This is a genomic window from Paenibacillus xylanexedens (genome assembly GCF_007680605.1).
GTDB classification, from domain to species: domain Bacteria; phylum Bacillota; class Bacilli; order Paenibacillales; family Paenibacillaceae; genus Paenibacillus; species Paenibacillus xylanexedens_B.
This window is the reverse complement of the sequence record NZ_VEIO01000002.1, coordinates 369,899-427,569: the sequence shown is the minus strand read 5'-3', so window position 1 is coordinate 427,569 and position 57,671 is coordinate 369,899. Positions and strand designations below refer to the sequence as shown.

The 57,671-nt window shown below is 47.5% G+C and carries 54 protein-coding genes (1 of these 54 cut by a window edge); 21 read left to right on the top strand and 33 right to left on the bottom strand.

Annotated features, from left to right (window positions below; translation table 11 throughout):
• The 10 genes from FS818_RS16460 to FS818_RS16420 all read right to left on the bottom strand — a co-directional run.
• Nucleotides 1-855, bottom strand: the 5' portion of a protein-coding gene (locus FS818_RS16460) for an XkdQ/YqbQ family protein (protein WP_145333221.1). Its footprint begins 135 nt before the window's first position; only the first 855 of its 990 coding nucleotides appear in the window; the start codon lies at nt 853-855; its stop codon lies beyond the left edge, outside the window.
• Nucleotides 852-1,490, bottom strand: coding sequence for a LysM peptidoglycan-binding domain-containing protein (locus FS818_RS16455; RefSeq protein WP_145333496.1), 639 nt, complete (start codon nt 1,488-1,490; stop codon nt 852-854). Before FS818_RS16455 ends, FS818_RS16460 begins: the two co-directional genes overlap by 4 nt.
• Nucleotides 1,491-1,546: 56 nt before the next feature.
• On the bottom strand, nt 1,547-3,220 hold the full coding sequence (locus FS818_RS16450; RefSeq protein WP_145333220.1) for a hypothetical protein: 1,674 nt from the start codon (nt 3,218-3,220) through the stop codon (nt 1,547-1,549).
• A gap of 25 nt (nt 3,221-3,245) precedes the next feature.
• Entirely contained in the window at nt 3,246-3,368 is a 123-nt protein-coding gene (locus FS818_RS29310; RefSeq protein WP_260989902.1) for a hypothetical protein, read from the bottom strand.
• A 35-nt stretch (nt 3,369-3,403) separates the two neighbouring features.
• The gene (locus FS818_RS16445) at nt 3,404-3,838 is read right to left on the bottom strand and encodes a phage tail assembly chaperone (protein ID WP_090918338.1); all 435 of its coding nucleotides are present in this window, start codon (nt 3,836-3,838) and stop codon (nt 3,404-3,406) included.
• Between the two features lie 156 nt (nt 3,839-3,994).
• Nucleotides 3,995-4,402, bottom strand: a complete 408-nt coding sequence (locus tag FS818_RS16440) for a phage tail tube protein (protein ID WP_145333219.1) — start codon at nt 4,400-4,402, stop codon at nt 3,995-3,997.
• Between the two features lie 199 nt (nt 4,403-4,601).
• Nucleotides 4,602-6,065: a phage tail sheath subtilisin-like domain-containing protein gene (locus FS818_RS16435; protein ID WP_145333218.1), complete on the bottom strand. Its 1,464-nt coding sequence runs from the start codon at nt 6,063-6,065 to the stop codon at nt 4,602-4,604.
• Nucleotides 6,065-6,253: a YqzN/YkzM domain-containing protein gene (locus FS818_RS16430; RefSeq protein ID WP_260989891.1), complete on the bottom strand. Its 189-nt coding sequence runs from the start codon at nt 6,251-6,253 to the stop codon at nt 6,065-6,067. The genes FS818_RS16435 and FS818_RS16430 overlap by 1 nt, the downstream gene beginning before the upstream one ends.
• Before the next feature lie 118 nt (nt 6,254-6,371).
• On the bottom strand, nt 6,372-7,367 hold the full coding sequence (locus FS818_RS16425) for a hypothetical protein (RefSeq protein ID WP_145333216.1): 996 nt from the start codon (nt 7,365-7,367) through the stop codon (nt 6,372-6,374).
• A 46-nt stretch (nt 7,368-7,413) separates the two neighbouring features.
• Nucleotides 7,414-7,698 (bottom strand): hypothetical protein, encoded by a 285-nt coding sequence (locus FS818_RS16420; protein WP_145333215.1) that lies wholly within the window; start codon nt 7,696-7,698, stop codon nt 7,414-7,416.
• A 74-nt stretch (nt 7,699-7,772) separates the two neighbouring features.
• Between FS818_RS16420 and FS818_RS16415 the strand changes: the two genes are divergently transcribed.
• Complete coding sequence (locus FS818_RS16415) at nt 7,773-8,249, top strand: hypothetical protein (RefSeq protein WP_145333214.1); 477 nt, start codon at nt 7,773-7,775, stop codon at nt 8,247-8,249.
• 77 nt (nt 8,250-8,326) lie between these two features.
• Here the strand turns inward: FS818_RS16415 and FS818_RS16410 are convergent, their stop codons facing one another.
• The 8 genes from FS818_RS16410 to FS818_RS16375 all read right to left on the bottom strand — a co-directional run bounded on the left by FS818_RS16410 (nt 8,327) and on the right by FS818_RS16375 (nt 16,688).
• Nucleotides 8,327-10,048 carry a DUF4127 family protein gene (locus FS818_RS16410; protein WP_145333213.1) on the bottom strand — a complete coding sequence of 574 codons (1,722 nt, stop codon included), beginning with the start codon at nt 10,046-10,048 and terminating at the stop codon, nt 8,327-8,329.
• Between the two features lie 420 nt (nt 10,049-10,468).
• Nucleotides 10,469-11,419: a hypothetical protein gene (locus FS818_RS16405; protein ID WP_145333212.1), complete on the bottom strand. Its 951-nt coding sequence runs from the start codon at nt 11,417-11,419 to the stop codon at nt 10,469-10,471.
• A 142-nt stretch (nt 11,420-11,561) separates the two neighbouring features.
• On the bottom strand, nt 11,562-12,272 hold the full coding sequence (locus FS818_RS16400; protein WP_186375512.1) for a VOC family protein: 711 nt from the start codon (nt 12,270-12,272) through the stop codon (nt 11,562-11,564).
• On the bottom strand, nt 12,269-12,727 hold the full coding sequence (locus FS818_RS16395) for a VOC family protein (RefSeq protein ID WP_145333210.1): 459 nt from the start codon (nt 12,725-12,727) through the stop codon (nt 12,269-12,271). Before FS818_RS16395 ends, FS818_RS16400 begins: the two co-directional genes overlap by 4 nt.
• Nucleotides 12,728-12,808: 81 nt before the next feature.
• Complete coding sequence (locus FS818_RS16390) at nt 12,809-13,378, bottom strand: NADPH-dependent FMN reductase (RefSeq protein WP_145333209.1); 570 nt, start codon at nt 13,376-13,378, stop codon at nt 12,809-12,811.
• Nucleotides 13,379-13,589: 211 nt separating this feature from the next.
• Nucleotides 13,590-14,417: a response regulator gene (locus tag FS818_RS29505; RefSeq protein WP_145333208.1), complete on the bottom strand. Its 828-nt coding sequence runs from the start codon at nt 14,415-14,417 to the stop codon at nt 13,590-13,592.
• Between the two features lie 19 nt (nt 14,418-14,436).
• Complete coding sequence (locus FS818_RS16380) at nt 14,437-16,110, bottom strand: GAF domain-containing sensor histidine kinase (RefSeq protein ID WP_145333207.1); 1,674 nt, start codon at nt 16,108-16,110, stop codon at nt 14,437-14,439.
• 95 nt (nt 16,111-16,205) lie between these two features.
• Nucleotides 16,206-16,688, bottom strand: a complete 483-nt coding sequence (locus FS818_RS16375; RefSeq protein ID WP_145333495.1) for an ArpU family phage packaging/lysis transcriptional regulator — start codon at nt 16,686-16,688, stop codon at nt 16,206-16,208.
• A 672-nt stretch (nt 16,689-17,360) separates the two neighbouring features.
• Here FS818_RS16375 and FS818_RS16370 point away from each other — a divergent pair.
• The 3 genes from FS818_RS16370 to FS818_RS16360 all read left to right on the top strand — a co-directional run bounded on the left by FS818_RS16370 (nt 17,361) and on the right by FS818_RS16360 (nt 20,239).
• Complete coding sequence (locus FS818_RS16370) at nt 17,361-17,777, top strand: helix-turn-helix domain-containing protein (protein ID WP_145333206.1); 417 nt, start codon at nt 17,361-17,363, stop codon at nt 17,775-17,777.
• A gap of 46 nt (nt 17,778-17,823) precedes the next feature.
• Nucleotides 17,824-18,231: an ImmA/IrrE family metallo-endopeptidase gene (locus tag FS818_RS16365; RefSeq protein WP_145333205.1), complete on the top strand. Its 408-nt coding sequence runs from the start codon at nt 17,824-17,826 to the stop codon at nt 18,229-18,231.
• Nucleotides 18,232-18,415: 184 nt separating this feature from the next.
• Nucleotides 18,416-20,239 (top strand): 5'-nucleotidase C-terminal domain-containing protein, encoded by a 1,824-nt coding sequence (locus FS818_RS16360; RefSeq protein WP_145333204.1) that lies wholly within the window; start codon nt 18,416-18,418, stop codon nt 20,237-20,239.
• Between the two features lie 502 nt (nt 20,240-20,741).
• Here FS818_RS16360 and FS818_RS16355 read toward each other — a convergent pair.
• Nucleotides 20,742-22,478, bottom strand: coding sequence for a proline--tRNA ligase (locus FS818_RS16355; protein WP_145333203.1), 1,737 nt, complete (start codon nt 22,476-22,478; stop codon nt 20,742-20,744).
• A 550-nt stretch (nt 22,479-23,028) separates the two neighbouring features.
• Here FS818_RS16355 and FS818_RS16350 point away from each other — a divergent pair.
• On the top strand, nt 23,029-23,703 hold the full coding sequence (locus tag FS818_RS16350) for a 3'-5' exonuclease (protein ID WP_145333202.1): 675 nt from the start codon (nt 23,029-23,031) through the stop codon (nt 23,701-23,703).
• 2 nt (nt 23,704-23,705) lie between these two features.
• Here FS818_RS16350 and FS818_RS16345 read toward each other — a convergent pair whose 3' ends face one another.
• The 3 genes from FS818_RS16345 to FS818_RS28830 all read right to left on the bottom strand — a co-directional run bounded on the left by FS818_RS16345 (nt 23,706) and on the right by FS818_RS28830 (nt 25,912).
• On the bottom strand, nt 23,706-24,677 hold the full coding sequence (locus FS818_RS16345) for a helix-turn-helix transcriptional regulator (RefSeq protein ID WP_145333201.1): 972 nt from the start codon (nt 24,675-24,677) through the stop codon (nt 23,706-23,708).
• Nucleotides 24,678-24,841: 164 nt separating this feature from the next.
• Complete coding sequence (locus FS818_RS16340) at nt 24,842-25,537, bottom strand: hypothetical protein (RefSeq protein WP_145333200.1); 696 nt, start codon at nt 25,535-25,537, stop codon at nt 24,842-24,844.
• Between the two features lie 207 nt (nt 25,538-25,744).
• Complete coding sequence (locus FS818_RS28830; protein ID WP_186375511.1) at nt 25,745-25,912, bottom strand: hypothetical protein; 168 nt, start codon at nt 25,910-25,912, stop codon at nt 25,745-25,747.
• Between the two features lie 332 nt (nt 25,913-26,244).
• Between FS818_RS28830 and FS818_RS16335 the strand changes: the two genes are divergently transcribed.
• The 8 genes from FS818_RS16335 (at nt 26,245) to FS818_RS16305 (ending at nt 32,052) form a co-directional block, all read left to right on the top strand.
• Nucleotides 26,245-26,700 (top strand): hypothetical protein, encoded by a 456-nt coding sequence (locus FS818_RS16335; RefSeq protein ID WP_145333199.1) that lies wholly within the window; start codon nt 26,245-26,247, stop codon nt 26,698-26,700.
• Nucleotides 26,701-26,718: 18 nt separating this feature from the next.
• On the top strand, nt 26,719-27,423 hold the full coding sequence (locus FS818_RS16330; protein WP_145333198.1) for an AIM24 family protein: 705 nt from the start codon (nt 26,719-26,721) through the stop codon (nt 27,421-27,423).
• 337 nt (nt 27,424-27,760) lie between these two features.
• Nucleotides 27,761-28,450: a 7-cyano-7-deazaguanine synthase QueC gene (gene queC, locus FS818_RS16325; protein ID WP_145333494.1), complete on the top strand. Its 690-nt coding sequence runs from the start codon at nt 27,761-27,763 to the stop codon at nt 28,448-28,450.
• Nucleotides 28,450-28,941 (top strand): 6-carboxytetrahydropterin synthase QueD, encoded by a 492-nt coding sequence (gene queD, locus FS818_RS16320; protein WP_090918382.1) that lies wholly within the window; start codon nt 28,450-28,452, stop codon nt 28,939-28,941. Before queC ends, queD begins: the two co-directional genes overlap by 1 nt.
• A complete protein-coding gene (gene queE, locus FS818_RS16315; RefSeq protein ID WP_145333197.1) occupies nt 28,934-29,671 on the top strand; it encodes a 7-carboxy-7-deazaguanine synthase QueE in 738 nt (245 codons plus the stop codon). The genes queD and queE overlap by 8 nt, the downstream gene beginning before the upstream one ends.
• A 64-nt stretch (nt 29,672-29,735) precedes the next feature.
• Nucleotides 29,736-30,227, top strand: coding sequence for a preQ(1) synthase (gene queF / locus FS818_RS16310; protein ID WP_110897191.1), 492 nt, complete (start codon nt 29,736-29,738; stop codon nt 30,225-30,227).
• A gap of 129 nt (nt 30,228-30,356) precedes the next feature.
• On the top strand, nt 30,357-30,473 hold the full coding sequence (locus FS818_RS29085) for a putative holin-like toxin (protein ID WP_221787759.1): 117 nt from the start codon (nt 30,357-30,359) through the stop codon (nt 30,471-30,473).
• Between the two features lie 304 nt (nt 30,474-30,777).
• A complete protein-coding gene (locus tag FS818_RS16305; protein ID WP_145333196.1) occupies nt 30,778-32,052 on the top strand; it encodes an MFS transporter in 1,275 nt (424 codons plus the stop codon).
• Between the two features lie 259 nt (nt 32,053-32,311).
• On the opposite strand, the gene FS818_RS16300 is transcribed toward FS818_RS16305, so the two are convergent.
• The 8 genes from FS818_RS16300 to FS818_RS16270 all read right to left on the bottom strand — a co-directional run bounded on the left by FS818_RS16300 (nt 32,312) and on the right by FS818_RS16270 (nt 41,475).
• Nucleotides 32,312-33,160, bottom strand: a complete 849-nt coding sequence (locus FS818_RS16300; protein ID WP_145333195.1) for an EcsC family protein — start codon at nt 33,158-33,160, stop codon at nt 32,312-32,314.
• Between the two features lie 689 nt (nt 33,161-33,849).
• Nucleotides 33,850-34,830 (bottom strand): glycoside hydrolase family 43 protein, encoded by a 981-nt coding sequence (locus FS818_RS16295; RefSeq protein WP_145333194.1) that lies wholly within the window; start codon nt 34,828-34,830, stop codon nt 33,850-33,852.
• A gap of 419 nt (nt 34,831-35,249) precedes the next feature.
• The gene (locus FS818_RS28825; protein WP_186375510.1) at nt 35,250-35,426 is read right to left on the bottom strand and encodes a hypothetical protein; all 177 of its coding nucleotides are present in this window, start codon (nt 35,424-35,426) and stop codon (nt 35,250-35,252) included.
• 51 nt (nt 35,427-35,477) lie between these two features.
• On the bottom strand, nt 35,478-36,893 hold the full coding sequence (locus FS818_RS16290; protein ID WP_145333493.1) for an arabinan endo-1,5-alpha-L-arabinosidase: 1,416 nt from the start codon (nt 36,891-36,893) through the stop codon (nt 35,478-35,480).
• A 182-nt stretch (nt 36,894-37,075) separates the two neighbouring features.
• Nucleotides 37,076-37,918, bottom strand: a complete 843-nt coding sequence (locus FS818_RS16285) for a carbohydrate ABC transporter permease (protein WP_145333193.1) — start codon at nt 37,916-37,918, stop codon at nt 37,076-37,078.
• A gap of 27 nt (nt 37,919-37,945) precedes the next feature.
• Nucleotides 37,946-38,836: a carbohydrate ABC transporter permease gene (locus FS818_RS16280; protein WP_090918396.1), complete on the bottom strand. Its 891-nt coding sequence runs from the start codon at nt 38,834-38,836 to the stop codon at nt 37,946-37,948.
• A gap of 241 nt (nt 38,837-39,077) precedes the next feature.
• Complete coding sequence (locus tag FS818_RS16275; RefSeq protein WP_145333192.1) at nt 39,078-40,424, bottom strand: ABC transporter substrate-binding protein; 1,347 nt, start codon at nt 40,422-40,424, stop codon at nt 39,078-39,080.
• Nucleotides 40,425-40,563: 139 nt separating this feature from the next.
• Nucleotides 40,564-41,475: an arabinan endo-1,5-alpha-L-arabinosidase AbnA gene (locus tag FS818_RS16270; RefSeq protein ID WP_145333492.1), complete on the bottom strand. Its 912-nt coding sequence runs from the start codon at nt 41,473-41,475 to the stop codon at nt 40,564-40,566.
• A 549-nt stretch (nt 41,476-42,024) separates the two neighbouring features.
• Here FS818_RS16270 and FS818_RS16265 point away from each other — a divergent pair.
• The 4 genes from FS818_RS16265 to FS818_RS16250 all read left to right on the top strand — a co-directional run bounded on the left by FS818_RS16265 (nt 42,025) and on the right by FS818_RS16250 (nt 45,421).
• Complete coding sequence (locus tag FS818_RS16265) at nt 42,025-42,942, top strand: ArsR/SmtB family transcription factor (RefSeq protein WP_090918400.1); 918 nt, start codon at nt 42,025-42,027, stop codon at nt 42,940-42,942.
• Between the two features lie 193 nt (nt 42,943-43,135).
• Nucleotides 43,136-44,059: a helix-turn-helix transcriptional regulator gene (locus tag FS818_RS16260; RefSeq protein ID WP_145333491.1), complete on the top strand. Its 924-nt coding sequence runs from the start codon at nt 43,136-43,138 to the stop codon at nt 44,057-44,059.
• Nucleotides 44,060-44,204: 145 nt separating this feature from the next.
• Nucleotides 44,205-44,717 carry a DinB family protein gene (locus FS818_RS16255; RefSeq protein ID WP_145333191.1) on the top strand — a complete coding sequence of 171 codons (513 nt, stop codon included), beginning with the start codon at nt 44,205-44,207 and terminating at the stop codon, nt 44,715-44,717.
• 122 nt (nt 44,718-44,839) lie between these two features.
• The gene (locus FS818_RS16250) at nt 44,840-45,421 is read left to right on the top strand and encodes a YdeI/OmpD-associated family protein (RefSeq protein WP_260989890.1); all 582 of its coding nucleotides are present in this window, start codon (nt 44,840-44,842) and stop codon (nt 45,419-45,421) included.
• A gap of 890 nt (nt 45,422-46,311) precedes the next feature.
• Here FS818_RS16250 and FS818_RS16245 read toward each other — a convergent pair.
• The gene (locus FS818_RS16245; protein ID WP_145333190.1) at nt 46,312-47,235 is read right to left on the bottom strand and encodes an S-layer homology domain-containing protein; all 924 of its coding nucleotides are present in this window, start codon (nt 47,233-47,235) and stop codon (nt 46,312-46,314) included.
• A 419-nt stretch (nt 47,236-47,654) separates the two neighbouring features.
• On the opposite strand from FS818_RS16245, the gene FS818_RS16240 reads away from it, so the two are divergent.
• The 3 genes from FS818_RS16240 (at nt 47,655) to FS818_RS16230 (ending at nt 51,976) form a co-directional block, all read left to right on the top strand.
• Nucleotides 47,655-49,397 carry an ABC transporter ATP-binding protein gene (locus tag FS818_RS16240; RefSeq protein ID WP_145333189.1) on the top strand — a complete coding sequence of 581 codons (1,743 nt, stop codon included), beginning with the start codon at nt 47,655-47,657 and terminating at the stop codon, nt 49,395-49,397.
• Nucleotides 49,398-49,554: 157 nt separating this feature from the next.
• Nucleotides 49,555-51,300, top strand: coding sequence for an ABC transporter ATP-binding protein (locus tag FS818_RS16235; protein WP_260989901.1), 1,746 nt, complete (start codon nt 49,555-49,557; stop codon nt 51,298-51,300).
• A gap of 169 nt (nt 51,301-51,469) precedes the next feature.
• Complete coding sequence (locus FS818_RS16230) at nt 51,470-51,976, top strand: hypothetical protein (protein WP_145333187.1); 507 nt, start codon at nt 51,470-51,472, stop codon at nt 51,974-51,976.
• A gap of 63 nt (nt 51,977-52,039) precedes the next feature.
• Here FS818_RS16230 and FS818_RS16225 read toward each other — a convergent pair whose 3' ends face one another.
• Nucleotides 52,040-52,474, bottom strand: a complete 435-nt coding sequence (locus FS818_RS16225) for an Lrp/AsnC family transcriptional regulator (RefSeq protein ID WP_145333186.1) — start codon at nt 52,472-52,474, stop codon at nt 52,040-52,042.
• Nucleotides 52,475-52,605: 131 nt separating this feature from the next.
• On the opposite strand from FS818_RS16225, the gene FS818_RS16220 reads away from it, so the two are divergent.
• A complete protein-coding gene (locus FS818_RS16220; protein ID WP_145333185.1) occupies nt 52,606-53,358 on the top strand; it encodes an MBL fold metallo-hydrolase in 753 nt (250 codons plus the stop codon).
• 164 nt (nt 53,359-53,522) lie between these two features.
• Here FS818_RS16220 and FS818_RS16215 read toward each other — a convergent pair whose 3' ends face one another.
• Entirely contained in the window at nt 53,523-57,125 is a 3,603-nt protein-coding gene (locus FS818_RS16215) for an S-layer homology domain-containing protein (protein ID WP_145333184.1), read from the bottom strand.
• Nucleotides 57,126-57,671: the final 546 nt, after the last annotated feature.

Below are 57,671 nucleotides of genomic sequence, written 5' to 3'. Positions count from 1 at the left end.
TGCGCGAATCGTATGGATATCCGGGGCCGAGATCGTAAACGTCTCCTGTATGCCTGTCAGCTTGCTTTTCGCCAGTTTTTTTGCGGCGGCCGCTGTTTTTACCTGATCGTCTTCGATCAGTTTTTGCAATGTACCCAGTTGCTCTGTATCACTCTGCTCAATCGCCAACACCTTGGAAGGCACCTCTTTACCGCTGCCGCCGGAGTCAGACGTTGCCATCACCTTTACTTTCGTGACTGCGCCTTCGAGTGTACGCATCTGCGTCAGATCGATTAGCCGATCCAGCGCGTGCACCTTCGTGTTGCTACCTACCTTGAATAACTGTAGCCCGCCTGGCGTCATCCGTGGATGATACATGTCTCCGCCGGACTTGGCTGTTTCTTTCAGATCAGCAAATATCATCGAAAAAATCGTCTGCGACCGATACACCGCCTTCCCCAGCTTGGTCTTGATCTCTGGCAGAGTAGCCAGCGGAATTGTCCATTCCTTGGCGTAGGCTTTGAGCCGTTGCACTGCCGTCTGATCCTTGGGAAACAGGAATTCGTCCTCCGATTTCTCAAGATAAATCATGCGGTCGTAGACGGTAAGAGACAAACGCTTCGTGCCACTGTTCGAGCTTTCCGCTTCCCAGATGACCGCAGGGTGGAGCAGGTAGACCATTGATTTTTCGCCAAAAGGAACCCCGCTGATCCGCACCGCCATGCCCGGTGAAATCACAGGAAGACCTGAAGAAGCAGACACGGCCAGCCGGATGTTCGCTTGGTAGGCGATTTGGTCGAGCGAGTCCTTCAGCGTAATCGTCTCAACAAGCTTGGTGATATCATATTTGTCATCGACAACGACCTTGTAGGTCATGGCATCACCAGCTTTTGCCCCGGCTTGATCCGGTTTGGATCACTGCCGATGATTTTCGAGTTGAGCTTGTAAATCTCGTTCCATTTGGAACTATTTCCGAGCTCAAGCTTGGCTATTTTGGACAGGGAATCCCCGGCTTTGACGGTGTACGTCTTGCTGCTTTTTTTCAGATCGGTACGTGAACCAGACTTGCTACCAGCAGCGCCTGAGCCCGAACCCACCTTCTCCACTTTGGAATCTCTCCAGGTTCGCAGGGTCAGGTCGAAATATATATCTCCCGTCTCCCCGCCGCGAAAACTCGAATTGAGTGAAATCAGAAACACCGGTACATTCACTCCGGTTCCTGCTATGATAAAACGCATCGGTTTTTTGGAGATGAGAAACGTGTTCAGCACATTCAGCGCTACGCGTGGATCAGGAAAATCCTTTTCGTCCATGCAATAAGAAGGATCATATTGTTTTGGAAAAAAAGAAGAGAAGGTGATCTCCTTCACCTTCTCCCCTTGCGCAAAATCAAACTCGCCATGCTCCAGCATATTAATCGTTTCGTACCCCTTGGATCTGGAAATGTTGACTTCTTCCGGGTTCACCGGGAATAGAAACGAAGTGCTGCCATCCTTCAACGTGAACGACATTTTGTTAGGACCCACTTTATCCTCAAGTACAGACATATCTGCGGCCTCCTTTCTGCTTAGGCCATAATCGTTTTGCGGTTTTGCATTGCCCGGCGGAGCTCGTTCGAGATCCGTTGCCCCACCTGTTGAGTCACAGCGTCGTAATCAATTGCGTTCTCCCGAACGGTAACTTGTACCGTACCCGGTGCAATATTCACCGAAATCTGGTTGGTCGTTTCCGTTTTAAAATCCTCAAGGTAACCTGCCAGACTGCTCATCTGTTCTTCGGAAATACGCACGGTGAGCGGCGAAGCTTTCTCATTCGGTTCACCTGCGTTATTCATAGCTTTCGCTTGGGATTGCATCACACTTGTCCCCATAAGACCCGCAGCCGTCGGTGAGCCCAATCGATTGTTCATATAGGCTTCGGGTCCGGTGATTGAGAGAACTGCCGGTCTGTACGCTGGCGGCATTTGAGGTGCTGCCGGTGGAGGGGGTGGCGTCTGCGGTGCTGCAGGTGTTGAGGATGACGTTATGTCCGCTGCTACTGGTGCAGTTTGCTCTTCTTTTTTAGAACCGAAACCAAAAAAACTTCCAACCCCACTGAAGAAATCTGTCGTTTTCTCCGCCAAGTAACTCGCTCCCTCAGAAGCAAATTTCACTACTTTTGAGACGTCCTCCGCGTTGTCTTTTAGAAATCCACCTACCTTGTCACCCAGCCATCCACCTGCCTTTTCACCAAGCCAACCGCCTATTGAACCGCCCAGCATGTTCCCAATCACCGGAATTGGAATCACGCTACCAAGCACGGTACCAATAGCTGTTCCTACTGTATTACCAGCAACCGAACCTAACGCACGAGCACGATCCTCAGGTGGGGCGCTTGCAAGTTCTTGAATATTGTTATACATACGGAGTGGTGCGAACAATTTCCCTGCTCCTTTAACGATATTGCCACCAAGCTTGCTTATGATGCCAGCCCCACTACTGCCTCCTGCCCCACCTCCACTTCCACCTCCTCCAAAGAGACCTTTAACATCTCCCCACAATCCATCGAATCCACCGATTAGATCAGACCCTGCGGACGAGAAGTCATTCATAAACTTTGCCCCACGTTTTGTAACCTTGAACGCCTTTTTGAATTTATTCCCCGGTGTGGCGGGTGTTCTAATTTCTTTCCAAAACTTCTTCCCACTATCTCTAGCATCAAAGACTTTCCCCACACCAGATGAGATTGATTTTCCCCGATCAAACATGCCTTTCATCTTTTGCAAAAAAGTTTTCGGTTTCTCCTCTTTTCCTCCTGCTGCAAGATTAAGGGAATTGAGTTTATTACTAAGCATATAGATCGATAGTGTATTCCTATTCAAAGCATCAATCAGTGGCTGCGAATTTACATTAACGGATACGCCTGAGATTTGGTGGCTGACTTTGAGCTTCACACTTGCTGTAGCATTCAACAAATTAGAAGGAATGCTCTTCATTTTATTCATCAAACCATTGAGCGCCGGAGTAGCTTGATCATCCAATCCAATTCTCGGTGTGATTCGCAATCGACTCAAACGTACAGCGGTGCTATAGATGCTCTCCAGTCTGCGCCCGGTCATTCTCAACTCATTGTTTACTTTGATCAGGCCTTGATACCGAACCCGGTTCAAGCGATCTGTAGAACGTTGAATCTGATCGAGGTAACGGAGTGTCGTTTTCATTTGTATGTTCGATTGGGATAACCCGATAATCATTTCTGCCATTTGTTTCACCTCCTGGCCTTTTCAATTAACGATTCATTTGAGCACTTAGCGCTACCATCTCTTCTTCCGAGAACGCAAGCAACAGCGAGCGTTCCCCGCGTGGCAAAGACCAGAACTCTCCGGGACGAAGATGATGACGCACCCACATGTGATATAGGAACGTGGTCATCCCGCCGGAGTGAATCAGTTTTTTAGGTCTTCAATCTCCACGCCGAAGCCGGATAGTTCGAGCACTTTGTCCCCAACCGCATCCAGTTCACCAGCCAGCAACATACGGCGAACCGCCTGCTCTCCACCTGACAACTTCATGCGTCCCGTGATACGGTTGTCCCCCCAGCCGGACAGTTCCAGTCCGCGGACGCTCATTTTCACCGTGGCCTCAGAGATCAGCAGGGCATTAAACGTTTCGGTATCCACCTTTTCCTCGGTGCGACCCTTTGTCGTTTTGCGAATCGTACAGCGTTCGCGAATCTGGTCCACTTTGGAAGACGTCAATCCACGCAAGGTGAGTAGCAGGTCCAGACGCTGGATACGTACATTTTCTTCTGGCAGACGTTCTGCCGCCTCAAACAACTGATCCAAAATCTGCTCTTCGGACAAATTTTCGTTCATACTCATCGGTTAAAATCTCCTTTTTCTCATCTATTCTCTGAATTCGATGTGCTTCCGTGTGTATTTCATAATCATCTCCAGACACCAAAAAGACCGAGAGGTTCCCGGTCTGTTTCAATGTCCTTGCCTGCTGTTAACAAATTCAGTAACGTTTCATAAAAATCAGTTCGCTACAATCGGATTCAGCAATTCGAACCCTTCAAAGGTAAAGCCCGTTTCTTCCGGCACTTCCTCGCCTGCCGTCCAATTCGCCAGCTGAATTTTATCCACCATGCAATTTCTCAACAGTACACTTTCATGTCCGTACGACTCGGGATCGTCCAGTTTGGAGATAATCTGAAATTTGGTAAAGCCGCGCTTGATCATATCGGACGTAACCTTGTAACCCGTCATCGTACCTGTGCCTTTTTTAGCACCGTTTTTGTGAACCTTCCACTCGTTGCCGACCAGATTCAGCTCACGTTTCTCAATCTCTACGCTGGCCTCCAGCTTGTTAATATTGGTCTGCCACACACCATCCATATGCAATTGACCGTGGGTACCGAGAATCACTCTTGATGCATCCAACATGGTTATTTCCTCCTTATTATGGTTGAGTGGTTATTGTTCACACATCATAACGATGCCATCCGAAGTCCTCCGAATCACTGTATCCCTGGAATTTCGCTGTCCTCTCCGTTATTTGTGTATACCAACCACTCAACATGTCCTTGTACTTTTTTTACATAACGATCTACTAGCCTGTTAGCCTGCTTTCAAGCCTGTTACCTTATTGCACGTAAAACGTACCAAACAGTTGCTCCATCACATCCGTTAGCTTCACATTCCATTGCAGGAATACCTGATCCGCCTCCGGTTTCAGCACAGGGGCAGCACCATAATATGCCGGGTCGAGAACAACGTCATACCCTTCGGCTTCGATAACATTGCTCTGTGCGAGCAACGCCAAATAAGCTTTCATCGCACCAATCAGTGCCTGACGACCTTCTTCGGTGTTGTTCACTTTACCGATATACGTATCTTCTGCGGAGCGCTGCAAATCCGTATTGATCGCATCCATGACCCGGATGGACCGGATTTTTTTCCACGCATTATTTTGTCCGGCAGCAGGGGTGACCAGCGTATTCACGCCACGAAGAGCTTTAACACGGCGTCCATCGTGGAAGAAAATAAATACGCCATTCTGTACAGCCTGCTCCTGTTCGGCGCGTGTCCAGCGGCGTGTAACATCATCGAACGATGTTGCCGCATATGTCGTGGATTCGTTCAGACGTTGTCCGGCGATAAGACCCGCAACATAAGCTGAGGTCTGTGCGGAGCTATAGAAAGCATCGCCCAAACGCACGCCTGTGCCCACATTAATCACACCTTCATGGTTCAGTGTAAGGGAGCGTGTTGCAGCTTTCTGAGCTGCCGAAGCAGACGTATCATCAGCCATAGAGCCACCGAATACAGCCAAGACTGGCTTGCCTTCACTGCGTACCCGTTTGACCCATGCCGCAAAGCTCGCAAGGAGCGCTGCATCCGCTGCATGATCGAGGGCAAGCACATCAAATTGTTCGCCTTCCAGCGCGCCCTGCAAAGCAATATACTCTGCATTCGTCAGTGCATCATTGCCACTTACGCCACCTTTGAAAGCCGCTCCCGATACGGTCGCAACCTCACCAGTTCCTTCTCCAATCACCTGAGCCGTGACCCACAGGTTTTGCTCATCGGCATTGATCTCTTTGGCAAGGGCTGCCGCTGTAACATCCGACGTTAAGAGAGCATACAGCATGCGGTTGCCTTCAAACAGGCGCACTTCAAACTTCGTATTGTCGATAACCCCCGGTTGAATGGTTACATAAAAGCCATTCGCACGGTCGCCTGGATACTTTGCATCAAGCTGGAGCACATCCGTACCACCGCCGTCCTTCAACGTCAGCGTAGCTGCTTTTGCTGCTGAACTTGCCACCCGATAAGCGAGCAGTTTCTTCGGTCCGCCGAGCAAAGCCAGCTTCAAAGACGCATAAGCCGTACCGTTATCCAGTGCACTCGCCGCAAATGTACGTTCGATTGCTGTTTCACTGCCCACTTCCACAAACGTGCCCACCGGACCCCAGTTAGCCTTAACCGGCACAACGACCGTTCCACGACTGCCCGCCTGAATAGCCGAAGACGCTGCCGCCTGAAAATTCATATACAATCCCGGAAGGACCGGACGATTTGTTTGTTCCCAAGTTCCACCTGCCATTATTCGTTCACCTTCGCTTTCAAAAATTGGTTGATTCTTGCCTGTGCTTCTTCAATGGAAAACGTCTGGTGCGCCGCTTCGTGTAGCGCACCAGCCAGCACCTCTGCCTTCACGGCAAAGAGGGCTTCCGAATGATTCATCAGTTCAGCCCGCGTATACTGCGGGAGAACCGGCGACTTTTTTTTCAAAAAGCTTGCCATGTATTTCTCACCTCGTCCGAAACTGATCAGTCTACAAAAGCCAGTATAATTACGACATAAAACGATCTGAACCTATCTATTAGTGATAGCTTCTCTGGACTTACTTTTACTCGATTCCTTTGTTATGGTGAATCTCACGCATAAGCGGTGCACTTATAACCGGGCGACGGATTCGCTGTGTTAACGTCAGACGAATCTGTCCATTCAGATACGCGTCGGCTTGCAAATCCGCTGTTACCTCATCTATTGTCACATAACGTGTATGACTCTCGCCCATCGCGTTAGCTCCAGCTTCCTCGCTATCCAATGGAGTCATTGGAATACGCGATTGAAGTGCCAATTGCTGGACCAAATGACTTGCCGCCTGATCTGTCAGACCTGTATCATCGGTGAGAACATGCCCGATCCACTGTTTGCGTACTTCAAGCACCGATGTTCCGGCCACTGCGGTACTGTACCCGCTTAATCGCCACAGTACAGACGGCATCCTATAGCCACCTGGCCAACTATTGGCATACACAGACCAGTTCGATCCCAGCTTGTTCGCTGTCCAAAGTTGCAATGCAACAAGCCAAGGATCACCCATGACAGGGCTATTCCCGGAGGCACCTTGCGGTTCAGGAACGTACACACCAAAGCGCAAACTGCGTGTGACCAAACCTGAGGCAACATCTGCACGGTCGCTGTCCGTAGAACCCAGATAGAGGCATGTAAAAGCTCCACCTTCCTCATCCTCCAGCCGCACCTGATGCAAGCCTGCGATTAACGCTTCTGACCAGACCTCCATCAGCTCTGTACCCCCGTCTTCCGATCGGGCATATGGTGAAATCTTGATGATTCGCCTGTATCCTGCCCAAGCTGACTTCGGTACTTCTTCGGCAAAAGCAACAACTGCGCAGGGATCTGACAATACTTCACCCGAAGCAGGAATATCCTGCACGCGCCCTTCCCAAGCAGGTATAAGAGCCGTAAGCTTCTGCTTTAACGTCTTTTTAATACGTGTGCTCAGCCAAGTCTCTGATGAAGCATTGCTAATTTCGTGGCTTTGCTCATTATTCATTTTATTGTTCGTTTCAGTGTTCATTTCATGTCTAATTGACACATTCATTTCGCCCCCTTCCGCCGTAAAAATGAATACTGCCCGCATGTTACAGCAACCATGTGGCAGTTCGGGACTCCCCCTTTTCCACACTCCATGTAGAAACCGGATCAAAATGCAGGGACGATCTCACCGCATCAAAAAGACCAGCCGCATTGGCTGGTCTGTACATTAGCGTATGTGCTTTCGGTGCGTCCCTCGGCAATTGATCCGATAATACAATCTTACAGCCTTTTTCCCCTACCGCGGATGGTGATTGGGTTGACTTGTGCGCGAATAAGGGCGGAGCTTGGGAGGTAAAAAGACGACGCTTCTTATGTGATTTTTTTCTCATAAAGATAGACATTTACATGATTAAAATATACCCTTAATAAAGTGATCGTGTTCTATTAGAGTGGAGGCGATTAAATGAAGAAATCTGACCTATTCTACATCTGGGTGTTCATCTCAAGTTATTTGGCAGGCGTAGTAACTTATAGCATGAGTTTATTTCTACTTTATAATGAAAAAACGAGTGGTTGGGGACAACTTCTGATGTGGACCGCCCCCTCTTTTTTTACCTTAACCTTAATATTATTTCTCTTATCCATTCTTCTATTGAAATGCATGAAGAAGTACTTTCTTTGGACACAAACGCTGTTATTCGCACTGGTTGCCATTGTCCCCGTATATTCTATCCCTGTTCTTTCTGGATTTTGGAACCTTACAAATATTGCTTTTCTATTTTCTCCAGAAGGAATGTTGTTTTACCTCTGTTTCTTTATATCATCACTCATGTCTTCTTATGGGGTATGGATCGCACATAAGCGTTACAATAATAAATCATTTCTCATACTTTCTTTTGTTGTAGCTATGATATTCGTCATTATCATTGCTTGGAATTGAGAATAGGAAAGCGAGCTACCGTTCATGAGTAGCTCGCTTTATTCGTGCTCAACTTGAATTACAGCCCATTTCCTCTGTCATGCTAAAACATGATTTTTATTCATCCTCACCTGCGGGCTAAGTATAATTTCGAACGCACGTCCCCAGATGAAATCAGGGTTATTGTATTCCAAAAGCGCACCGTTATAAGTGGCATACGTTAGTTGGCCGTCACAGATTTGGCGAATGGCCGGATTACCTTGCCCGAAAGCCGGTTTGCTTGCCAGTTCAGCGGTGTGTGTCTGCATGAGATCGCGTAACAAGCTCTGCAGATGAGCGTAATCCTCTTCCGAGTTAAACAGCACCATATTCTGATCCGCCAGTGTTGCCACATTGGTATACAGGGCATGCGCACGCGAATAGGTGCGAACATCGGCAATCGCTACCGCTTTGTAGCTGTAGTCCTTCAGGAAACGTTTGAACAACAGCGAGCCGTGTGCATTCATGGCATCCCGCAACTTATGTTCATGCTTTTCCGTAGTGATCAGCGCAAATCTCGATTGTGCCATGCCAACCGCAAGTCCGATTTTGTTCCCCGGCGTATTCCAGGCACTGTATCCAAGTACGCGTCCGGTATATGGACTGTTCAACAAAGCCTCAGCTACATCGACATTCGCAGGACCTTTGCCCACAAAATCAATCAGGATCGAAGGCAACCCCTGCTCCCCATTCGTTGCCAAACGCTCCACCGCCGCCTGCACCTGATCGAGCGCAGTAATGGCGATGATCTCCATATCCACCGCAGCATCTGCTTCATCCTCCACCAATGTACCGCCGACGATATCGACGTGGTGGACCACATTTTGGTGTACATCCATATATTCATAGGTGTTGATGATCGTCGAGCCGTGTGGCCCGTAATACTTCACGCCATATTTCGTTTTAGCCCCACCTCTGAATAACTGGTTCGCCATTCGTGCGACCAAAGCATGTCCCAATCCATCGGCATCCGGCAAAATAATCGCACGAGCCGGGTTCTGTCCATCCGTACCGCCCAGCCATTCGTTAATCCGCGCTTCGACATACTTGATCTCGTTGATCTGAACCCCTTGGGTATTCGCATCGTCCACACCAATGGCAAGGAAATCAATATATCCTGTACGAGCCAGTTGATCCAGAATGTAACGATTCGTTTTGAACTTGTGCTGTCTTGTATTGTAGTATTTGGGTTTATCGAAATATGTGGTTTCCCCATACTCTACTCCATCTGGAGAAACGTTATATCCTTGAATAATATCTTCAAACTCCGTAAAGGTTTGGCGTGGTTGTTGCATCAGAGAGCGAGATTCATTATACGCATCCAGTGCCAATCCATCTGCAAACGAAGTCGTTGCCAGCCGCATAATCGTATCCATCACAAACAGCGGTTTGCGAGGGTACTTCGTTTTAATGATTCGAATGACGTCCAGCAAATGAGTGGTTTGCTCGTCATATGACGGATACGTTCCCCCGCCGTTTTCGCGAAGCTGACGACTGCCGATCAATCCACCGTACGCAAGCATATCCACTGAAATGATGAAACCCTCTGCCTTCGCTGCATGTTTGACAATGAAATCATAGATGTTGGGCGGATTTCCGTAGATGGGCGTCGAAGTGCCAAGCAGCGTTGTGCCGTCGGTCGTCTTCTTCGTATCCAAACGGTTCTTGATATCTTTCAGGTTGGGTGTAACGATGTGAAGACCGGCTGCTTTTCCTTGTACAATGACGTCATCCAGATTCGCCGGACGATCATCGAGTGGTACATACAATACTGTTTTCATATCATGTAGCCTCCTGTTTTTTGATATTCTTCAATACCCGATCAGGGTAAGGGCGCAATCACCGAAATGAAAAAAAACCAGCATTTGCTGGTCTGATCTTTTCGTGTGTGAGCTACTGTTCTGTCTCTTGCACATCGTCTAGACTTTGTACACTGTACGCTACACGTTGCTCCCCTTGCTTCTGATCCGATAATATCATCTTACCTTCTTTTCTCCCCCATGCAGACGGTATTGCGGATGAATTACGCCGATTTGTCGTCGGTTTTATGAGGATTAGTGCGACTCTAAAGAAAAAGCACCTGCCGCTTGGGCAAGTGCTTTCTTAAGCTGATCTTTTCCACACTGTTCGCTATTTAACGATTCCGGTTTAAGCCATATATATATCGATTCCAACGATGTCTTATTCAGACTGATCCATGTTCACGCAATAATATAACGGAATTTCTCCCAAATTTCAGGCATAGGTTCCTCATGTTTGGCATGGTGATAGAAGCTGAACGGAAATTTGAATATATGCCCGCCATACCAGTCACGGCAGCGCCGATCCGTCAACCAGTATTCCAACTCATGCGGAAGCGCACGTGATCGCTCAGCTTGGGCTAATGGCAGCACGTCCACAGGCGATTGCAGCGTAGCTGCCTCTTGCGTCATATCCATATGACGGCTCAGGCGCAGGGCCTTGACCATTTTGAGAAAAGGTGGAATGCCTTTATAAAATAGAGCCTGATAACCTAGCTCATAAAGCATGTTCAGCGCATGTCCGTAGGTGAGCATATGACCGATCAGGTCATGGTGAGCTTCCGCCTGATAAATTGTACGAAACGCCCCAAGTTCCTCCAGAATGAACTGAGACAGCTGAATCGGATGCAACATCTCAGGAAAATTGTCATTCTCATCCAGTTGCATATGGCGAATCTCTTTCACTGTTGTATTCACCCAGGATCTGCCTGGGATCGTACGTTCAAACGACTCAATTAATCGAGCAATCTGCTCTATCTCTTCTACGGTGCCCCATCCTTCCAGTTCACGAATGGCTTTGAGACTAATCGCGCCATAGATCACTTGGTGTCCTACCCAGTGCAGCTCGCCAATCGTACGCTCCAGCGCTGCCGCAATACGCACTTCGGCTTCTTCTAACGGCATGCCCGCACTTGGTGAGGCGGTATGACTGATATGTGTCCCATGCTGGCGAAGCATCGCTTTTGCTTCGGCGGTAATGCTGCCAGCCGCAAGGGCTGCGAGACGATTTTCCCGCACCCAAAAGTAAGCCGCAATTGCCCCTGCCCCATAATGGGCATGCCACAGATCACCTGTGCGTTCCCGACTGGACGCCATTGTCGCTAGTCCCTCTTCCAACAAACGTCGATCCAAGTGTGCCATCCCCCTTCAAGTTACGGAAGCCTCGCTACAAGCCGGACTACTCCTGATCTAAATAAATTAAAGCGTTTACTTCTATAACATGACGGAGTTCAGATACTTATTCCTTTTGCACTATATCTGATCTAAAGATATTTTACATGGACACCCCAGTGGCAGAATATGCTGCAAAGTTGCTGTCGTTCCCCTTGAAACGAAGCTTGCCCACTTGATGTATCGTGGCTTCCAGCGGGAAAATCCGCGCCTTTTGATTCGAGAAAAACCAGACACGTTCCTTCTTCACCACAATAAACAAACCGTTTCGGTCACCCACCGGAGAGAAGGTATCGCTCCCCTCGCCCCAGCGGGATAGTCCCGCTTTCTCCAATTCGTGCACGGCTGCCGGAACATCCTCCGAAACCAGCCCGATCTCGCACACCTGCAGGATATCTGCCATCGAGAATGCACGCTCCTGCTCGTTGTTTTCCCTGTGATGAGCAATCAGCTCCACGATATTCCCGGCCGGGTCTTCAAAATATAACGAATGCGAATCCCAATTGTTTGAGTAAGTCTGGTCTCGCTCTCCATCTGTACTTAGCGTTACCCGCAACGCTGCCCACTGCTTCGCTTGCTGAAACTGATTCGTCGGAATCATCCAGGCAAAATGATAGAACGGTTCGATGTCCTTTTTCTCTGCTTCGGATGCGGTGTTCCACTGTTTGAATATCATTTTGGTGCTCCCGGCCCACAAAGTAAATGCTTCCTCCAATGGATTAATCGCGGACACCTTCATGCCCAGCGTATCCCCGTAGAACTGGCGCAGTTCCTCCAGCTTTACGGTGTAAAACAATACTTGTTCAATGATCATATACTTCTCCCATGCATTTTCTCCCATTCACTCCACGGCACCAAGCCAAGCTCAGGCTTCGCTTCGTCTGGCAGCAAAGCAATGAATTCTAACGAGTGACCATCCGGATCGGCAAAATAAACAGCAACCGCAGGCATCCAGCCGAAGACATATAACTCCCCAATATCGTCATCCAGAAAATTACGGGTGGCGATACCCTTGTTTTCCAGGTATTCAACGGCATGTTGCATATCTTCCAGAGATACTTGAAAAGCAAAGTGCTGACGCTGCACCTGCGCCGGCTCCTTCTCCCACAGCCCGAGCATGGCATGGCGTTCGCCGCCAATCCAGTAAAATAAGTATTTGCGTTCCGGGTTTTCACTAGCAAGAGGTAATCCAAGTACCTTCTCGTAGAAATGATGTGATCTTTGTAGATCTGTAACGTTCAAATGGGTTTCAAATAATCCTTTTATCATGCTGTGTCCCCTCCTTCTATTTCGTTAAAATGATGCATTTATTAGACTGAACTGATGCCTCACTTGTCAGCCTGGATTACTCTACAGTGCGCTCCTTGCCGCCGTTAACGTCTGAGCCAAATTCAGAAAAGAGCCCAGTACACGCTGTACCCGTTCCTCGATATCCTGACTTCCTTCGTATTCCTCGTAGCCATCAAACGTCGCTTCAAACCGTCTGCGCTGTGCACCACCAATGGAAATCCATTCCGGAGCGTTAATCCCATGCAGATTACGCACCATCGTTTGCATCTGGGTAAGCGAGCTTACACCAACCGCCCCTCCAGCGGAGCTGATCGACAGAACGGGTTTACCACTGAAATGAGCCTGACTTAAATGATCCAGTGCATTTTTCAACACACCGCTTATACTGCCGTGGTACTCTGGTGTGGACAGGATGATGGCATCCGCTGCAAGCATTGCAGCGCTTAATGCAGCCAGATTCTCGTCGTTCTCTTGCTTTTCATCCGGAGCATAGAATGGAAGTGGTTTTTCATACAGATTGAATATGCTCGCTTCATGTCCTTGTCCTTGAATGATCTCTGCGGCATATTCACCCAAACGTGTGCTCGTTGCATTTCTCCGGTTGCTTCCTGCCAATATCACAATATTCATTACGTTCACTCTCCTGATCGCTGTTATTATCGTTTTACGTGCTATTGCCTCTCGACTTCGGTTATCCTTATTTTACCTTGATACGGGGCAGCAAGCGTCAGCTAATGGACTTAACTTCAGCACAAAAAAACTCAACCTTTCGGTTGAGTTCATACGACTTTAGTCTGAATTTTGTCTGAATATGGCGACTCCAATGATAGCCTTCAACTCATCACAGTTCCCAGCCGTTCCGAACAGCATGAAGTGCGGCCTGAGTACGGTCTGCAAGCCCCAGTTTATCCAGTAGATGACTGACATGTGTTTTGACTGTCTTCTCCGTAATTACGAGCCGAACCGCAATCTCTTTGTTGCTTAACCCTTGAGCGATCAGCCCTAGCACCTCGCGTTCACGGCGAGTGAGCGTATGAAGACCTCCATCGGACGGAGAGTCCGATTTAGTTGAACTCCATGAAGGACTTGTGTGACTTGAATGACTCGGCTCAGTTAACTGACTCGGTTTACGCCATTCACTGGCTTCACTCGCTTGCATTACTTGCTGTACAGTCTGATTTGCACCCTGGAAAGACGTTCCCCCTTGAACGTTGCGCTCCTCCTGCGGTGTATCTGGAAGCATATCCATCGAAGCCATGACATGCATCAATTGACTTGCTGCCGCCGGATGTAATTCGACCTGACCGGAATGCACGTTACGGATCGCAACGGCTAAATCCTCAGGCTCGATATCTTTGAGCAAATATCCCTTCACGCCTGCGCGAACGGCAGGAACGACATGATCCTGATCCGAGAACGAAGTTAGCACGATAATCCGTGTGTGTGGTAGCAGATTACGCAAACGTCTGGCTGTTTCAATGCCGTCCATGACAGGCATATGAAGATCCATCAGAATAACATCCGGCTCCAGCTCCTGCGCTTGCTCCAAGGCTTCTTGCCCGTTCGATGCTTCACCGATAACCTTCATATCCTCCTGCGTTTTCAGAAAAACATGTAGTCCCCGTCTGACCATGACATGATCGTCGGCAAGTAAAATTGTAATCGGCATCTTTGCCTGCCTCCTGACTCTATTCCGCTTCAAGCGGAAGTGGTATAACTGCCGTCACGGTTGTTCCTTTACGCGAAGAACTCCATATATTGAGCTTGCCTCCGAGCGATTGCGCACGCTCCCTCATAATCGACAATCCGAGTGAATTTTCCGATAACGGCTTCCGCCGCTTGGCACCGCCCTTCCCCCGATCCGAGATCGTGAGCTTCGCTTCACGTTCATTGAATTCAAGCTGTATGCATGCCGAGGATACCCCTGCATGCTTCCGAATATTGTTCAGCGCCTCCTGACCGATACGCCACAAACCTTCTTCAATAAAACGCGGTATGGAACGCATTCCCTTACGGTCAGCGATAACTTGAAGCCCCTGTTTTGCACCGTAATCCTGTAGCGCGCTTACCAATCCGGCCTCCAAACCTGATGGACGAAGTTGCATAATCAACGCTCGCATCTCCTTGAGTGCTTCCTGGGACAAAGCTCGTATATCTCTCATCACTTCTGCTGCCGGATGCACCGGTTCCGAACCGGAGAGCATACTCTCTGCACCTTTCGCCGTCAACGATAGGGAGAACAAAATCTGATTCACCGAATCATGCAAATCCCGAGCAAGCCGATTCCGTTCTTCAAGCCTTGCCAGTTCGCGCCGATGATCTGCCAGCTTCAGGCTCTCCCGTGAAGCAATGATATGCTCTGCCAGAGCCTCAAGCACTTCCCTGTCCGCCCGGATCAGATCCAGGGATCGTGATTCAGTACCAATGATCAGCACTCCCGGTTCCTCTGGTGCATGATATGGAAGAGGTACACCAACCCCTGAAGCAAATTCACCCCATTGAAATTCAAGCCTGAATTGGCCGAATATTTCAGCAAGTTCATCTGCGGATAGGATGGCTGCACGATAGTGATCCACGATCCGATCCATAAGGCGTGTCCCTTCCAAGGAAAAGGTCTCTGAAGAGTTCGTCCACACCTGACCATGAGCATACATTGCCTGGTTATGAAACGTGCTATTCGTTTGTTGTACAAGCGCAGCGAACGGCCAATCAAAATGCTTGCCAAGTAACCTTAGCACGGTATCAGCCAATGCATTCACCTCGGTACACTCGTTCACAGCAAGACTTAATGCTGTACCGAAATCTCCTAGCCGGGCATAGAGTTCTGCCCGCCGTTGCTCTGCTCGATACAATCGCATTCGCTCCATTGCACTGCCAATCTGGTAGGCTACCGCCTGCAAAAGTGCGAGTTCACTATCGCTGAAAACCTCTTTGCCCGGCGCTGCCACATTGAGCAGTCCCAACATTCGTTCACCCGAGCGCAGTGGGACTGTAGCGTGGTGTGTTATATCCTGTGTGTCTCCCCACTTGAACTCCACAGCATCTTCAAGACGTTTGCAATTAATGATATTAACCGCATGCTGCAACCTTCCATCCCTGAAACGGTTGATACACCAGCACGTTCCCGTTCGCATAGGCTCTTTATCGTTTCGAATCAAAGCTGGCGGCAGGTTATAGTCTGATACACAGGCATATTCTCCGCGTTCGTCGATGAGAAAAAGCCATCCCGCCGTGAGTCCGGTTAGCTCAAGTAATTTGCCAACCACTGTATCCAGCATCGGACTAAGGTCATTGGAGGTGTTTAACGTTTCCGCAATGGTTTTCAGTGTCACCATTTCCTGCATTCCGGCCTCTTCCGGCATTGGCACTCCCCCTCAGATGCTCCGTCTCTGAATTTGTCCAAACCATTGTAACCAATCCTTCGGGGATATGAAAGCTTCAACTTTTTTCCTAGTACTCAGCCCAGCTTCTTCCGTTCTTTTCTTGTGCATGACAGAGGCTCCATATTAATAAGCCCACGGTCGGACAACGCCAGCGCCAATTTGTAAAAAGCACGGGTACGAATCTTGGTATACGTATCCTTGCTCACAGGCGGATCAAAAACATGGTTGTATATTTTATAGTCAAAGACATCATCGTCCTTCATATAGCGCTCGTGTACTAATACTCGTTCTTTCTCACTGAGCCGAGATACGATGTGATCAATGGTATCGCAGTAAGCCTGACGCGCACGCTGGACATCCACATTAAAGATTGCTGTTCTTGCAGTAGAATCTCCTGTGACATTGGTAGCTCCATGAAAACGTTCCGTATAACTTGCAGTCACCTGGACCTCACGTTCTTCAAAAGCAATCGTTTTATAAATCCGATACTTCTCCAATACAGCCTCAACAGCTGCCTGCGTTTTCCGACGATCCAGTTCCGGTAATATCAATTCCATATTTGTCATCGTTGCCATAGTCATTCTCCTCCTAATTTTAATTCCCTCTATATTTCATTCCATTTTGACAACTCATACGGATACTTCTGCTCATCCCCATCTTATAGCGAAGAAAGTCTCACCCATAGAATTGTTCCGATTCTTCAAAACGTAACGTTTTAGTTTTTTCTTCCGTTGCCTTTTGGAAACGACTCCCTGTTTACATCATGTTCGTATATTGTTCGTATTTCTATTAGAGGATACCACTTTCTGGAGAATGTAGTAAACCTTCATTTTGGGTCATTTAGACGATAAAATAAATCCTTCGCTCTCATTTTCTATACCTTTTGGCATAATTGTTTCATATCTCTTTACCTAATGGTATATATACGATATAGTACAGATAATTACTGAACTCGCGTAAGTCATTTGTTTTTTATTATTTAAGAAGAGCGATCATTTGCACGATAACGGAGAGGACAGAACGAACCAGAAGAAGCGGAGCGTTCGCCTTTATCACCGGATTTCTCCCCTTGAAGAGAAGAATATTGGAAATCCGGGGATAACAGCGATCGGAGGTTGTTCTGTTATCGGAGTGTCCTGTGCAACAGCGTTGTCTTAACTTATAATTACAAGCACTTATGACGAGTCGAAGGAGATGCATGAGTTGTGGAGCACGCTTTTGGTCCTTATATGAAACAACTGCGAGAGCAGCAGGGATTCAGCATCAACCAGCTAGCCGAAGCGGCTGGAATAAGCAATTCACAGATTTCACGGATTGAAAATGGCGTGCGCGGGGTTCCTAAACCAGCAACGATCCGAAAAATTGCCGACGCACTCGGCGTACCTTACTCAGACATGATGAAAAAGGCAGGTTATATTGAAACAGGCCTTGAGGTGAACCATCAGGAAGTACCGGAATGGGCGACGTACAAGGATCGCCGGGACTTTAAAAAAATGCTGGAGGATGACGACGATCTGATGTTCGACGGTATTCCATTGGATGAAGAGGACAAGAAACGGATCAAAGACGTGCTGACTGGTTTGTTCTGGGAAGCCAAACAGATGAATAAACGGAAAAAGCCAGGCGAATCGGATCAACGCCCATGAGAATAGGACACGAGTTCAAACTTATTGAAACTGCAGGTGAGATCATATGGATGACATCGTAACCAAGCTGATTCGCAAACACCGAACCAACTGTCCTTTCAGCATTGCCCGTGCTGTAGGAATACAGATTCGTTTTACGAATCTGGGCAAGTCTACGAAAGGGCTGTATTTCCGTAAACTTCGTCGCAGATTTATTGTGATCCACAATGACTTGCCCCCTGAATGGCAGCGCTTTGTATGTGCACATGAACTGGGACACGACAGACTGCACAAAGGGATTAACCGTTTCTTCCTTGAGGAGCATTCCTACTTCGCTCCAGGCAAACTGGAGAGACAGGCCAATCTTTTCGCCATTCAACTATTGACGGCCGGAATCACACCGGAACCGGATGAATCTCTTGAGAAATTTTGCCTGCGTACCGGACTGCCGCGTGAAGCGCAGCATTTTTTTTAGAGTAATTAAGAACATACGTTCTTTTACGAAGTATTAAACCCGATTTTTCAGACAAAATCAGATGTTACTTTCAGGTTACTTATTTTTACGCAAATCACGAGATTTCCTCAACATAGTTTGTTAAAATACTATATGAGCTGTACAAACGCTCTAATAGATTACTATTTTGGGAGGTTTCGGATTCATGAAAAACTGGAAAAACGTTGTTTCACTTCTGCTAACGGTTTGTTTACTGTTCGGCAGCGTAGGCATTGCGGCAGCAGCAACGGATTCTGCTCCAGGCACAGGTAAGCACATCACTATCCTACATACCAATGACATGCATGCTCGGGCAGTTGAACAATCACCTGCTATGGGTTTTGCAAAAGTCGCAGGCATCGTTGACAAATATCGTAGCGAAAATCCTAACACCCTCTTGCTGGATGCAGGCGATGCGGTACACGGTACCACATTTGCTACTCTTGTCCGAGGCGAGAGCATTGTGCAGGTCATGAACGAAATAGGCTATCAGGCGATGGTACCTGGTAACCATGAGTTCAACTATGGCTCGGAACGTCTCATGGAGCTGGCGAAGATGATGAAATTCCCTATGCTCAGTGCAAACGTAAAGAAAAAAGACGGAACTCGTATCTTCGAACCGTACCTTATCAAAGAAGTTGATGGTGTGAAGATCGGGATTATCGCCTTGACTACGCCAGAAACCATGTACAAAACGAACCCGAAGAACGTAGAAGGTTTGCAAATTACAGATCCTTCTGCAGAAGCTAAAGTTCTCGTGAATGAAATTCGTAGCAAAGTCGATGTTGTCGTTGTTCTCGGACACCTTGGACAAGATGTTTCCAGTACGGATACAAGCTTCAAAGTCGTTAAAGAGGTTCCCGGCATTGATGTGTTCATCGATGGACATAGCCATACCGTATTAAAAAACGGACTTGTATCTGATCATGGAACTTTAATTGCAAGTGCAGGTGAATACACCAATTATGTAGGTGTCATTGACCTATGGGTCGACGGCGGCAAAGTCTCAAAGAAAACAGCAACATTAATTGATGAAACTGGGGCCAAAGATATTAAGCCAAACGAGAACGTTGCAGCACTCGTAAGTTCCATCCAGAAAGAACAAGAACCGATCCTGAAGGAAGAAGTAGCAAATACTGCTGTTCTCCTTGACGGCAAACGTGAACAAGTACGTGCTGGCGAGACCAATCTGGGAGACTTGCTGGCTGATGCAATCCGTGATGTCAGCAAAGCCGACATCGCATTGACTAACGGCGGAGGTATTCGTTCTTCTATTGAAAAGGGCATCGTAACTAAAGGTGATGTCATTACCGTTCTTCCCTTTGGCAACCAAGTCGTTACCCTTGATGTAAAAGGCTCTGATGTACTCGCAGCCCTGGAGAACGGTGTAGGTTCCTACCCGGAACCAAGTGGTGGATTCCCGCAAGTATCCGGAATTACATTCAAAATTGACGCTGCTGCTGCAAAAGGTAGCCGTGTTCATTCCGTAATGGTTGGTGATAAAGCTCTTGATCCAGCCGCGACCTATACCCTTGCAACCAATGACTTCACAGCTGTCGGCGGTGATGAGTACACAATGTTCGCCAAGTATCCAACAACCGGTATGTACGGTGCACTGGATGAGGCGTTAATCAACTACATGCATAAACTCGGCGCAGTCGACATTAAAACCGACGGCCGCATAAGTGAAGGCAAGAAATCCGCTGTAGAACCAGAAGCACCGGGTACTGAGGCTCCGGCCCCTGTTCCAGCACCAACACCAACCAAACCTCAACCAGAAAAACCGAAGCCGGAAAAACCGGTCAAACCAGCACCGGGGAAACCAGCTCCAGCCCCTGCTAAATTGCATATTGTAAAATCAGGCGAGTCTCTTTACTCGATCTCCAAACAATATGGTACAACTTGGCAGACACTGCAACAGCTCAACAAAATCAAAAACCCACACTGGATTTATCCTGGTCAAACACTAAAGTTGCCTGCTGCTTCTTAATCTGCAACCATTTCGAATAAACGACGAAAGGGAGTCCTTAGCCAGATCACTGGTTAAGGACTCCCTTTTGTTTTCTATTTCAAAAATAAATCTCTTGCATGCCGCTTTCGGCTTCAAAGTTGATGTGTACCCCCTCCTGAACTAGAACATTTATGCCTGTAAAATCCGTATTTATGCGATTTACGGGGCGAACGGGGTACAACCTTGCTTACGCTAGTTTTGCATACTTATACTCATATCACTTCGAATAGCCAAGCCTAACGTGTCTTTATGAGCAAAAGTACAATTTACCTGATCTTTATTTTCCAGCTGTAGTCACTTGGTATGATTATTTTCTGTGATTAGACATTCTTTCTACTTCTAGAGTCCCGTTTTCCAAGGAACCTCTAGCTTATTAAGCTAAAAATAAGTATCGACATAATATTCAGTCCTATTATATAGGCAAATGTTATCTATCACATATTACATGTATTTTTCATCGCTACTTATGCTACATCCATGCTTAATCTCGGCGAATTTGCTCTGTCACGTAATTCACAGCTTCTTGCGCCGTCATACTGATTCGCTTCGTTTCGCCTGAAACAGCAAGCATATGAGAGCCCAGTTCCACCTGTGCTTCGGCTGCTCCTCTGCCTACAACAATGTGTACAGGCAGCCCGATTAACTCGGCATCCTTGAATTTTACACCGGGCCGCTCATCCCGATCATCCACGAGCACACGGAATCCACAATCCGTTAGATGTTGCTCCAACTCACGAGCCAGCTTCTGTTGTTGCTCGTCTTTCCAGCTTACCGGGATAAGATGCACATCATAAGGCGCTACAGATACAGGCCACTGGATGCCCTCTTCCGTCGCGTACTGTTCAGCAATAGCTGCCATCAAACGAGATACCCCGATACCGTAACATCCCATTACAGGTGCACACTGACGGCCATTGCGATCCAGGAAAGAAGCTCCCATGGCATCGCTGTACTTGGTACCCAGCTTGAATATATGTCCGACTTCAATGCCTTTGGTGAACACAAGTGGTTCGCCACATGATACGCAACAATCTCCTTCGGCGGCAAAGCGAATATTCTCGACGTGTTCCAGCGCAAAATCCACGCCTGGACGAACACCTGATAGATGCATGCCAGCCTTATTCGCTCCGGTCACTGCCTGTTTCATGGTAGCCACATCAGCGTCCACCACCATACGCAGTCCAAGCCCCACAGGTCCAAGATAACCGACGGCGAGATTGGAATACGCGGCGATAGATGCATCGTCAGCCAGCTCCAGTTCCTCTGCACCAAGCACCTGTTTCAAGGCAATATCATTCAGTTCATGATCTCCACGGACTAGTGCTGCAACAAGCTGACCATCCGCCAGATAAAGCAATGTTTTGATCATCTCTTCAGCCTGCTTACCAAGGAAAGAGCATAATTCAGCGATAGTACGAACGCCTGGTGTCTCAATCCGTAATACTCCCGTGTGCTCAGCAGCCTTTTCTTCATGCGTAAGGATCGCAGGTTCTGCGGATTGAAACGCCGCCTTCTCCAGGTTCGCTGCATAACCACATGGTTTACACGTCACAATGGTATCCTCTCCTACATCGGCCAAAGCCATGAACTCATGTGTCTCCCCTTGTCCACCAATCGTTCCTGCATCTGCCTCAACCCGAAGAAACTCCAGGCCACAGCGATCCATAATGCGGCAATATGCTGTATTCATGGCTTGATAGGTTCGATCCAGTTCCTCCCAATCCGATGCAAAAGAATAGGCATCCTTCATAATGAATTCTCGGCCGCGCAACAAGCCAAAACGCGGACGGCGCTCATCCCGGAACTTGGTTCCGATCTGATACAAGGTAAATGGCAACTTACGGTAAGAGTTGACCTCGTCACGAGCCAATGCCGTAACGACCTCCTCATGGGTCGGTCCAAGCGCAAACTCTCTCATGTGCCGGTCCTTCAGACGCATCAACTCTGGACCATATTGCGTGTATCTGCCGGACTCCTCCCACAACTCTGCTGGTTGCATAATTGGTAACAAGACTTCCTGGCACCCGGCACGATCCATCTCTTCCCGGACGATTCGCTCGACGTTCAGAAGCACACGTCGCCCAAGTGGTAAATAACTGTATATTCCCGCGGCCACTTGACGAATCATACCCGAGCGCAGTAGCAGGCGGTGTCCCGTCGCATCAGCCTCCGCTGGTGCTTCACGTAATGTTGGAACAAGCATCTCACTTTGACGCATCTTGAATACACTCCTTTTATGATTAGATAGGTAGGCACTGCGCACATGAAATCTTGAACAGCAAAAAGACGCATTCGTCAAGGGACGAATGCGTCGTGGTACCACCCTTATTTAACTGTATACAGTCGTTTCATATCTCGCGCGCTAACATACAGTCCTTTGGGGCATAACGGACCCTTCCGGCGAAGGTTGCAGCCTGTTACCAAACAGACATTCCCCTTTGCAGCTAACGAGGGAGGAATTGCGCAGCAGCAACAGGAATGTTACAGCAATCCATTCCCTCTCTGTTGAAGCGGGCTTACGTAATTATGTCCTCGGTAAACGCTATTTTTCATTTTTGATCACATTAGAACATTTAAACGAACTTGTCAATAAATACAATTAAACGAATAGGTCACTCGAAACCGTTATGCCAATCTCCTTCAGGCGAAATTCATAACAATGGCTGACACGGCCCCAGGTTCACTGTAGAATAGAGATTAACATTTTACGGATCTAACGTACCGATCCCTGAATGGAAATTTGCATCCTTCATAAAGGAGTTTATCTTATGTCCTATATTATATACGATCTTGAATTCACAGTAAGCCGCAATACGCGCTACTCCTCTGAAATTATTGATATCGGTGCCGTCAAAGTGAGTGAGAACCCGGATACAGGCCTTACCGTCACGGACACCTTTCATACGTATGTTCGTCCATCTAACAAATCCGTCCTGTCTACCGACACGGTTCAGTTCACAGGAATCACACAGAAAGACATCGATGCAGCCCCTCTTTTCCCGGCAGCGCTGCGTCAATTCATCGATTGGATGGGCAATGAGCCTTATTATATGTGCTCCTGGGGACCAGATGACCGCAACAAATTCATCTCCCATTGCCGAACACATCACTTGGATGTGGCCTGGATTACCAATCATAATGATTTACAACAACAATGGTCGCGGGCCATGCACAAAGAAGGAAAGTTTCGGCAACTCGGACTTGCCCAGGCTCTAGAACTCTGTGGAATTGAATTTGACGGTACACAACACCGCGCTTTGGATGATGCTATTAATACGGCTAAAGTGTTTATGCACCAGTTTGATAAGTTCAAACTGGAAAAAAATTGCGCAGCGGATGATGAAGGCGTAGCTTCCAAAGTGGTTTACTCCAGTGCTCTGGATGATGAGGAAAAGGAATCGCCGTTTGGCAATCTTGCCAATTTGTTCAAAGGCAAAAATTAAAATTATCTCTGGTTGTATACCTGCTGCCAGCGCTCTAAATGTTCTTTCATCAGAGACCGGTAATGTTCCGGTTCGATAATCTCGGCCTCCGGTCCGTACTTGGATAACCATGCAAATAATTCCTCCGCATTCACGAGTACCGTTTCAAACAATAGAGTGCCTTCAGGCTCTATGGTCATAACGGGGTGCACACAAAAACGTTCTTGCATCACACGTTCCACGACTGAGGAAGAAAATCGGATTTTGATTGCATCTCCTACCGTACTTCCTCTTGTTGTCCAGGGAACACGCAGATAAGATTGAATCAAATAATCGTTTTTGCGGAAAGTACGTGGAATAATGCGTAAGTCATGCAACCGATTCACCTGAAATTTTTTCAGTCTCTCTGAGAAATGGCAATAAGCTAACAGATCAAATTGATATTCCCGGGGAATCAGACAATATGGATCAAAGCGAATGTGTTCCATTTCTCCTTGAGACATATATTTTCCTTCAATGCTGTTTTGTGAGATTCCGGCTTGAAGTAAAGTAAGGAAAGAATGACTCGCCTCGTCTCCTTCAATGTTTTGCCAGACCTTTGTTCCCTCTCTAAACATTCCTCTGATTTTCTCAGCCCATTCCACACGCTCGCTTCTGTTTTTCTGGCTTGAAGCGACCACTTTTTCATAAGCACTCTCAAAGGCAGGTCTTAGCAGGGGACGAATATCTTCCATGACGTCTGCAAGCTGTATGAAAGCTTGCGCTTCCTCGTCAGTCCAATTTAGTGGATACATGGCAAAGTGGCTGATAAACATGTACCCTCTTCCATGTCCCATATTGGCGATCGGAATATGCATTGCGCTGAGGGCCTCCATGTCACGGTATATCGTCCTTTCCGTTGTCTCGCACCTCTCCGCAAGCTCCCGAGCCAGTATGCCTGGCTTGGCTTGTACCAGCGTGATAATGCGCATTAATCGGATTAGTCGGTCTGTCATTTGGCCAGGCCCTCCATGATGTTGTTTCAAATAGTATGATACAGCTCCATCCTTGACTGATATAGTATGGATATATACATTCGACTTGTTGTTTAACTTCACCTTCAAAACTTATGTAAACTGGTTCTCTCTGTACGTCATTACTTGACTACGTTTTCATTGATCTAACACTGTTCTTTCACATTTTGGCGATTGGCAGTAAACGTAATACCATAATGATAACGAAGCTTCTCAACAATTTCGGCTTCTGTTAAATAATCCAGATCCTGTTTGCGCGCAGCTTCAATTAGCAGTGCATCGGCATGACGGCGCAACAAGTCGCTGCCTTCCTGGGTACGGCCTCGTTCATAAGCACGCAGAGCCTGTTTAAGTAAGGGTACGGTTTCGTTCAATTTAATCGTTTTCTCTACTTTTGGATCTTCAGGCTGTCTTAACATCCCGAGGTGACTTGTATACTGAATATAGAGTTGTTCCCGACGAAGAAGCACACGCTGACTCTGTTTTAACTTGCGGGTACTCCAATAGGCAGAACATATCGCTGCTTTTCCTGAAAGATGCGGTCCTACGGCAAATTCCAGCAGAATCTGTTTGCTTTCTCCTTTGAGTACATCACCAAGTCGTAGTACCCAGCCAATATCTGTTTCTTTGGATCGGCATCCATAGATGCCTTTAAGCTGGACACCATATTCCGGTTTGAGCAAAAGCTCTAAATCTCTCGACATAATTTTGGGTGCTATTTTCCTAAGTCTTTTGGCAGGGGATCCGTAACGCCACTCTACCATCATATATACGGGATCGGCTCCCCCTGTCGGTATGGCCTCTTTATTCCACGAATAAGATACTTCAAAGACTGAGTTCACTGGTAGTCTCTCCCCCGATTTATGTGTATTATCTTCTAAGTTAGCAGGGTGAATGGACACTATATTGTCACGGAACATATGTTCCCGTTACTTTTTTCCATTATATTAGTTTTATTCCCCTTGATCCGCCTAGAAGCGACAATAAACGACGAAAAAGCCTGGCTAATAGCCAAGCTTTTTACACCCTTCTCTATGACAAGTCCCAACTTAAACAGCTGGTTGGTTATGCTCCATTTTGTGCAAGTACTGTGCACTGTCCGTTTGATCAACCGGTGCATAAGTTACACTGTCAATAATCAGTTTGCGTCCGACTGGCTCGCCATTTAAAGTAATCATGATTGTTTTCGTTGACGCGTTCTGGTTTGATGCGTACATATTATTCTACTCCTTCATTATTAACGATCTTTTTAAAATCGAAATATATTAATTTTAGGCATTATATTGCATATTTGTGAACAGGATATACCCGGAGCGGAAGTAAGCCTCTGTGTTTGCTCTGTCCGGGGTACTGCTATTCTTGTATTACCCGCTGATTTTTAAAATAAAACATTTGTTTTTAGCAATTCTTTGCGAAACATTCGGGTAATAAAACGTAATCCTCTTGAACCCAATATCGGGTTTTTGACGTATAATGAAAGAGTAAGGATTCAACAAATGACGACGAATTCGGCTCTGAATCGATCTTATCCAAGAGAGAGGTGTTATACATGCCAAAATCCATTCAGGGATATTTCATTCGGGTGTTTGTCTCCACATGTATTCTATATACAGTCATACTCGGTTCTACTGCAAATGCAGCGAGTGCGAATATATTCTCGGATATTTATAATGGTTGGGAACGCGTGTCGGAACTACCCGGAGAAGTGAACGCATTACAAGAGAGTTACAAGCAAACGCTGGAGCAACTAAATCAAACCTCCGCCCAGCTCGGACAAGCCCAAGCTAATGTCGAAGCATTCAAAGCACAAAATGATCAGCTTCTGGCTCAGAACCAGAAACTGACCGAAATGGTCAGCAAACTTCAAACTGAACAGGATGCCAGAACAGCCACCGCACAGCGAATTCAAACGATGGTGATCACTATTGTTGCTCTCATATTGGGTTACTTCCTTCTGATTCGCGTGATGCGCTGGGGAATGCGCCGGCGATCTGGCCGACTATAAAAGAACAGGAGCTACTGCATGCATATACATCTGAATCATGCTGAAACTGGCGGAGTCGGACAAGTGGTCACATTTTCATTGATTCAGGATGACCGTCTTCATATTCTGCATCCGCAGCAAATTGTTGCCTTTCGCGGTGCCAGCAACAGCAGACAAGATAAATTCATGAATATCTCGGGTATGTATCGCAAAAAAAAGCTGATTAAATCAGAAATTACTGGACCATGCCAATTTGTAGCCGCCCTTCCGCCGGGATTCACCATGAAAGAAGTACAGCTTACCGAACACAGTGATTTGCTTTATGATTTTCGCCACTTGTTCTTCTATTCCGAAGGTGTCACGATGCAGACCAAAATTCAGAAGATCAAAAACATGCTGATTACCCGGGATGCGGTGAAAATGAAATTTTCGGGTAAAGGAACCATTGGTTTGCTCACGCAGGGTCAGGTATGCCAACAAGAACTTCACCCCACCGCCCCACTCTATGTAGATGCTGGAAGCGTCATTGCTTACCCTGAAAATGCCCATCTGGAACTAACTGTATATGGAAACAACCTGGCCAGTCAGCATATGAACTATCATTGGAAAATGACAGGACACGGCCCGGTGCTCTTTCAAGCCGGACGCGAAAACTACAGACTGCAGCAGGACGTCAATGATGAAGGTTTGTTCAAACGTATATTAAAAGAAGTCATCCCCTTCGGTAACGTGATTATTAAGTAATTCTTGGATTTTAAAAAACGTGCCGATCCGGTAAATGATATGGTATACTGTACCCGGACAATTAAAGAAGAAAATCCATGCCGATGGCATGGGAGAGGTTCGCGAACTCCCTCTACAAGACTTGACCTGTGTAAGGTCGCTACAGTCTTGCGTACTGCTTTCCGTGATTACACGGTGTGCGTAAAAAACTAAGGACACTTGCTTATAGCAGCTTTTTTGAAGCGGTTATTAAGAAGGTGTGTTTTTTGATGGATGCCAGTTCATGAACTTCTCTGTTCTTCCGACATTCCTAGCTTATGCTGGAGTGATCTCAAGAAGATGGAGAGGTTTTTTTATGTTGAACAAAGAAAAAGCGGTCGTTGTATTCAGCGGCGGTCAGGACAGCACAACGTGTCTGTTCTGGGCAAAACAACAATTTGCCGAAGTTGAAGTAGTTACGTTTGATTACGGGCAGCGCCACAAGCTGGAGATTAAATGTGCGGCAGCGATTGCCAAAGATCTGGGCGTGCAGCAAACCGTACTGGATATGAGCCTGCTTAACCAGCTCGCACCGAATGCACTCACACGAGATGATGTAGAAATCATTCACGAAGAAGGCGAGCTGCCCAGCACATTTGTGGACGGAAGGAACTTACTGTTCCTCAGCTTTGCCGCCATTTTGGCAAAACAAAAAGGCGCTCGCCACTTGGTCACAGGTGTCTGCGAGACTGACTTTAGCGGGTATCCCGATTGCCGGGATTCATTTGTGAAGTCGATGAATGTAACTCTTAATCTGTCGATGGACTACCCATTTGTTATTCATACTCCGTTGATGTGGCTGGACAAAGCAGCAACGTGGAAAATGGCCGATGAACTGGGCGCTTTCGATTATGTACGTGAACGTACGCTGACTTGTTATAACGGTGTCATCGGTGACGGGTGCGGCGAATGCCCCGCTTGCAAACTACGCAAAGCGGGACTCGATCGTTATGTAGAGGAACGTGCCATTGCTCCTACAGCTCCCTCTTCAACTGGAGTGGATGCATGATGAGAGAACCCGGAACGTTTCGCATTGTTGAACGCTTGCAGCGGATTGATCAGGATATTCTGCCCACGCAGCTGAGATATCACCGCAAACGTGTGCTGGTCAGCAAAGAATTTACTTTTGATGCGGCGCATCATCTGCACTGTTATGAAGGCAAATGCAAAAATCTGCACGGGCATACGTATAAAGTGGTTTTTGGTATCAGCGGTTATCCGGGTGAAACCGGGCTGACGGTTGATTTTGGACATATCAAGGACATCTGGAAAAGCCGGATTGAAGGTTATCTGGATCATCAATATTTGAATGAAACATTACCTCTGATGAATACGACGGCTGAAAATATGGTGGTCTGGCTATTCGAGCAGATGGAGCATGCTCTACAGACGGAGCCTTATGCCGGACTTACAGACGGCGCACGCACGGAATTCGTTCGACTCTTCGAGACTCCAACCAGTTATGCTGAAGCAAGACGGGAGTGGATGATCGATGAGTAAGGAAGCACACATCCCTGTTATGGAGGTTTTTGGTCCGACGGTTCAAGGCGAAGGCATGGTGATCGGGCAAAAAACGATGTTTGTGCGCACCGCGGGCTGCGATTATCGCTGCTCCTGGTGCGACTCGGCCTTTACCTGGGACGGCAGCGGCAAGGACCAGATTCGCATGCTGACGCCGGAGGCGGTATGGGATGAACTGCGCCGCCTGGGCGGCTCGCGTTTCTCCCATGTGACCCTCTCCGGCGGTAACCCCGCCCTGCTGGCTTCGCTGGGCGGGCTGGTTGCCCTGCTGCGGGAGAACGGCGTCCGCACCGCGGTTGAGACGCAGGGCTCGCGCTGGCAGTCGTGGCTGGCGGACATTGACGAAGTCACCGTCTCGCCCAAGCCACCCAGCTCAGGCATGGACACTGACTGGGCTGTGCTGGACGATGTGATCGGCCGCCTGGCTACTGGCCCGGCGGATCGAAGCCATAGTCTGAAGATCGTGATCTTCGATCAGACAGACCTGGACTATGCCCGCCGCGTGCATGCACGGTATCCGGGCACGGATTTATTTTTACAAACGGGGAACCCGGATGTTTCTTCGGCGGATACGCCGGATCTGGCGGCTTCGTTGCTGGAGCGTTACGAGTGGCTGATTGATCAGGTAAGTGCCTCGGACAATCTGAACAACGTGCGAGTGCTTCCGCAGCTTCATACGCTGGTATGGGGGAATAAACGCGGGGTTTAAATATATACGAGATATTATAAATACGAGGCCTACGGCTTCAATTGAATACGAGGAGTTTATTTGAATGAGACAACCTGACGAGATGCAAGATGTAACATTGCTGGGCAACCAGAATGTAAAATATACGTTTGAGTATGATCCGGGTATTCTGGAGAGCTTTGATAACAAGCATCCGTACCGTGATTATTTTGTAAAATTCAACTGCCCGGAGTTCACTAGTCTGTGCCCGATTACGGGTCAACCGGACTTTGCAACGATCTACATCAGCTATATTCCGGATATCAAAATGGTTGAGAGCAAATCGCTCAAACTATACCTGTTCAGCTTCCGCAACCACGGTGATTTCCACGAGGACTGTGTGAACATCATCATGAACGACCTGATCAAGCTGATGGACCCACGCTTCATTGAAGTCTGGGGCAAATTCACCCCGCGCGGCGGCATCTCTATCGATCCGTATACCAACTACGGCAAACCGGGAACGAAATACGAGCAAATGGCCGAACACCGCATGATGAACCACGATATGAACCCGGAGACGATTGATAATCGTTAATTTGAGTCTGTAGATACTGCTTGCTTTAAGTAGATGTCCGCGATTTGGATTATGTGGTATAATTTGTTACAACAACAGAATGGCTTGAATGGGCGGTCGGCTAGTCTCCTGAGTAAGGAGGTGATGCCTGTGGAGATAAAAGATGTACTGACGTTGATGATCAGTTTTGCGGGGTTTACAGTAACCTTGATTGGACTGATTGTAACCATCGTCATTGCATTGAATAATCAAAACAAAAAGAAATAGGCCGCCCTCGGTAAGGTAGCAGCCTATTTCGATTACCTGTCCACAGCCACCGCCCTTGAAAGCGGCTGTTGTAAAAGAGTGAGGATGTTGACGCATCCTTACTCTTTTTTTATTTTATCCTTGTTGCCTACAGTTTATCACAACATTTCCCAAAACTCCACATGTACAAAAGTTGTTTTCATTTCCCCCTCTGTTCCCCTTGTCGGTCGATCCAATCTATCCTATTATGTAACAATATGCTTAATTGCATAGAATCTAACATAGGCGCTGATCCCTCGTGACCGCGACCAAAGGAGAACTGAACATGTCTACACAAACTACATTAGCCAAGGACGCCGTAGCGCGTTCGAAAGCCCCGCCCGGATTGGATGCCCAAGGCACCGTATACCGGATACTTATTGCCATCAGTCTGGTGCATCTGTTGAACGATTCCATTCAGTCTGTCATTCCGGCAATATTTCCTATCTTAAAAGACTCCATGCATTTAACGTACACTCAGATCGGCTGGATCGCTTTTGCGATCAACTTTACCGCATCGATTATGCAGCCTGTTGTCGGCTGGTTTGCTGATAAAAAACCTACTCCATCGATCCTGCCGATTGGCATGGGTTTCACGTTTACGGGCATGTTGCTACTCGCTTTTGCCGACAGTTATATGATGGTGCTCATCTCTGTCATTTTTGTCGGACTCGGCTCCGCTGCTTTTCATCCGGAAGGCTCCCGGGTATCCCATATGGCTGCGGGCCAACGCCGCGGACTGGCACAATCTATTTTTCAAGTGGGTGGTAATGCTGGACAATCCCTTGCACCGCTACTGACACGCTGGATTTTTATCCCGTTTGGGTTGTTTGGTGCCATCGGCTTTACGGGCATTGCCGCGATGGGAATTGCTGTACAGCTCTACGTCGCACGTTGGTACGGTCAGATGTTGCAATCCGGCGCATATTTGCGTAAACAAGCAGCTGCCCGTCGTACTCCCAATCCAGCATTACGTCAAAAAATTGCTGCCGCAATTACGATCCTGATTCTGCTCGTATTTGTCCGTTCATGGTACGTAGCTTCAATCGGTAGCTTTTATGCCTTTAATCTGAAGGATACGTTTGGTTTATCCACGGAAGATGCGCAAATTTATATTTTCCTCTTCCTGGCTGCCGGCGCACTAGGCACATTCTTTGGTGGCCCGCTCGCAGACCGATTCGGCAAACGTAACATGATCTTTCTCTCCATGGCCGGGGCCGCACCGCTGGCGTTGCTATTACCTTATGCCAACCTGTTCTGGACAGGCGTACTGCTGACGATTATTGGCTTTATCATGTTATCCAGCTTCTCCGTCACTGTGGTATACGCTCAGATGCTCATTCCGGGAAAAATCGGAACGGTTTCTGGTCTGATTACGGGTCTTGCCTTTGGTATGGGTGGCCTTGGGGCACTCGTGCTCGGCAACTGGATCGACGCCTTCGGCGTTTCACCCGTCATGCAAATATGCAGCTTCTTGCCACTGATCGGTATCTTTACGTTCCTGCTACCATCTGACAAGTTGCTCAATCGTTGGGCACAAGAAAACGGGAGCGGGGAGTAAGTTCTTTCGACTATATCCTGGTTTTAATATATATAGGTAATGAAAGAGTGATGAAATAACCTCTCTGGAGAGCGTTGAATTTCCAAAAATTCGCTTCCACTATGCTGATCAAATACAAATAAAAAGGTTCCCGACCGTATCTGAATTCATGCAGATCGGCAGGAGCCTTTTTTTCATCATATAGTCCTGTCTTAGAACTCGCTTTCCTAGTCATCTAGAGTAATATTAACTTACCATCAACAGCCTCAGGCGGAATTATCTATTTCAAGCGTTGCAGGATCAGTCGTTTTTTGTAGAGCATCTTGCCTGCCTCAGCGACATCCTGAATGGTATTTTTGTTGCTGACCGAACCAAAGATCATGCCTGCAATGGGCACCAACTGGAACAGCTTTTTCCAGCCAAAAGATTCACTGTAAGAGTTGAACACTTCACGCCATCCTTGCATTTGAGAGATCACTTCAACTTGCTTGTCTGGATTATCGTAATCAGCCAGTTCATCAATGATGGCTTTCTTGCCCACAATATCGGCAGAAGAGAATTGCAGACATTTTACGATAAAGATACGCTCCAGCGGATCATCGGGATCATACCCGTAACACAGCGCCATCTCTTGCAATACTTTCAGCGAAAGTCCCATCACGAGCGGAATGTCCGCAGCAATGGTGACGATGCCTCCAAATCCGGTCGCGGCTCCTTGTGCCGCAGCGAATTTGCTTCGACTTTCGGTGATGCTGTCTGCCACGCGGTCCAGCACCTCCAGCGGTAGTTTTTCCACACTATGAATTTTGGCCGTGTTCACTGTGTCTGTATCCTGCTCTAATCGGTAGATGTAATCAGATGTCATAGGGTAACCCGAACACTCGGCTTCCTGTTGCAGGAGCTTGGCTACTTTTTTCTTCTGAACAAGAAACTTGCCACCCGTTTGCAAATACTGCCCCACTTCGTTCAGCGCGTCACCGATCTTCTGTTTGATCGCCTTCGGCATCACTTTATCCAGCATGGCAAATGGCAAACGTCCGATTTTATCCCATATGAACAGATCCTTCTGTTCCTTCTCCCATTTTAAAATCTGCTCAAGCTCCCCGTCCAATATCTCGCGTGATTCCATATGTTATCCTCCTGAATATTGTAGTGTGATCCCCCAATTTAAACCTGTCCTAGCTCATTCTCAGCTTAATACATCATGACAAAACACCGAGAATATGTAGAAAACAGTTTAAACTGAGTGGTTTTGGTTTTGGTTTTGGTTTTGGTTTTGGTTTTGGTTTTGGTTTTGGTTTTGGTTTTGGTTTTGGTTTTGGTTTTAAGCGCTTTGCACACTCTCTATTTAATCTAACGATCTCAGATGAGCTTATTTGACCGATATCGAGCTATCTCCAATTCTAACGATCACCACAAACCTTATTTCGCTGAAAACGCATGATAAATACTCATTTTCACATCAAATCTCGCAAATAAGCTCTCCTGTGATCGTTAGAATTTCAACCAGGCGAAAAACGGCTAAATAGCGTCTCCTGTGATCGTTAGAATTCTGAACATCACGTTCAAGCCTTTGAAGCTGAAGATAATAAGTCAATCCGCTTAAATTATTTTCATTTTTTCGATGTAATGGTATACGCTTCTGCCTCTCTTCGGTTGCTTTCTCGGTCGAAATTTCTTAATTAGCCTTCAGCTCCTAATCCTTATTAACCTTTCTTGAATCGATTGTCTTAAATCATACATATCAAAAAAGAGCCTTTTATTAGCATGCTCTGCTAACCAAAGACTCTCATCACTTATACTTTATCCAATACGTTATTACTTCACCTCTGCGACAACTTGCCCATCGGGAACAGGAATGCCGAAATTCGGTGTTCCATCTTCATTCCAATGAATCACCTGAGCGCGGGCATGGCGGTTCGGATCGTATAGCGGATCTCCCTCTATCTCTTTGTAGTTGCGTGCATGATAGATCAGAATGTCGGTTTTGCCATCTGGTGAAATGGTAAAGCTGTTATGTCCCGGACCATATTGTCCATTCTTTTCACAAGTCTGGAATACCGGTTCCGGTGATTTCTCCCAGCTTGCCGGATCAAGCAGATCAGCATCTTCATCGGCCGTAAGTAGCCCCATGCAGTAGTGATGATTGGTTGCACTGGCTGAGTAGCTGATAAACAGACGACCATTCCGATGCAACACGGCTGCGCCTTCGTTTACTTTAAAGCCGATAATCTCCCAGTCATATTCAGGTGTCGTGATCATGACCTGTTCTCCGCGCAGCGTCCATGGATTTTCCATTTCACAAATATAGAGGTTTGAATTGCCGTCAATGCCCGGATCTTTCTGGGCCCATACCAGATAACGAATGCCTCTGTGTTCAAAGGTCGTGGCATCTAGAGCAAAACTCTCCCATTTGGTTCGAATTTGCCCTTTCTCCTCCCACGTTCCTTCAAGCGGATTAGCGGAATCGTTCTCAAGTACATACATGCGGTGATCGAATAGTCCCTCGTTCGTTTCACTCGTATGTGCCGCCGCATAGTATATGTACCATTTGCCATCAATAAAATGAATCTCCGGTGCCCAGATGTTTGCGCTCATTGGCCCAGTCTCACGCTTCGTCCAAGCGGTTACGGGTTCGGCATCTCTCAAGCTTTCCAGCATCGTTGCTCGCCGAATTTCAATTCGGTCAAAGGCTGGTACGGAAGCAGAAAAATAATAGTACCCGTCTGTATGACGGTACACCCAAGGATCAGCGCGCTGCTCCAGCATGGGATTGGTAAATGTAATGGAATTGGTCATGGGAATGAACCCCTTTCATATATGTGGTTATGGCTTGAATCTATGACGTGCTCAGTGTGCTTGCAAAAACATGGAGAGCAGGGTTGGAGGGGCACAGCGGACGTTCGCGGGCGGCAGGGCCTTGGCGCTCTCCTTGCCCTCCGATTTCTTCCTTCACCGCTCCCAGCGGTGGAAATCGGATGGCAAACTCGCACTCGCGGTTCCTTCCTCCCTCTCACTGCTGGTGCCCCTCTGCACTGCTTGCTCGCGATGTTTTCGCTCGCTGACACACATCGAGCTTCGAGCCTTTAGGTTGGCTCGATAGCTTGTGGCGTTGACCGCTTTGCCGGGTCAACTCTCCCCGTGGCCGTGCTCAGGCACAGCGGGCGTTCGCGGGCGGCAGGGCCTTGCTGCTCTCCTTGCCCTCCGATTTCTTCCATTCACCGCTCCGGCAGTGGAAATCGGATGGCAAACTCGCACGCGCGGCTCCTTCCTCCCCTCTCACTGCTGGTGCCCTTGGCGCCAAGCGCTCGTGCGGCACTCTCGCTCACTGGCTTGCGCCACATGTGATGTGCTTGCGCTGTTCTCGCCAGCGCACGTTGCCTGAGTCTAGGCACGGACGATATCATGTCCGTGCCCCTCGCTGACCACCCTCCGGGGGCAGCGGTCTACTTCTCAGCTGCGCTGATTTGTTTGCCCCAGACCGCGATGCCGCGGTCATTCAGGCCGGTCACCACCAGCGCAGGCTGGCTTCGCTCCCAATCCCAGGATGGGAGCAGCTTCAGCTCTTCCGTGGAAGCACCGCCCCATGGGCTTTCCTTCCACGTCAGCGTTAACGTTTGTTTGCCATCAAACGTCCAGGTGCCTGAACCGTTCTCGCTTTCGATTTTGCCTTTGCTCGTAAGCGTATATGGCACTGCCTGTTCTTGCCCGTTCACAGACGGATCAAGCGTCATGCCTTCCCACGTTCCGGCAATCATCGATTTGGGAATGTCTTGTGCCGTCTCTCCGGCATAACGTTCTGGCGACACGACAGGCCAGCCATCCTTGGTCCACAGCATTTTGCGAACATGCAGATACGGCCAGTTTTTATCGGTCTCGCCCCGCGCATGGTGCACGATGTAATAATCGTCGCCATCCTTCAGTACGGAATTATGTCCGGGAGCAACCCAACCCTCTCCCTCGGAGAATCGGTATCCTCCCAGAATTTTGGTGCCAATCTCATACTGCGGCAGATGCTCCGTATCCAACATTTTATTACCGTTCACATCTGTATAAGGCCCTGTGATGGAGTCGGCGCGAGCTACCCGCACGTTATAGTCTTCGAACAGAGAATCATAAGACACGAACAGGTAATATTTTTGAAACTCGGGATTATACACAATATATGGCCCCTCGACTGCGCCCTCTTCGGTGGCACGATCTCTTGCGGCGATGCGCGTACCATATCCTTCTTCCTTAAACTTGCCCGTGTCCGGGTCAAGCGGTGCAATATAGATCCCGTCGAAAAATGAACCATATACCATCCACGGGTTGCCTACGGCATCGAGCACCGGATTGGCATCAATGGCATTCAGTCCGTCTTTTTCCTGACCAGCCGTCTTCACAACCAGTCCTTCATCCTTCCACGGCCCTTCGGGAGACTTGGAGGTTTGCAACCCGATGGCGGACTGCGTGCTGCCAAAGCTCGAAGCCGAATAATACAGTCGGTACGTGTCCCCTGCTTTCATAATATCCGGTGCCCACAGGTTCGTCGCTCCTGTCCAATCGAGTGCTTCCTTGGGGATACCTGGCAAAGCCTGCCCGACCCATTTCCAGTTGATCAAATCATCTGACTTACGGACCATTACGCCTGGTTTCGGCTCCCCTGCTACTCGAACGTCTGTGGAATAGACATAGTAGCCCTGGTCTGTTTTGATAATCGCAGGATCGTGTGCATTGTTAACCGTCCACTTGGATTCATCATCCAGAATCGTAAGATCATACATTTTGGTATCCTGCGGAGCTTCCGGAAACACCGGAGGTTTCGCCGTGTCCCCGCCATCTGCGCAGCCTACCGTACCTAGAAGCATCAGTAACATCAATACCATAACTCCCTTCCTTGCCCTATGTCGCCCCTTTAGCCCCGTCCAATATTTATCGTATTTCCGGTCTTTGCATTCTTTCATTTCATTCAACTCTTCTTTTCGTCCTTTTTTCCCCTCCGCTCCCTTCCACTCTTCCCGTCTCTCCGGTTTTTTCCATACTCTCCATCCTCTCATGCCGATCACCCCTTGACCCCCGAGATCGCAACCGACTCGATAATCTGCTTCTGGAAGATCAGGAAGATGATCAGAACCGGTAGCAGAGCCACAATCGACGCCGCCATAATGAGCGGATAATCTGTTTGAATCGCATAGGTCGCGTTAAAGTTGGCTATGACAAGTTGTAGCGTTTGCTTTTCAGGTGAATTCAGATAAATAATCGGTGCCAGATAATCGTTCCAGATGCCCATAAACCAGAGGATCAGCTGCGCAGCCACGGCTGGTTTGATCAGTGGAAACGTAATGCTGGAATACAACCGGAAGTAAGAGCTTCCGTCGATCTTCGCCGCTTCGATGATTGCATCCGGTACACTAAGCAGATATTGCCGCAGGAAAAAGATCATAATCACATTCCCGAATAGTCCCGGTACAATCAACGGTAGCAAAGTGTCCACCCAGCCCAGCTTGGAGAACATAATAAATTGCGGAATCATCACCGTCGGATATGGAATCATCATCGAAGCCAGCAAGGCGAGAAATAGTTTGTTCTTATGTGGAAATCTTAACTTGGCAAAAGCAAATGCCGCAAGACTTGACGTAAATGTCCCAACTACTGTCACACTAAGCGCTACAATGAGACTGTTTTTAATCCCGCTGAGCAGCGGTCCTGCCTCCCAGATCTCTTGATATTTATCGAACCGAAACACTTCCGGAATCCACACCGGAGGAAGCGCGAATACATCCTGTTTCTCCTTGAGCGAGGTGGACAGCATCCAGAGCAAAGGCGCAATCATCGCAATTGCGCCGATGGACAGAACGATAAATATAATAGAATTGGTTACTTTCCTTCTTTGACTATAAGACATCTTCCGTTCCACTCCTTTCCTCGCCCATTAATCCCCGTCGTAGGCTGATCTTTCGTTAAGTTTGAATTGGATAAGCGTAATCACAAAGATGAAGATACCCAGAATCATCGCCATCGCAGAAGCGTAACCCATCTGCAGGTTGCTAAAGGCCTTCTGCCAGATATAAAAGACGATTGAAGCCGATGCATATTCCGGCCCACCTGTCGGTGTCATGATATTCATCTCGGTAAAAATTTGAGAACCACCGATGATATTTGTCACCACGAGGAAAAAGGTTACGGGCTTCACCATCGGCCAGGTGATATTGCGGAAAATCTGAAATCCATTCGCGCCATCCAGCTCGGCGGCTTCGTAATAGGTACGGGATACACTTTGCAGTGCCGCCAGATATAAGAGCATCGTATAACCCAGACCTTTCCAGACCGTCATGATAATCAGTGCGGGTTTTACGGTATCTTTGTTTGCCAGCCAGTTCGGGCCTTTGATACCAAACAGATCGAGGAACTGGTTCACCAGACCATAGTCTCCGTTGTACGCCCAGTTCCACATGATGGATACCGCCGCCAAGGAAGAGATAACCGGTATGTAGTAGATCACGCGAAAGGTGGTTGTACCCGGAATTTTACGATTCAATCCCATCGCCAGCAAGAGCGCCAGCAACAGACCAATCGGGATGCCGAGCATCAGGTAAAACGTATTAAACATCGCCTTGTAAAATAGATCATCGGTTAACAAATCCTTGAAATTGGCAAGCCCGATAAAGTTCATCTGCCCCAGTCCGTCCCAATCGGTGAACGAACCATAGAGGGAATAGAGGAACGGAAACAATACAAAGATCACAAGCCCCAAAACGGGGGGCAAAATAAACAAGTATCCATACATCATCTCTTTGCGATACAAACTCGATTTCGTATTCACGTGTTCACCCCTGTTTCTAAGATCAGCATGTGGCATACATCGATTGGCCTTTTTGAATCATGGCTTCTGCTCTGTTCCGGTCAATACATGCCACATGCTCGTATGGAATCTGGCGATAAAATTAAACAAACCGTTTACATCGTTCACTCCGTTACAACATGTAAAAATTAGCTCAATTTAGTATCTTCTAAAAAACAAATGCCAGCAGCATCGGTTCAGGCTGCTGGCATCCCTTGTCTCTCTATTTATTCTGTGATTTCTTCTCCTGCTCCACCGCTTTATCCAGCAGTTTCTGCATCTTCGGTTGTTGTTGCTTCACATAGTCAGCGGCAGTCATCTTGCCATCAAGTACCGGCTGAATGTCGGTGAAGAACATGTCGTACCACTCCGCGTTGTACGTATAGTTACCTGGCAACGCACGTCCATAGTCTTTTACGATATCGATGAATTCCTGTTTGTTTTCCGGTTTGGTAGAGGTGTCTTTCGCCCACTCATCTGCCATATCAAGCAAATTCGGAATTTGCACCTTCGCGTCTACCAGTTGTTTCATGCCATCTTTTGACGCAGTAAGGTAGTTTACCAATGCAGCAGATTCTTCCGGGTGTTTGGTTTTGGCAGATACTCCGATCCCGAGGGAGCCGATCCATGTCGCTGGTTTGCCTGTGGATCCAGCCGGGAAAGGCAACAGATCATAATCGAATGGAAGCTTTTCAAATGTACTCATATCCCACGGACCTACAGGGAAGAACGCCATCTCGCCCTTCATCCAGCGCTGATACGTATCAAGCGTTTGTGCCTCCTCAATGGAAGGAGTGATCTTGTACTTGTTCTGCATATCCGCGAAGAATTGCAGCGCTTCAGCAAATTTTGGATCATCGATGGTGACTTTCGTTTTGCTCTCGTCCAGCCAGTCAGCCCCGTTGCTCCATACAAAAGCTTGCAGTGCCCACTGTACGTTAAAACCTGTGCCGAATACGTCCGGTTTACCATCTCCGTTCGTATCCTTCGTTGCTTGCTGGTTTACCTTAATGAACTCTTCCCAAGTATACGGCTTGTCCTTGTCAGGGAACGGGATACCTTCTTTTTCAAAAAGGGTCTTGTTATAACCCAGTGCAAACGGCCCGACATCCTTAGGCATACCGTAAAGGTCGCCTTGCCCTGCCATCTTGCCATCGTAACGATACAAGTCAACGCCATACTTCCAGATATTATCCAGATTAATCTCTTTGTTTTTCTCAATATACGGAGTCAGATTCATGAGCACATTGCTGTTAACATAGGCCTTCATATCACCCGGTGTGAAATAAAATACGTCTGGCAAGCTATTGCCTGTAATCGCCGCTCGAAGCTTTGTCGCATATTGATCCGCAGCGGTAACGATAATTTTCACTTTGACGCCGGGATGTTCTTCTTCAAACTTCTTCACGACAGCCTGATACGCCTTCTGCTCATCCGTGCCGCCGCGGAACATAAACGTCAGTTCTTTTTCTCCGCTCGAACTTCCGCTTCCCCCTCCACAACCTGCAAGCACCAGTGCACTGACCAGCACTAGCAGCATAAACGTGACCCAACTCTTTCTCTTGACCATATGAACCCCTCCTGATCTGGACTTGTAAACGTATTCAATACCATGAATCAGCATTTCTGTTGTTAAATTTATCAAATCCAGATCCTTTTAGTCAATACTTTATTAAAACATTTTATATTTTCATAAAATAAAAATCATACTAATACGTCGGCCATCCGTTTCCGTCCCATAATAAATCATTAATCAGTAATTTCGGATTGCCATTATCCGTTGCGTCATAAGCATGGCGTACGATGAGATTGCCGTTAACCACGTCCTGCCCACCCGGTCCTTTCCATCTCACATTACCTGTATCCAAAATCGTGCCGCCACCGTTCATCATATTGACTCCGTTTTTATCGACGTAAGGGCCCGTAATGCTGGTGGAACGACCATAGACCATTTTGTAGGTACTGTTCACACCTTTACAGCAGGAATCAATAGAGGCAAACAAATAATAATATCCGTTGCGATATGTGATACTCGGTGCTTCGATTGCGCCTCCGTTATTCGGACGTGCTGCAATCGAGGATATGTTACCTGTCGGTTTCATCGTGTTTTTGTCCAGTTTTACAATTTTCAGACCGCTCCAGAACGATCCAAAGGCCAGCCATGGATTGCCTGAAGCATCAATAACCAGTTCCGGATCAATGGCGTTGTAGTTATTCGATGTATTGGATTGCAACACAAGCCCTTCATCTTTCCATTGCCCTGCGCCAACGCTATTTGCAGATGCCAAACCAATAGCCGATCTATTGGAACCAAAGGTCGAAATGGAATAATACAGCCATACTTTGCCGTTATAACGTTGTACATCCGGTGCCCATACATCCAGCTCTTTCTGTGCAGGAACAGCCGAATTCCACCAGGAGGGTTCACTCAGAAAAATCTGCGGCACACGATACCACGACGTTCCGTTATCGGATTTCAGCACCTGAATACCCGGACCCGTGGAAAAGGTGTACCAGGAATTGCCCTCTTTGATGATCGTCGGATCATGAACGGCGATATCTCCCGATAGATTCCAAAACGCGGCTAAAGCCCGAGACTGTCCTGCAAGCACTAGCACCATCACCAACAATGCAGGTAAAACCCAACGCCTTTTGGATGAAAACTTCGAGCTTTTCAAGCCACGCGAATGAACTGAATCCCTTGATTCGCCTGAGCCTGAGCCTGAGCCTGATGCCACTATCACCGTTTTAGAATCCTTCCATGTCTGCCACTCCAGCCGCTTCAACTTCTTCCACTCCAAACTCCTCAACTTCTTCCATGAACTGAACTTTTCCATACCGGAACGCCGCCTCTCCTGAATAAATGGTTGCTTTGGTTCATGAAGTATTAAATCAATTTAAGTATAATAGGATTATAAAAGCGGTTACATTACAATTCAATGGTATATTTCAAATATTTATGAATTAATTTAAGTTTTTATTTTAAGTATGTGGAGATAAAATCTCGTATGAGCTTTAATTATTTTACTGTATATATAGGGTATATCTCACTTTTCTCCGCTCTTTCTTTCGAGCATGTAATGATTTATAATTATCTGAAATAAAACAGTCAAATGTGCAAGAGTCTGTGTAAATAGGCTTTGTTCAGAACGGGGAAAGGACATCCACCTATGATTTATATTAAAGATCTGATGTCAGGTGTGAACATTTTCAAAGCACTCAGCTCCGAAATTCGCATTCAGATTATTGAGTTGCTGGCCAGAAACCAAAGTCTTAATCTCAACGACCTCGCAACCAAGCTCGGACTTAGTAACGGCGCGATCACAATGCATATCAAAAAACTGGAGGAAAGCGGATTAATTGAGATTAACACGGCGGTCGGCAAACACGGCATTCAGAAGATCTGTTATCTTAACGAGGAAAAGTTGATGGTTGACCTGCGTTCACAGGAGATCCACAACCGCTACGAGGTAGAAATCCAGGTTGGGCATTACAGTGATTATCAGGCAGCACCCACATGCGGTATTGCTACGAAAGACAGCATTATCGGGGAGTTTGATGACCCTCGCTATTTTGCCGACCCGCTTCGGATCGATGCCGAGATGATTTGGCTAGCGGAAGGATATCTGGAATACCGAATTCCCAACTACCTGAAGCCCAACCAGACGTTTAGCGAGATTCAGCTCTCCATGGAGCTCGGTTCAGAAGCCCCTGGATTCTGTGACAACTATCCGTCAGATATTTACTTCTACATCAATGGCAAAAAAATCGGACTCTGGACGAGTCCAGGAGATTTCGGCGATACACGCGGTACGTTTAATCCGGACTGGTGGCCTCCTCACCTGAATCAGTACGGTATGCTGAAGCTGATTCGCATTACGAAGGAAGGCAGCTATATCGACGGATGCAAAATCTCGGACGTTACCCTGGATGATATCGGGCTCGATTACAAAAGTGATATTCACTTCCGCATCGCTGTCACAGACGGCCCGGTCAACAAACGCGGCCTGACGATTTTCGGCAAAAACTTCGGCAATTATGGTCAAGGTCTGCTCGCACGGGTGCTTTATAACGTGCAGGAGGACTAGACAGGTTCTGGCTGGAGAGTTTGGTTGAAGATGCTCCTAATATTAGAAGAGTGCGAATCTGCACTCTTTTTTTAGTGATATACGCATTGCATTTCCGTTGAACTGATTAGTGAAGATGCATGCTAGTCCCTGCCTTGGCTGTGATATACTTATGGCCTGTATTGGAAAAGAAGTGATGACGGGTGGGGTTCTATTGAAACTGGAACGGTTAGTCTCGATCATATACAAGTTACTCAATCATGAGGTGTTGTCTGCCTCTACCCTTGCCGAGGAATATCAAGTATCGCCCAGAACGATCTATCGGGATATTGATGTCATCTGCGCAGCCGGATTTCCGGTTGTCTCGCATCAGGGAATGAATGGCGGATATGGCATTATGGATGGATATAAAATGGATAAAAGCTTGCTCGGCTCCTATGATGTGGATGCGCTGATTACAGTGCTCACCAGCCTCTCTACCGTATTTAACGATGTGCGTGCACAGAGTACAATCGAACGTTTGCAGACAATTGGAGACCAGCATGAGAGAGCAAGCTTAACCGTAGACCTGAATACGTACCGAACTGAGCCTGACTCGCTTTCGCATCTTCGTGCAGGAATCATGCAACATCATGTCGTTCAGTTTGATTACATTAATTCCAAAAATGAGCGCACGACCCGAGAAATCGAACCTGTTCGATTGCAGTTTAAATACCGTAGCTGGTATGTTTATGGATATTGTCGTATCCGGCGGGATTATCGGGAATTCAGACTTTCACGGATGTTAAACGTGCATCTGACCAACCGTCATTTCGAACCGCCTGCTCTCCCCACGGAAGAGCCGTCCGCTATTTTCCCTGTCGCAAAGGAAAACATGACAGATGTGGTATTTCGCGTATACCCGGATGCACTCGCGGAAGCACTCGATCATTTTCAGCAGGCAGACAAACAATTTCATGAGGACGGCAGTATGACGATGCGCGTTCAGGTTCATAAACCGCTCCAAGCCCCGTGGTTATGGTCGTTTTTGCTGAGTTTGGGAAGTGGCGCAGAGGTTTTGGAACCTGTAGCACTGAGGGATGTTCTGGAGACGCAACTACGAAATGCACTGAAACGTTACGACAAACACAATCGTTGAATCCACATAATGGGAGTCTTGTGAAGTGAAAGAAGAAGTATGACACGCTGTTGTCATACTTCTTTTTTTATACTTATTTCAGCAACAAGGAAGGGATCTACTATGACCATCCCACCATTCGCTAAAATAAAGGAGACGATATTTCATGAATCACCTAGAAGAAATGTATCATTATCATGTTTGGGCTTCGCAGATCATTATGCAACGCATTCAGGAGTTGCCAGCTTCTGTGCTGCATCAGGAAGTGAACAGTTCTTTTCCTACCCTCGCCCATGCGCTCAGTCATATGTATGCTGTGGATCAGATGTGGTACCTGGTGCTAACCCGAACCAGCATGCCTGAAGCTTTACAAATCTGCATGCCGCGTAACGGGGAAACGTTTGCCACAATAGAAAAATATTTCGAACGTTATGCCGAACTATCCAATCAATACCTGGATTGGTTCAGTCAGCATAAGGATCTGGAGCAGGCGCTTCTGCTCGACAATCCCTTTGCTGGCGTGCGTCAAACCCGTTTCGCGGAAATCGTCTTACATCTGGTGAATCACGGAACCTATCACCGGGGCAATATATCCACCATGTTGCGTCAGCTCGGACATGCTTCTGTCATGAATGACTATTCCAGGTTCTGGTATGAGGACTCCAATACTGCGAAGTAATTCTCTAATGCTTGAAATCCATTGTGCCTGATAAGAGGTCTTGGATATGGTGCAGCATGAAGGTCTTAAATATCCTGTAATATGAAGGTGTTAGATACAACGCAACATGAAAGGTCTTGGATATGATGCCACCTGCTCCACTCGAAAAAACACTCACCTTTACATCCAGAGAAGAGTTAAGACAATGGTTACAGGAACACGGAACTACAGAGTCCTGCTGCTGGGTTCCTGTGAGTATGAAGCCGCGCCCGGATACCCTTTTATATCTGGATGCTGTTGAAGAAGCATTGTGCTTTGGCTGGATTGATGGCGTCAAAAAGAAAACTTCCGATGGCCTGTTATTACAAAGGTTATCTCCCCGTAGTCGCAAAAGCTCATGGACAGAGCTCAATAAGGAGCGCGTGCGCCGATTAGAAAGGCTGGGTCTGATGCAAGATGGGGGTAGAAAAGTGCTGCCCAACATGAATCCAGATGCTTTTGTTGTCGATGCCGAGATTGAACAGAGGTTAACTGCGGACAGACAAGTGTATGATCATTTCACAGCTTTCCCTCTCCTCTATAAACGCGTACGAATCGACACAATCCAGAGTGTGAAACGGCAGCCCGATCTCTTTCAAAGCCGACTTGATAAGTTCATCCAACATACGAAGGCCAATCGACTGTATGGTCAGTGGCATGATAATGGAAGGTTGTTACAGGATTAAAACGTGTGTATGACTTGTTAGACTGTTGGTTGGATAACACCGTGCACCATCTAGACTCAGACCCACTGGCCTATAAAGCATACTGTCACTGGTATAGTAAACAGGATCTTCCGCTAGGGAAGATCTTGTTTCTCTGTCCCAGTTCTCTGATGTATTCGCTCTACTTTTGTTGTTTTCTGCTTCTGATGCATTTATTTTTACTAGTGTATGCCCGCCTCAGATGTATTTTTTCTTCTGCTCTACTTTTTCTGCTTTTATGAAACTTCCTACTTCAGAATATTAGTGTCCTACTTATTCTATATCTGTTATGCTCTGTTCCCTTTCTTAACAGTCATGCTTAATTCATTCACCGTGCTGTGCTACTTCGGCTAACGATCACAGGAGACGCTAATTAGCCGTTTTTCGCCTGAATGAAATTCTAACGATCACCAGAAAGCTTATTTTTCGATTTCCGGCCTGTTTCCCGGCATATTCGGCCAGATCCACTGAAATAGCGTCTCTGAGGATCGTTAGATTTTAAGACACCTCATTTTCGCCAAAATAAGCTCTGTGGTGATCGTTAGCGCTTCAAGCTCACTCATCACTCAGGCTCTCCACGCACAAAAAAAAAGGCCAGCCAGTAACTACTGGCTAACCTGATCATACGAAAACCACCTGCCCAAACTTTTCCCCTCGGTTGGATAACTAACCAGATCACTTGACTGGTAACTGGCTAGCACCCCTCTATAGAGAATATGGTTAGTTAGAGGTTTTCTGGTTTTCTGGTTTTCTGGTTTTCTGGTTTTCTGGTTTTCTGGTTTTCTGGTTTTCTTGGTTCTGGGTTCACTTCAAGTTGGCTCGATCATCCCTAGCAGGCAGCAGGTGAGGTGATCTCCCTTCCTTACGCGGATTTACTTGCCGGAAGGCTGCGCTTCAGCAGTGTACCCTGTCGGAATTTCGGCTTCTGCCGTTACTTTGGTAATCACCATTGGATACATCATATCCGGATCAGGTTGCACGATGGAGTATTTGACAATAGCGTGTTTATCCTTCTCCAGCTTCACTTCATCAATTTTCAATCCGTAACCCGGATGCGGCATTTCAGCAGTCAGGGTTACTTTACTTGTTTTGTCATCCACTTTGCTGATCGTTACCGCAGGCACGATGGCTTGCTGACCTTCACCGGGATTCGTTGGAGCCGGTTCGGTTGAACCGTCATCACTATGCTGAGCCACAAACTCAAGGGCATTGAAAATCATGCTTGCTGCCTCCATACGGGTAAGCGACTGATCCGGGCGGAAGTTTCCGTCCTTGTCCAGTTCAATGATGTTCATGTTCAGCAAGTTCTGGACCGCAGATATGGCGTCCTTACTTAATTTTTTTTCATCCTTCACTTCATTATACTTCATGATTACCGGATAATTACCGGTCGTGTTAATTCCCTCATGCAGCAAAACAACAAATTGTTCACGCGTCATCTTGCCTTGCGGATTCACTTCTACCGGAACGGAAAGGCCATTCTGAGTTGCCGCTTGCACAGCATCCGCATACCAGGTATCTGGGCTGATTTTGTTCTGCGCGGAAGCTTCCGCATATGCATTTTTCAAACCAAATGCTTTAACAATTAACTGAATTCCCTGCGGTTCGGACAAAGCAACATCTGGTCGGAACAGATCCGCCGTTACTCCATTTACAATCCCCTTCGATTTCAAGGTATCTACAACCGTCTTCTGGCCCTCATCCTTAATGTCGGAAAATGCAAATACCGAAGCACCTCCTGCTGTCAGAGAAACGCATAGCGCAAGTGTAGCAGCCAATCCTTTTTTATGTTTCATTTCCTGGCACCTCCATTATGATTAGTACATCCTGTTTTTCATCTTTTCATCCCTACAGACGGGACATCTTCGTAAAATGTTTCAGTTCTTTTCGCATTTGGTGAATAATACTTCATAACCATGCATATGATTTGCGGTGCAACGACAACGTATTTTATGCTGTCATCTCACCCTGGAAAACCTCGTTTGCACGGTTCTGACAGAGGAAATACGGTATACATTCAAGGGTTTACTTCCCTCTCTTCATACCAGGCAGCGTGCATTGACAACGACTCATATTAGCGCGAAAATATAAATAGAACGATTCATCGGTTGACGGATAAATAACAAACAAGTTCGCATAAAGTAAGAGGGCATGACACGCTACGATAAGGTGTCTGCCCTTTTCTTGACTTCGTAACAAAGGAGAAACCACACCTATGTCCAAAAAAGGTTTGCTGCGCGGTTATGTGTTATCCAACTGGCCTATCTATCTCCTGGCTGTTCTTTTGATTATTGCGTCCAATGTCGGTCAGGCCTCCCTGCCCCGTATTCTGGGCAACTTTACGGATCAACTCCTACAAAACACACTCCAGATGCAGACGGTGATCCGTTACAGCTTATCGCTACTTGCGATTGCAATTGCATACAACCTGCTGTTTGGTACCGGCCAGTTCATGATTATGAAGCTGGGCCGGCGATTTGAATTTATAACGCGCGAGCGGATATTCCGCAAGTTTTCCGAGCTTAGCGAGCACTATTTTTCCAAACAGGGCAACGGCAAGCTGCTCAGCTATTTTATGAATGATGTCACGTCCGTCCGGGAAGCCATATCCAACGGGGTTACGATGATGACTAATGCTGCCTTTCTATTATTGTCCTGTGTAGTAATGATGCTGCTTAGCGGCATTCCGCTGACACTGATCCTGATCAGCATTGTACCTCTGCTCGCCATTCCATTCCTGGTTGTGTTCTTCGGCCCACGGATTCGAAAGCGCTCCCGTGATGTGCAAGAGGCGCTCGCCACAATGACGGAGTCTGCGGAGGAGCAGCTTGGCGGGATTCGCGTGATCAAAACATTTGCCATCGAGGATAACGCTCGTTCACGTTTTGGCGCAACCGTGGATGATATCAAACATAAACAGCTACGGTTAGTTCGCCTATCTTCCCTTTTTCAGGCCACACTTCCATTGCTCGGTGCAACGTCTCTCGTAATTTCGCTGCTGGTTGGCGGCATTCTGACAATGCAAAACTCCATTACGTTAGGTAGCTTTGTCGCTCTGACCTTGTATCTGCGAATCATCATGGGTCCACTTCAGCAGATTGGTAACGTGATTAATACGATGCAACGTTCAGGAGCCTCGCTCGAAAGAGTGAATGATCTTCTCCGTGAAGAACCCGATGTACAGGAAATCCCTGAGGCAGAAACACTGGAAAACATGCAGGAAATTAAGATCAACGATTTGACGTTCCATTATCCAGGCAGCTCATCGCCCGCGCTAAAACATATCCAGCTCCAGATTCATGCGGGGCGTACGGTTGGCATTGTCGGTAAAACAGGTTCAGGCAAAAGCACACTGGTCAAGTTGCTGCTCCGTACATACGAGCCGCCAGAAGGCAGCATTTTCATCAATGGCACAGACATTCGGGAACTGTCACTGGACAGTCTCAGGTCTCAAATTGCTTTCGTCCCACAGGACGGCTTCTTATTCAGCACCACCATACGGGACAACATTGCATTCAGCAACCGTGAAGCACCTATGGGAGACGTAGAAGACAGCGCCAAACAAGCGATGATCTATGAAAATATTGTGCGTTTCCCTGATCGTTTCGATACCTTGCTGGGTGAACGTGGACTTACACTGTCTGGCGGACAGCGGCAACGTACCAGTCTCGCTCGCGGATTGATCAAGCAGGCTCAAATCCTGATTTTGGATGACAGTATGAGTGCAGTAGATGCCGTTACCGAAACAGGCATCCTCCGCAGTCTGCGTAAGATCGGCAAAGGCAAAACCACCTTGATCATCTCTCACCGTATCAGTGCAGTCCGTCATGCGGATGTCATTCTTGTGCTGGATGAAGGGCAGATTGTTGAACAAGGAACGCATGCGGATTTGATGGCTGCCAGAGGGCTATATGCGGCGACCTATCGCTTGCAGGAGGAGGGATTACATCATGTCTGATACGGATGAAAATCCTAAACACACTAACCATAATTCTAAGAACCATAATTCTAAACGTACCGATCATTCGGACAATAGCAGTCATTCCGACAACTCAGCCGTAAAATCGGAGGCCTCCACCAAGGATCATCACAGCAAACGTGCTTCATTTAAAGAAATGATGGGCTATGCCAAACCGCATCGTTGGGCATTCGCCGGCATATTCTTCTGCTCCCTGCTCGGCATATCCGCCGACTTGTTGCAGCCTTATCTCGTGAAAATCGCTATCGATGACCATCTGGCCGTAGGTCAAACCAGCACCTTGTTTCTCGTTAAACTCGCCGCCGTTTTTCTGGGGCTGGCTGTAATCAGTTTTATTTTCACCTATATACAAAATAATCTCTTGCAACATGTCGGTCAGAGCATCGTCTCCCGCATTCGCAAGGATTTGTTCAGACATATCTCCAAAATGTCCATGTCCTTCTTCGACCGCTTCCATATCGGCAGTCTGGTGACCAATGTGTCCAGTGATACGGAGACGATCAGCAGCTTCTTCACCCAGGTATTGCTCAGTCTGATCCGGGATGGCATGATGCTGGTGCTCATTATCTTTTTCATGTTTCAGCTCGATCCCATGCTCGCCAGTTATTCACTCATCATACTTCCGGTCATCGCTGTCGTGGCTGCCCTGTTCCGCCGCAGACTGCGGAGCGCCTATCAAAACGCGCGCACACGCCTTTCCCGTCTAATCGCGTTTACGGCGGAAAACCTGTCGGGCATGTTCCTGATTCAGGCGTTCCACCAGGAAGACGAGCAAAAGAAACGCTTCAAAGAACAGAACGCCCTTCATCTGGAGGCAAACATTACACAGGCTCGTTCCAATGTTATTTTTAACCGGACGTTTGACATCCTTGGTAACGCGGCGCTGGTGATGATGGTGTGGCTGGGTGGTCGCGCCGTGCTTGGAGAGTCTTTGCAAGTCGGGGTGCTGTATGCGTTTATCAGCTACATTCGTCAGTTTTTTCAACCGATCAACCAGATTACAATGCAGTGGAATACCTTTCAATCGACCACGGTTTCGATGGATCGGATCTGGAACATTTTGAACACAAGGCCTGAAGTACATGACCCGTCCCCTGATCAAGCTTCTCCTCTGGAGTCACAACATGTGATGGGTCAGATTGACTTTAATGATGTATCCTTCGGTTACAAGGCGGATCGCCCTATTATTCAACATATGAATCTGCACCTGTACCCTGGGGAGATGGTCGGTATTGTGGGTACAACCGGAGCGGGCAAAAGCACACTGATCTCCCTGCTCAATCGGTTCTATGACGTCAATCAGGGCAATATCCAAATCGATGGCACCGACATTCGCCACATTCCGCAAGCCGCGCTCCACCGGATTGTGGGGCTGATTCAACAGGAGCCTTTCCTGTTCTCCGGTACCATTATTGATAACGTGAGAATGTTCAGGGAGGATATTACACGCGAGCAAGCGATAGAAGCATGCCGATTTGTTGGGGCAGATGGGATGATAAGTCGTTTGCCGCAAGGCTATGACACCCGTCTGTCCGAGCGCGGAAGCGGGTTATCCGCAGGGGAACGACAGCTGATCTCGTTTGCACGAATCGTTGTATTTCAGCCACGGATTCTAATTCTGGATGAAGCTACGGCCAATCTGGACTCACACACCGAACAACTTGTACAACATGCACTCGAGTCCGTATCTCAAGGCAGAACAACCATAGTGATTGCACATCGCCTGTCTACAGTCATGCATGCTGACCGGATTCTGGTCATGGAACAAGGGTCTATCGTCGAGGAAGGATCACATCAGGAACTGGTTGCGAGCCAAGGCGTTTATGCGGATCTGTACCAGCACGCACGGGAAGCAGGGCAGCAACCCAGCAAGTCGGGGTAATGTGTCTCGAAACTGCCAAGATTTAAATTCGATAATTGTTCAAAACTGTCCTACCTAAAGACCGCATGAACTCGTAAACTTGATATAGGAGTGACAGGTCAAACCGGCCGCTCTGCTCGTGCAGGCGGCATTTTTACATATAAATCGGTAAGAAAAGGAGATGACGATGATGTTGCCTGCAACTTCTGAGGAACACCATCAGGGGGAAATTCGCTATCGTCGCATCACAGCGATCTGGAAAGGAAGCCTATGTTTCCTGTTTCTCGCCTTATGTGTACTGCTCTTATGGGTTATCGTTGCCGGGCAGACCGAGAGTGTGGAAAAAATCTATTACCCTATGGCTGCCATACTCGGCATGTGGATGGTGGGGCCGTTTTTCTTTATGTTTTGGACCCGTTCCATGCAGCGCGTGGCGATCCTCGTCTCATGGGATGAACACTCTCTCCATGCGGGTCAGCGCGATATTCCATGGAACCAGATTCGCAAGATTGAGCTCGCTACCCCAGCACGAAGCAAATGGCAATTATCCGCATCCCCCATGTACGCCTTGTATCTGAAGGACGGCACTCGAGTTCACATTCATACGGACCATTTGTTTGGAAAAAAAGAGCTACAGTCCTCCTTGGCTACTCTCCAAAAGACGTTACGTGAACATCAAGGGCCTGATCTGGATTAAACTTGTCCAAGTCAGGCTCATGTAGCCACCCTTGTCATGAAGCAGGGCCGATGTGCCGGGAGTTCAGGACGGTGATTTCTCCACTCCAATGGATAAACTTACCCTATAATTACCTAGCGGCAGCAGCGCTTCCAGCAGTTCACCGAGTTGCTCCGTTGTTCCTGTCTGCACCTGCATCAGGTAACATCCCTCCCCGCTTACCCGGTGGACTTCAACAATGTCCTCGCGCCCTGCCACAAACGCACGAAAGGCAGCATGTTTATCGCCAGAGTTCAGAAATACCGTGACAAATGCCTTCAAGCCAAGGCCGAGGCGGTCCGGGTTCCATTTTACCGTATACCCTTCAATAACCCCCAGGTCCTGCAACTTGCGAACTCTCGCCCCAACCGCTTGTCCTGTCAGATGCACTTCCTCTCCAATCTCCTTGTTCGAACGCTTCGCATCCCGGATCAGAATCTGTAAAATGCGTACATCTGTAGCGTCTATCATTTCGTTCATAGGTACTCAGCATTCCTTTCACCTTGAAAATAGTCGGGCCGATATGCATTCAGCAGGTTATGTACGACGTGAATCGGGTTGTATAACATATAAGATAATACTAAGAGAGAACCCGAAGGAGTGCAAATCAAATGAAAATCCAATTGATTCGACATGCCACCCTGTGGCTGGAATACGGTGGTCTAAAGATTCTGGTTGACCCCATGCTAATGGATGCCGAGAGCATGCCCGCTTTTCCCAACACACCCAATGAGCTGCGAAATCCTGGAATCCCTCTTCCCGAGGTTGAAACGGATTATCTCAAACCCGATCTGCTAATTGTGACGCATACCCATCCCGACCATTGGGATGAAGCAGCCGCACATCAACTGCAAAAAGATATCCCATTGCTGTGTCAGCCGGGGGACGAGCCTATTTTCATACAAGCGGGATTTACGGATGTAACGCCTGTTGACGTGAAGCATGAGCATCATTCGGTGCGATTCTCGCGTACATCCGGTCAGCACGGTACAGGGGAGATTGGCAAACGTATGGGTAAGGTATCCGGTTTTGTGCTTGAAGCGGATGAAGAACCGGTCACCTATATTGCCGGAGATACGATCTGGTGTGATGAGCCCGCGGCAGCGATCAAGCAATATCAACCAGAGGTCATTGTACTCAATGCCGGGGGTGCACGCTTCTTGCAGGGTGATCCCATCACGATGGATGGACCCGACGTTGTTGCCGTGAAACACGCCGCACCTTCCGCTCACCTCATCGCCGTTCACATGGATGTCATCAACCACTGTATGACAACACGTGCTGATCTAGCCGCTTATCTGGCAAAAGAGCAGTTGGAAGATAGTGTACTCCTTCCGTTGGACGGAGAAAGCTTCGAGTTTTGAATCATAGGTGTAAGCGAAGGGACAGTGTTTGAAGAGAGTATGTTTGAATAAAAGACCGCATCCCCTATCGTTAGGGTGATGCGGTCTTTTACGATAACTTTAGCTCTAAAATAATTAAGTTAAGTTAAGTCAAGTCAATTTAATTACCCTAGCTTACATGCTGCTCAAATCAGATTAGCTTTGGCAAGCAAGCGTGCTACCATCTGAGCCACCTCGGCGCGGGTAACGAATGCATCAGGTGCCAATTCGGTTCTGCCTCGACCCGTGATCACACCTGCTTCAATCATCTGCGCTGCACTCTTGACCGCCCAGGAGGATACGCCTTGTTCAAGCCCATGATCCGCAAGAATCTGTTGGGCCTGTGCCTCTGATATCGTTGCGGATGGTGTTGCCAGTTCCAATGCTCTGGCTAATATAACCATAGCTTCTTCCCGGGTCATATTACGATCAGGTTTAAAGCTTCCATTTGCATAACCGTTAACCAGATTATACTCATGGGCGCTACCAATCGCAGCTGAATACCACGCTTTCTGAGGTACGTCAGAGAACATATTATTCACGGCTGTTGGTGCAATTCCCAGCGCTCGTGTAATGATCGTGGCAAACTCGGCGCGGGTCATCTGCCGATTCGGACTATAGTTTCCATCTCCCGTTCCCTCAATGATCATTCTGGAACCCATATCATTTACGGTGTTCTGTGCCCAGTGTCCAACCATATCCTTGAATTGAACGGGATTCAGAATCAGGGCATACGTGCTGTTGCTCAGACTGTTGATTACCGCTACATAGCGTCCGTCTCTGAGCGAAATACGAGTAGGTACGTGCCGTACGGTTCCGTCCGGGTTAACAACTACACCTGTAGTAATACCGGAATTGGTTTTACCATTTTCAAGAGTGATCGTTCGCTCGACATACGTGTTAAATTGATGGATATCTACGGATTGATCGCCGTACACACCCCTCACTGCAAATTCAACGGGTGCACCTTCAAGTGTAAATTGATTTTGTTGCACAGCGCGATTTACAGCATCATTTGCCGCCTTAGCAGGTTTGCCTATCTCCACTTGTACCTTCATGTTCTGCAAGGCAGTTCCCTCGCCAAAACCTTTGGCAAGTGAATCAAGTGAAATCTGGCTGACAGGAAGGCTGTACGTTGCAAAATCCGTCTGTAATTTCAGAACCGCGCGGGATGCTTGCATCTCTTGAATCATGGAGCTGTCCAGTTCACCAACCAATACGTCTGCCCCAGAAGGCACCAGAATGGTAACCACAGCACCTGAACCTTCGGTAGCCAACTTCTGTTTTAATTTTTCTGGATCCATGCTAACCTTGCTTACAATGTGATCATCTTTGGTCGATTGAGTTAAGAAACCGATCTGTTCGGATACACCATTAACCAAAACATTGATGCCTTGATTGATGCCCGGCTGTGGCGTCGATGATGTACCACCGGTCGTTACCCCACCTGAACCAGAGCTGTTGTCTGAACCACCTCCGCTTGAAGGCAACGCAGGAATAACGGTGTTTGAAGGAGTAGATGCTAGACTGCTACCTACTACATTAATCGCTTTAACCGCAAACGTATAACTTATGCCATTGGTCAGACCTGTTATGATCATTGGGCTTGAAGTTCCTTTTACCTGAATATTACCTGGGGAAGCTGTCACTTCATATTCGGTGATCGGACTGCCCCCATCCTCACGTGGAACATCAAAGGTGATCGTCGCCTGACCATTGCCTGCGGTTGCTTTTACATTCCTTGGCGCACGAGGAACGGTAGGAATCTTCAACCAAGGTGTTGCTTCACTAACCACACCATTTATACGCTGCACTACGTAATACTCGCCGCCTGCTGGCAGATTGTCAAATCGCATTTTGCCGTCGGACTGCAGTTCAGGCGCACTGGAAACCAGGGTACCGTTCGTTAAGTATAAGCTGACCGTCGCTCCATCATAAACCTGATCAACATCCAGATATCCGATACCTACACTCCCTACAGGTTTCCGCAATTGAACACCGACAAAAACGGAATTATCACTTTCTTCACCGTCTATGGTTTGTGTTACATAGTACTCTCTATTATCAGGTATTACATTTTCAAAACGATATGTGCTTCCTGTAACAGGTTCGGAGGTAGCTTTCAATATGCCGTTGCCCTCTACCAGATAGAGCTTCAAGACAGCTCCTGTTGTGAATCCGCTTACGTCAATATATTCTGTTCCTGTTACTACTGTCGGACTGCCAGGCTTGGAGATGGAAAGTTCGACGTTGCTGGTGGATTCACTTATTACACCGTTGATCTGCTGTACAGCATAATATGCGGTTCGTTTCTCCAACCCTGTAAAGATTACATTTTCTGACTGTCCTGTGCTTGTTGTCTTTGATGAAACCAGCCCCCCAGTAGTCCATTTGTATAAAGAAACGGTTGCTCCTGGATATACATTGCTGACCGTGACCGAACTGGAATCAGCGCTGGCTTGAGGTTTTCGCAAAATGGAATTTACGAATTCGGAATTCGTACTTGCCTCTCCGTTAACCGTCTGAGTAATGTAGTATCCTCCCCCGGATTGAGGCTCAACGAACTGAAACAGGTATGGGCTCTGTGTTACAGGAATCGACGTGGCTACATGGGAGCCATTCGATGCGCGGTACAGTTTCAGGATCGCTCCGGATGTTAAACCGCTGACCTCAATGCTTTCCTCCTTGCCTTCAGCTACAGGTTGCCCGGGAATATTTGGTGATACGTAAACGACATCAGAATCCCTGACAACTTCATTGATCGTTTGCTTCGCAAAGTAGTAGGAACGACTGTTCAGATTAGGAAAAATAATTGTTCCATTCTGCTGATCAGGTGTGTCAGAAAATAAAGTTCCATCCTGATTGTGTAACGTAACGACTGCGTCTGGATAAATGTTGCTGACTTTGATTGAATTAGCATCCACAATGACTTGCGGTTTTCGCAAAATGGAATTCGTAAAATCGGAATTTTCACTTTGGACATTGTTTAATGTTTGGGTTACATAATAGCCTTCCTTTTGAGGCACCACGGCCTTAAACGTATACGTAACATCCGTTACGGAAGGCGAAGTAGCTATCAATTCACCATCACTTACCTTATACAGCTTTAGAATGGCACCCGCATGAAAGTCGCTGACTACAATCTGTTCGGGTTCGGGTTCCAGTCCTGCTTGGGCTACAGGCCTTTTGGGAGTTACATTCACTTGGTTGGAACCTAGACTAACGACTTCATTGAATTTCTGATTAACATAGTAACCTGTTCCTGCCGTCACGTTTTTGAATAGCACCGTGTTAGGGGATTGTAATTCAGCGGTGATGCTAACAGGTGTCCCGTTGGATTCATACAGTTTCACTTCCGCTCCGGGGTAAACATTGCTAACCTTTACTTGCTCCACATCCCCTTCCGCTTGCGGAGTGCGGAGACTTGCATTAACAAAAGGTGAGCCATCACTTACTGCACCGTTTACCGTTTGTGTTACATAATACTCCCAACGATCAGGGACGACTTGCTCAAACAGGTATGTGTCTGAAACGGGTGGAGACGTAGCTACCAGTCCTCCGCCATTGACCCGGTAGAGCTTCAGTACAGCACCGGCTTCAAAGCCGGTAACCTCAATGCTTTCTACCTTAGAGGCAACTGTCGGTTGAGCCAGAGCGGCGAGTACCACAGGCACTCTCCCCCACATCGTCAGAACCAAACTTATAATCATGCAGATTGCTGTAACCCTCAAAACCAACCTTCGCTCCATAGCATCGCTCTCCCTTTTCACCTGTGTATACTCCGGGACGGTTTAACGCGGAACACCCCCGTATTGCCGATAACGTCTGGAATATACTGCTATACTATCACAGAAAATATAATATAGGTTGATATTTTTCGACTTTATTCGCTAAAAATTTCAACTTCTAAATTTACATTAGATAGACCTGATTTTCTGCAATCATCGATCATATGGCGTAACTTGCTCGCGGGTCTTTCTAACGATCACAGCAGACGCTATTCGGGCTGTTTTCGTCACTTTGAAATTCTAACGATCACAGCGGAGCCTATTTATGCAAATTGCCCACTTTGGCATGGAATTCCAACCCTTTTTACTGAAATAACGTCTCTCACGATCGTTAGAATTAAAATGTGGCGTTAAATGCCGAAATAAGGTTTCCTGTGATCGTTAGCGCAGTTGGACAGCGAAAAGGAACTCTACTCGGGAACTCTACTCGGGAACTCTACTCGGGAACTCTACTCGGGAACTCTACTCGGGAACTCTACTCGGGAACTCTACTCGGGAACTCTAATC

Bases quoted from the DNA above. Each gene is read 5' to 3' on its own strand.
- FS818_RS16455 (WP_145333496.1), bottom strand. From the start codon at position 1,490: ATGTCGTTCACGTTGAAGGATGGCAGCACTTCGTTTCTATTCCCGGTG.
- FS818_RS16450 (WP_145333220.1), bottom strand. From the start codon at position 3,220: ATGGCAGAAATGATTATCGGGTTATCCCAATCGAACATACAAATGAAA.
- FS818_RS29310 (WP_260989902.1), bottom strand. From the start codon at position 3,368: ATGTGGGTGCGTCATCATCTTCGTCCCGGAGAGTTCTGGTCTTTGCCA.
- FS818_RS16445 (WP_090918338.1), bottom strand. From the start codon at position 3,838: ATGAGTATGAACGAAAATTTGTCCGAAGAGCAGATTTTGGATCAGTTG.
- FS818_RS16440 (WP_145333219.1), bottom strand. From the start codon at position 4,402: ATGTTGGATGCATCAAGAGTGATTCTCGGTACCCACGGTCAATTGCAT.
- FS818_RS16435 (WP_145333218.1), bottom strand. From the start codon at position 6,065: ATGGCAGGTGGAACTTGGGAACAAACAAATCGTCCGGTCCTTCCGGGA.
- FS818_RS16420 (WP_145333215.1), bottom strand. From the start codon at position 7,698: ATGAGAAAAAAATCACATAAGAAGCGTCGTCTTTTTACCTCCCAAGCT.
- FS818_RS16415 (WP_145333214.1), top strand. From the start codon at position 7,773: ATGAAGAAATCTGACCTATTCTACATCTGGGTGTTCATCTCAAGTTAT.
- FS818_RS16410 (WP_145333213.1), bottom strand. From the start codon at position 10,048: ATGAAAACAGTATTGTATGTACCACTCGATGATCGTCCGGCGAATCTG.
- FS818_RS16400 (WP_186375512.1), bottom strand. From the start codon at position 12,272: ATGATCATTGAACAAGTATTGTTTTACACCGTAAAGCTGGAGGAACTG.
- FS818_RS16395 (WP_145333210.1), bottom strand. From the start codon at position 12,727: ATGATAAAAGGATTATTTGAAACCCATTTGAACGTTACAGATCTACAA.
- FS818_RS16390 (WP_145333209.1), bottom strand. From the start codon at position 13,378: ATGAATATTGTGATATTGGCAGGAAGCAACCGGAGAAATGCAACGAGC.
- FS818_RS29505 (WP_145333208.1), bottom strand. From the start codon at position 14,417: ATGCCGATTACAATTTTACTTGCCGACGATCATGTCATGGTCAGACGG.
- FS818_RS16380 (WP_145333207.1), bottom strand. From the start codon at position 16,110: ATGCCGGAAGAGGCCGGAATGCAGGAAATGGTGACACTGAAAACCATT.
- FS818_RS16375 (WP_145333495.1), bottom strand. From the start codon at position 16,688: ATGGAATTGATATTACCGGAACTGGATCGTCGGAAAACGCAGGCAGCT.
- FS818_RS16370 (WP_145333206.1), top strand. From the start codon at position 17,361: ATGAAACAACTGCGAGAGCAGCAGGGATTCAGCATCAACCAGCTAGCC.
- FS818_RS16365 (WP_145333205.1), top strand. From the start codon at position 17,824: ATGGATGACATCGTAACCAAGCTGATTCGCAAACACCGAACCAACTGT.
- FS818_RS16360 (WP_145333204.1), top strand. From the start codon at position 18,416: ATGAAAAACTGGAAAAACGTTGTTTCACTTCTGCTAACGGTTTGTTTA.
- FS818_RS16355 (WP_145333203.1), bottom strand. From the start codon at position 22,478: ATGCGTCAAAGTGAGATGCTTGTTCCAACATTACGTGAAGCACCAGCG.
- FS818_RS16350 (WP_145333202.1), top strand. From the start codon at position 23,029: ATGTCCTATATTATATACGATCTTGAATTCACAGTAAGCCGCAATACG.
- FS818_RS16345 (WP_145333201.1), bottom strand. From the start codon at position 24,677: ATGACAGACCGACTAATCCGATTAATGCGCATTATCACGCTGGTACAA.
- FS818_RS28830 (WP_186375511.1), bottom strand. From the start codon at position 25,912: ATGTACGCATCAAACCAGAACGCGTCAACGAAAACAATCATGATTACT.
- FS818_RS16335 (WP_145333199.1), top strand. From the start codon at position 26,245: ATGCCAAAATCCATTCAGGGATATTTCATTCGGGTGTTTGTCTCCACA.
- FS818_RS16330 (WP_145333198.1), top strand. From the start codon at position 26,719: ATGCATATACATCTGAATCATGCTGAAACTGGCGGAGTCGGACAAGTG.
- queD (WP_090918382.1), top strand. From the start codon at position 28,450: ATGAGAGAACCCGGAACGTTTCGCATTGTTGAACGCTTGCAGCGGATT.
- queE (WP_145333197.1), top strand. From the start codon at position 28,934: ATGAGTAAGGAAGCACACATCCCTGTTATGGAGGTTTTTGGTCCGACG.
- queF (WP_110897191.1), top strand. From the start codon at position 29,736: ATGAGACAACCTGACGAGATGCAAGATGTAACATTGCTGGGCAACCAG.
- FS818_RS16305 (WP_145333196.1), top strand. From the start codon at position 30,778: ATGTCTACACAAACTACATTAGCCAAGGACGCCGTAGCGCGTTCGAAA.
- FS818_RS16300 (WP_145333195.1), bottom strand. From the start codon at position 33,160: ATGGAATCACGCGAGATATTGGACGGGGAGCTTGAGCAGATTTTAAAA.
- FS818_RS16295 (WP_145333194.1), bottom strand. From the start codon at position 34,830: ATGACCAATTCCATTACATTTACCAATCCCATGCTGGAGCAGCGCGCT.
- FS818_RS16285 (WP_145333193.1), bottom strand. From the start codon at position 37,918: ATGTCTTATAGTCAAAGAAGGAAAGTAACCAATTCTATTATATTTATC.
- FS818_RS16275 (WP_145333192.1), bottom strand. From the start codon at position 40,424: ATGGTCAAGAGAAAGAGTTGGGTCACGTTTATGCTGCTAGTGCTGGTC.
- FS818_RS16270 (WP_145333492.1), bottom strand. From the start codon at position 41,475: ATGGTGCTAGTGCTTGCAGGACAGTCTCGGGCTTTAGCCGCGTTTTGG.
- FS818_RS16265 (WP_090918400.1), top strand. From the start codon at position 42,025: ATGATTTATATTAAAGATCTGATGTCAGGTGTGAACATTTTCAAAGCA.
- FS818_RS16255 (WP_145333191.1), top strand. From the start codon at position 44,205: ATGAATCACCTAGAAGAAATGTATCATTATCATGTTTGGGCTTCGCAG.
- FS818_RS16250 (WP_260989890.1), top strand. From the start codon at position 44,840: ATGATGCCACCTGCTCCACTCGAAAAAACACTCACCTTTACATCCAGA.
- FS818_RS16245 (WP_145333190.1), bottom strand. From the start codon at position 47,235: ATGAAACATAAAAAAGGATTGGCTGCTACACTTGCGCTATGCGTTTCT.
- FS818_RS16240 (WP_145333189.1), top strand. From the start codon at position 47,655: ATGTCCAAAAAAGGTTTGCTGCGCGGTTATGTGTTATCCAACTGGCCT.
- FS818_RS16235 (WP_260989901.1), top strand. From the start codon at position 49,555: ATGATGGGCTATGCCAAACCGCATCGTTGGGCATTCGCCGGCATATTC.
- FS818_RS16230 (WP_145333187.1), top strand. From the start codon at position 51,470: ATGTTGCCTGCAACTTCTGAGGAACACCATCAGGGGGAAATTCGCTAT.
- FS818_RS16225 (WP_145333186.1), bottom strand. From the start codon at position 52,474: ATGAACGAAATGATAGACGCTACAGATGTACGCATTTTACAGATTCTG.
- FS818_RS16220 (WP_145333185.1), top strand. From the start codon at position 52,606: ATGAAAATCCAATTGATTCGACATGCCACCCTGTGGCTGGAATACGGT.
- FS818_RS16215 (WP_145333184.1), bottom strand. From the start codon at position 57,125: ATGGAGCGAAGGTTGGTTTTGAGGGTTACAGCAATCTGCATGATTATA.